Genomic DNA, 55,834 nt, shown 5'->3' with positions numbered 1-55,834 from the left:
CGGAGGGTGCGGCCGCCTCCGGCTCGCTCCACTCGGCGTGCTCGGTCACGATGGGGCTCCTCGCTGTGCTGTCTGTCGGCTCATGCCGCTTCCGTCCGGTCCGCCGCCATGCCCGCGGCGTCCAGCAGGGCGGTACCGACGATGAGGTCCGCACCGCCGAACTCCGGGTCGTCCAGTTCGGTCCCGTCGTCCACGGCGAAGAGCAGTTTCTCCTCGCCCTGCCGGTAGGCGGTGCCGACGGCGGGGCTCGCCGCGTGCACGGCCAGCAGGGCCACCAGATAGGGCAGGTCGCCGTCGGTGCGCCGGGCCTCGGCGAGCAGTCCCGACAACCGTCGCGGTGCGTCGGCGGGCAGGTCGAGGAGGTCCTTCGCGGCGGCTAGCTGTTCCTCGCTGAACCGGCTGTCGTCGGGGGTGGCGATGAGGTCCGGTTCGGGCATCTCGGCGCCGAGATGCTCCCGCTCCACGGGCGGCGTCAGCAGGATGTCCACCAGGTCGGCGACCCGTACGGAGACAGGGGTGCGCAGTCCGGTGCCGCGGGCGAAGAAGGCGTCGGTGACCCGGACCGCCTGTTCGACGGGGAGCGGCAGCAGAGGCGCGACGAGATGGCCGTACAGGTCGGTGCCCGAGGTCGTCATCGGGGTGGCGAAGGCCTGCCGGTCCTGTTCGGCGCGGAACAGCGGTCCGGCCTCCAGCAGGCGGGACTGGAGCTGGGTGTGGCGCCGGATGCAGTCCTTGACGATGTCGACGAGTTCGGCGGCCCGGCGCTTGTGCTCGGGGTCCTCGGACTCGTCCCGCGCCTTGCGGATGTTGGTGAGGATGGCGTTCTCGTGCCGGTAGCGTTCGGCGACGTGGTCCAGGGCCTCGGCGATCATGTCGGGCACCGTGCGGAGCCAGTCCACCGCGCGGACGTTGCGCCGGGTCGCGTCCAGGGCGCGGCGCAGGACCTCGGAGTACTGCACGGTGCGGTACCGGGCCTGCTCGGCGGCGAGTTGCGCGTCGGCGAGCCGGCCGCGGCTGATCAGCACCTCCAGCTTGACCTCGGCGGCGATCTGCGCGCTGGTGACGTCGGTGTCCAGGGCGCCGACGAGGACGTTGACGGCCTCGTCGGTGGTGCGCAGGTACACCGTGCCGCCGGCGCCGGGCACCTCTTCGATCAGCTTGAAGTCGTAGTCGCGCCGGACGTAGCTGCCGTCGGGCGCGAAGGTGCCGTAGACGGCGCGGAACCCGCGGTCGACGCTGCCGACGTTGATCAGGTTCTCCAGCACCCAGCGGGCCACGCGTTCGTGCTCGGCGACGGGGCGGCGGGGGGCCTGGGCGGCGATGCGCGGGATGAGCCGGGCCACTATCTGGTCGTGGTCGGCGCCGGTGTCGAAGTCCATGTTCAGGGTGACCAGGTCGATGGCGGCGAGCGCCACCTCCGCCATGCCGTACACCGAGTACTCGCCGGCCAGGTTGGCCTTGCGGGTGTCCAGGTCGTGCAGGGGTGCCGTGCAGGCGAGCGCGCGCAGGCGCCGCGCCAGGCCCTCGTCGGCGGCCGGGCCCGGCGCGGGGCGCGGCCCCGCGCTGAGCTGGGGCGGAACGCTGTCCGTCGGTGCAGGCGAAGTCACGGTGCACAGACTAGGTCCTAGGTCTGACATCGACCCAAACGGCTCAGAAGCGACGGCCGTCGCCGACACGCGACAGGGCCTGGGGCGTCTGCGGCGCACCGCCCTCGGCCGACGGCGGGGAGCCGCCCTCGACCGCCGAGGAGCGACCGCCCGCCCCCGACGGAGGCGCACCGCCCTCCCCCACCCGCCCCCGGTAGGCGGCCACCAGCGCGCGCAGCGAGTCGTCCAGATACACCCCTAGGAGCCGCTCCGCGCCGCCCGCGTCCCCGTCCCGCAGCGCCTGGAGGATCTCCAGGTTGCGGGCCAGGTAGGGCTCGTGCAGCCGCCGAGGGTCGTCCACGACGTGGAAGGCGAGCCGGAGTTCGGCGAGGACCCCGCGCATCAGTTCGTCCGTACGGTCGCTGCCCGCCAGCGCCACCAGCTCGCGGTGGAAGTGGATGTTGGCCGTACCCACCGATTTCCAGTCGTCCTCGCGCGCCGCCCGCTGCCCCGCATCGACGGCCTTCTCCAGGCCGCCGAGGTCGTACGGCGGCTCGCCCAGCCCGCGGACGACCGCGCACTCGACCAGGCGCCGGGTGCGGTGGATGTCCTCGACGTCGTCGACGGTCAGGACCCGGACGAAGACACCCCGGTTGAGCTCGTGGACGAGCAGCCGTTCATGGGTGAGCAGCCGGAACGCCTCGCGCAGGGTGTTGCGGGAGACCCCGAGGGCGCCGCCGATGCCGTCCTCGGAGAGCCGGGTGCCGGGCGGGAAGTAGCCCTCGGCGATCCGGGTCCTGAGGATGTCCGACACCCGCTCCGCGGTGCTGGTGCGCCCGAGGAGGGCGCGGTCGTCGGCCAGACCGGTCAGCTGCTCTGCCATGCCCGGAATTCAACCGCAGTCACGGGAACGAGACAACGCGGGTATTGAAGGATCGTTCAACGATCCTCTACCTTTCTGGGCACGGCACCGCCTCCTCACCGCGGTGCCGTTCGCTTCCGCACGGCACGGCTCTGTCCACGGCACCCTCCGTCCTCCCTCTGCGAGGTGCACATGAGCACGCCCTCACCCGCCACCGGCGACCGCCCGCTGACCGCCGTCGAGGAGCACGCGCACGCGTGGCCGCCGGCCGAGGCCCGCGGCCGCTTCCGGGCGGGGCTCTCGGGCCCCACGGCCGGGGTGGCCGCGGGCCACACCCAGGTCAACCTCGTCTCGGTCCCGGCGGACTGGGCGTACGACATGCTGCTGTTCTGTCAGCGCAACCCCAAGCCGTGCCCGGTGCTCGACGTCACGGACGCCGGCGCGCACACCACCGTGCTGGCCCCCGGGGCGGACCTGCGCACGGATCTGCCGCGCTACCGGGTGTGGCGGGACGGCGAGCTGGTGGCCGAGCCGACGGAGGTGCGCGCGCAATGGCGGGACGACCTGGTGTCGTTCCTGATCGGCTGCAGTTTCACCTTCGAGTGGGCGCTGGCCGCGGCCGGTGTACCGCTGCGCCACATCGAGCAGGGCCGCAACGTCCCGATGTACGTGACCGACCGGCAGTGCCGGCCGGCGGGGCGGCTGCGCGGCCCGACGGTGGTGTCGATGCGTCCGGTGCCGCCGGGGCACCTGGCGGCGGCGATCCGCGAGAGCAGCCTCCTGCCGGCGGTGCACGGCGGCCCCCTGCACTGCGGCGACCCCTCGGTCCTGGGCATCGCCGACCTCGGTCGCCCCGACTTCGGGGAGCCGGTGGAGATGGCGCCGGACGACATCCCGGTCTTCTGGGCCTGCGGAGTGACCCCGCAGGCGGCGCTGGCCGCCTCCCGGCCGCCGTTCGCGATCACCCACGCGCCGGGCCAGATGTTCCTCACCGACGCCCGCGACGAGCAGTACCGCGTCCTGGACGCGGCCGCCTGACAGGAGAGCCATGACCCCGATCGATCTCAACGCCGACCTAGGCGAGGGCTTCGGCCGCTGGCGGCTCACCGACGACGAGCGGCTGCTGTCGGTGGTCACCAGCGCCAACGTGGCGTGCGGCTTCCACGCCGGGGACGCCGTCACCATGCGGCGGGTGTGCGAGCAGGCGGCCGCGCGCGGGGTGCGGATCGGCGCCCAGGTCTCCTACCGGGACCTGGCCGGGTTCGGCCGGCGCCCGATGGAGGTGCCGTCCGCGGAACTCACCGCGGAGGTGGCGTACCAGATCGGCGCCCTGGAGATCTTCGCCCGCGCGGCCGGCGCGCGCGTGTCGTACGTCAAGCCGCACGGCGCGCTCTACAACCGCGTGGTGCACGACGAGGTCCAGGCGGCCGCGGTCGTCGACGGGGTGCTGCTCGCCGACGCCGACCTGCCCGTCCTGGGACTGCCCGGCTCACGTCTGCTGGAGCTGGCGGCGAAGGCGGGGCTGCCGGCCGTCACGGAGGCGTTCGCCGACCGCGCCTACACCGACCGGGGCACCCTGGTTCCGCGCGACCTGGAAGGGGCCGTCGTCACCGACCCGGACACCGTGGTCGCCCGCTCGGTGAGCATGGCCCGCCACGGCGAGGTGGACGCGCACTCCGGCGCCCGCATCCGGGTGCGGGCCCGATCCCTGTGCCTGCACGGCGACACGCCCGGCGCGGTCGACCTGGCCCGCCGGGTCCGCGAGCAGCTCCGGCGCTCGGGCGTACGGGTGGAGGCCTTCGCATGAGGGCGCTGCGCGTGGGCGGCGACGCCCTGCTCGTCGAGGTGTCCTCCGGCGAGCGGGCCCAAGCCCTGCACGCGGAGCTGCTGCGCCGCCGCGCGGAGGGCTCGCTGCACGCCCGGGAGATCGTCCCGGCGGCCCGCACGGTCCTGCTCGACGGCGTCCCCGACCCGGCGCGGCTGGCGGCCGAGCTCACCGCCTCCGAAGTCCCCGACGCGCCGCCGCACGCGCGTGAGCTGGTCGAACTCCCGGTGCGCTACGACGGCCCGGACCTGGCGGACGTCGCCGCGCACTGGGGGGTGACCGCCGAGGAGGTGGCCCGCGTCCACGCGGGCACCGAGTTCACCGTCGCGTTCTGCGGCTTCGCCCCCGGCTTCGGGTACCTCACCGGACTGCCGCCGCGCTACGACGTGCCGCGCCGGGGCACGCCGCGCACGGCCGTGCCCGCCGGGGCGGTCGCGCTCGCCGGGCCGTACACGGGCGTCTACCCGCGCTCGTCCCCGGGCGGCTGGCAGCTCATCGGCAGCACGGACGCCGTGCTGTGGGACCACGCGCGCGTGCCGGCCGCGCTGCTGGCGCCGGGCACACGCGTGCGCTTCGTCCCCACGGCGCCGGTGAGGCCCGTATGACCGACCGCGCGCTGGTCGTCGTACGCGCGGGGGCGCTCACGACCGTTCAGGACACCGGCCGGCCCGGCCACGCCCACCTCGGTGTGCCGCGGTCCGGCGCGCTCGACGGGCCGGCGGCGGCCCTGGCCAACCGGCTGGTCGGCAACCCGGCCGGGGCGGCGGTGCTGGAGACCACGCTCACGGGCGTGTCGGTACGGCCGCGTTCCCCGCTCACCGCGGCCGTCACCGGTGCGCACTGCGCGGTGGCCGTGGACGGCCGCCCGGCCGCCTGGGGCGCGCCGGTACGGGTCCCCGCCGGGGCCCTGCTGGAGGTCGGCCCCGCCGTCGCGGGCGTGCGCGGCTACCTGGCCGTCTCCGGCGGTATCGCGGTGGACCCGGTCCTCGGCAGCCGCTCGACGGACCTGCTGTCCGGCCTGGGTCCGGCCCCACTGGCGGACGGCGCCGTGCTGCCCCTGGGCCGTCCCGGGGCCCTCCCCGCGCGCGTGGACGTCGCCCCGCAGCCGGCCCCGCCCGGCGAGCTGCTCCTCGGGGTGAGCCCCGGCCCCCGGGACGACTGGTTCACCCCGGCGGCCCTGCGCACCCTCCTCATCGGCACGTACCGGGTCTCCCCGGCGAGCAACCGCATCGGGCTGCGGACGGAGGGCCCGGCCCTGGAGCGGGCGCTGGCCGGTGAGCTGCCCAGCGAGGGCATGGTCCTGGGCGCGGTGCAGGTCCCCCCGGACGGCAGGCCGGTGGTGTTCCTCGCGGACCATCCGACGACCGGGGGCTACCCGGTGATCGCGGTGGTCCGCCCCCAGGACCTCCCGGCGGCCGCCCAGGCCCCACCGGGAACACCGATCCGTTTCACGGCGGTACGCCGAGGCTGAGCCCTGTCCGGGCGACACCGGGGCCCTGGAGCGGAGCCGGAGCGACAGTGTTTCCTCGGCCGCACAGGACACCTGACGGCACCGGGCCAGAGACCCCTGTGGGCCACGCACCGCCAGAAGCCCGTACGAGACCCCACCAGAATCCGTACGGGCAACACCCCACCAGGGCCCCCGTAAAACAGGAGCCCCGCACCTCCGAAGACCCCGCAGTACCCCGCACCCCCGGCCAAACCCAGTCAGCCGCCCTCCCGCCAGGCGCCCCACCCCCAACCCTCAGCCCCCACCCCGCTCAAACAGCATCCGGACGCCGTTCCCCTACCGCCAGCGCGGCCAGCGCCGCCGACACCGCCGCGGCCGTCCGCAGGTCGAGCCGGGCGCTCGTCCCCCGCACACGGTGCCGCGTCTCGTCGAGGGCGAGGGTGAGCAGCTGCGGCAGCAGGTCGGTGCACCGCCGGGCCATCCACCCCGTCCCCGCGGTGGCCAGCCACCACAGGCTCGCCGACCTGGTGGGCGCGGGGAACTCCGGCTCGGCGGCGGGCGCGACCCCCGTGGCCAGTCCGCCCTCGGCCAGCAGCGCGTGGAACCGGAGCGCCAACTGCCGGTGCCCGCGCTCCCCCGGGTGGAGCCGGTCCGCGCTCCACATCGCCCGGTCGCCGATCCAGTCCTCCTCCGCCGTGTGCAGATGCACCGCGTCGTACCGCTCGGACAGCGCGTGCACCACCGTGTTGACCGCCCGCTGCCGCCGGGCCAGCGGGCGGGCCAGCGCTCCGGGGAGCCCCAGCATGGCCCCCGGATCCGGCAGACAGGCCGTCAGCACGACCGCTCCCCGCCCGGCGAGCGCCCCGTACACCCCGTCCAGCCGGGCCGCCACGGCCTGGATGTCGAAGGTGCAGCGCAGGGTGTCGTTCACGCCGACGAGGACGGACACCACGTCCGGCCGCAGCGCCAGCGCGGCGGGCAGCTGGCGCTCCAGGACGTCCCGGGTCTGCGCCCCGCTGACGGCGAGGTTGGTGAAGGCCACGGGCCCGTCGGCGAGCCCGCCGGCGAGCAGCGCGGCCCAGCCCCGCCATGCATCCCCGACGGGATCGCCCACGCCCTCGCTCAGCGAGTCGCCGAGGGCGACGAAGCGCAGGGGTCTCATCGGACGCCCTCCGGCAGCCGGTCCCGCCCGGGGGCGGGCGCGTCGTGCGCGGCGAGGAAGGCCGCGACGGCGGTGTCCCAGCCGAAGCACTCCGCACGCGCGCGTGCGGCCTCGCGGCGCCCGGCCTCGGAACGCGCGAGGAGGTCCTCCACGGCGTCCGCGAAGCCCTCCCCGTGGTCCGCGGCGGCCGCCCCGGCGGAGCCGACGACCTCGGGCAGCGCGGACGAGGTGCTCACCGCCACGGGCGTGCCGCACGCCATCGCCTCCAGGGCGGCGAGCCCGAAGGTCTCCGCGGGCCCCGGCGCCAGGCACACGTCGGCGGACGCCTGGAGCGCGCCGAGCAGGGCGCGGTCGGAGACGTGCCCGAGGAAGGTCACCGGGAGTCCGCGCTCGCGCGCCCGCTGTTCCATGCGGGCGCGCAGCGGACCGTCCCCGGCCACCACGAGCACCGCCCCGCGTCCGCGGGCGAGCAGTGCCTCCAGCGCGTCGAGGGCGGTACCGGGCCGCTTCTCCACGGAGAGGCGGGTGCAGGTGACGAGCAGCGCCTCGTCCGCGCGCGCGTGCCGCGCCCGCAGGCCGGCGTCGTACAGCGCGGGGTGCCGCTGCACCAGGTCGACGCCGAGGGGCGCCCGTACGACGTTGCGGGCGCCGATCCGCACGAACTCCCGTTCGGCGAACTCCGTGGTGCACACCACGCGCGCGTACGTGTGGGCGGTGCGGACGTTGAGCGCGTCGGCCGCGCGCCGGGCCGCCCCCTCGGGCACGCCCCAGGTACGCAGCACGCCGTCGGCGGTCTCGTGGGAGACCATCACGGCGGGCACCCGTGCGCGTCGCGCCCATGTGCCGGTCCATCTCAGCGTCGTACGGTCGGACACCTCCAGGCGGTCCGGGCCGAGCTCCTCCAGGAGGGCCGCCACACGCCGCCGGCCGGCCAGGACGCGGTAGCCGCCGGTGCCGGGGAGCACCGGGCCGGGCAGGGTGATGACGCGGCCCTGCTCGGTCTCGCTGTCGGTGTGGCGCTCACCGGGGACGACGAGCACGGGTTCGTGCCCGGCCTGCTTGAAGCCCTTGCCCAGTTCGCGCAGGGCGGTGCGCAGTCCGCCGGAGGCGGGGGCGACGAAGTTCGCGAGCCGGACGATGCGCAGGGAGTCGCTCACGCCGCCACCGCCGTTCTGCGGTCCGCGAGCACCGTGGCGTAGTGCGCGATCAACTGGTCGCCGACGGCGGCCCAGGTGCGTCCCTCGACCATCGCGCGCGCGGCTGTGCCGTAGGCGGTGCGCAGCGCGGGGTCGGCGTGCAGGGCGCTCACCGCCGCGCGTACCGCGGTGGCGTCGTCGGCCGGGAAGAGCAGGCCGGTGTGGCCGTGTGCGACGAGGTCGAGGGGGCCGCCGACGGCGGGCGCGACCACGGGCACCCCGCTGGCCATGGCCTCCTGGACGGTCTGGCAGAAGGTCTCGAACGGGCCGGTGTGCGCGAAGACGTCCAGGGAGGCGAAGATCCGGGCGAGGTCGTCGCCGGTGCGGCGGCCTAGGAAGACGGCGCCGGGCAGGGCCTGTTCCAGGTTCGGGCGGCTCGGTCCGTCGCCCACGATCACCACCCGGACCCCGTCGAGGCCACAGACGCCGGCCAGCAGTTCGATGTGCTTCTCGGGGGCGAGCCGGCCGACGTAGCCGACGATCAGCTCACCGTTCGGAGCGAGTTCCCGGCGCAGGGCCTCGTCGCGCAGGTCGGGGCGGAAGCGGGCGGTGTCCACTCCGCGCGGCCAGAGCTTGACCCGGGGCACCGCGTGGGCCCGGAGGTCGTTCAGGGAGGCGCTGGAGGGGGCGAGGGTGAGGTCGGCGGCGGAGTGGACGGAGCGGATCCGCCGCCAGGCCGCCGCCTCGCCGGCGCCCATGTAGGTGCGGGCGTATCCGGCCAGGTCGGTCTGGTAGACGGCGACGGCGGGGATGCCGAGCCGGGCCGCGGCGGCCATGCCGCGGACACCGAGGACGAAGGGGCTGGCCAGGTGGACCATGTCGGCGTTGTGTTCGATGAGCGTCGCGGCCAGGCGCCGGCTGGGGAGCGCGACGCGCACCTGGGGGTAGCCGGGGAGCGGGAGGGAGGGGACATGGACGACGGGGCACGGCGCGAGGGCGCCGAGCCTGCTCCCGGGGGCGGGGGCCGGGGCGACGACGACGGGGGCGTGACCGCGGTCGACGAGGTGTCGGGCGGTCTGGAGCGCGCAGTGGGCCACGCCGTTCACATCGGGGGGAAAGGATTCGGTCACGATGACGACACGCATACCGGTGTTGTCGCCGTGCTGGACGTGGCCGCGTCAACGTGGATCTTTCCGGACAGGGAACGTCCCATGAGCGTTCCGCTGCACACCCGCGCAGGTCAGGCCGTGTCCATGCCCGCCTGACCCGCGGGTCACCCCTCGTTCACCCGGTGGGCGCGTCGGGCCCGAAACGGCTGCGTACGGCTGTCTGGACCTCGTCCTCCTCGGCCGGGTCGGCGGCGAGCCGGCGCAGGCGTTCCACGACGCGGTTGTCCCCGGTCTCGGCGTGCCGGGCGGCGATCTCGCGGGTGGTCTCCTCGCAGTCCCACAGGCATTCGACGGCGAATCCGGAGGGGAAGGAGGGGTCGGTGGCGGCCAGCGCGCGGGCGGTCCGCCCGCGCAGGTGGGACGAGGCGGTCTCGCGGTAGACATGGCGCAGGACGGGGGCCGCGCAGGCGATGCCGAGCCGTCCGGCGCCGTCCACCAGGGTCCACAGGGTGGGCGCGTCGGGGCCCTCGCCCCGGACGGCCTCCCGGAGTGCCGCGAGGACGGGTTCGCTGTCCTGGGCCCCGCCGCGGCAGGCGAGGACCCGTCCGGCGGCCGCGCCGAGCGCGTCGGGGCGCCGGGCCCAGCCGCGGGCCCGGTCCACGACGGTGTCACCGCGCATGCGTTCGAAGGCGTCGGCGGCCGCCTCCACGACCGGGGCCGGTCCTGACGACACGGCCGCCTCGATGAGGTCGAGGGCGTCCGGGTCGTCGCTGTCGGCGAGGTAGCGCAGGGCGGTGCAGCGGGCGCCCTCGGTGCCGTCCTTGGCGGCCTGGACGATCTCGGGCCGGTCCTCGGGTCCGGCGACCGCCGACAGGCAGCGGGCGGCCGGCACATGGAGGGCGGCGCCGCGGTCGACGCCCTGCTGGGCCCAGTCGAAGACGGCCCGCACGCTCCAGCCCGGCCGGGGCCCGGTGGGGCGCATCTGGCGCTGCCAGCGGTCGAAGCAGCCGGCTTCCTGGGCGGCCCGCACGCGGGTGGCGACCGAGGGGCGAGGGTCCTCCGCCCACAGCCGCCAGGGCCGTGGCTCGAAGGCGTCGCGGACGGCGGCGGCCAGCTCGGCCTCGCCGGCGGTGTCGGTGGCGAAGCGCGCGAGCACCGGCGCGGCCAGGGCGCGCAGTCCGGCGTCGTCGTCGCGCAGGGCCAGTTCGTCGAGGGCCCAGGCCCAGTTGGTGCCGGTGGCGGCGTACCTGCGCAGCAGCGCGAGCGCGTCGCGCCTGCCGTAGGAGGCGAGGTGGCCGAGGACGGCCAGGGCCAGTCCGGTGCGGGACTCCTCGGTGTCGAAGACGTCCTCGACGGCGAAGAGGTGGGTCTCGATCTCGTCCAGCTCGCCGCTGAGGTCGAGGTAGAGCCGGGCGTAGTAGAGGGAGCGGTTCTCCACCTGCCAGTCGTGGCGGGGGTCGCTCAGCACACAGTGGTTCAGGGCGGCGAGCGCTTCGGCCCGCGGTGCGGTGAGCGCGTGCAGCGTGCCGTCGCCGCGGCCCCTCTGGAGCAGGCCGAGCAGCGTACCGCTGGGCGCTATGACCGGATCGAACATGGGAAACAGCCTCACATCAAGCGTCGACGCAACCGGGGACGTGCTCTACCTGGATGCGTGACAACACGTCGGGGCGCCCGCCGTTTCCTGCTTGCTGCCAGCCATCTTCCTCTGCCTCTCGTCGGTGGCCCATGCGGACCGCATCACGGCCCGCGCGGTGCGGCAACACCTGCCCAGCCATCGCGTCCGTGAATCACGTCGCCATGATGACCCGGCGGTTCCACCTGCCGCGACCGAAATTTCGGCGGCCCTTCACCGCCTCCCCCGTTTTCTGTGTCTCAGCTGTTCACAGCGCTGTGATCAGTGCGCGCCGAACAGTTCCAACAGGTCCGTCTTGCCGAACATGCGTGCGGTGTCGAGCGCCGACGGAGTGCCCGCCAGCGGGTCGGCGCCGCCGTCGACGAGCGCCTTGATGACGTCCGCCTCCCCCTTGAACACGGCCCCGGCGAGCGGGGTCTGGCCCCGGTCGTTGATCCGGTCGGCCTCGGCGCCGCGGGCGAGCAGCGCCCGTACCGCCTCGGCGTGGCCGTGATAAGCGGCGAGCATCACCAGGGAGTCGCCCCGGTCATTGGTCAGGTTGGCCGGGACGCCCGCGTCGAGATACGCCACGAGCGCCTCGGTCCGCCCCTGCCGGGCCAGATCGAAGATCTTGGTCGCCAGCTCCACGACCTCGGGGTCGGGGGCTTCACTCATCGCCGGACCGCCTCTCCTTACAACCGTTCAGGTGAATCGCCAGGGTACTGGCTCGCGCGGCACATGACCCGATGTGCCCGAGGTAAAGATCACGGCGTACCCGCTCGGCCGCAGGAGCGCAGCTCAACCGGTGTCCGACGACTCTGCCAAGTGGGGGAAATCAGCCGTAATTCACCCAGTTGCACCTTTTATCGTATGGATACATCCTGTGATCCTGGAAGTACTCATGGTGACTGTCCCCACGAACCAGGAGATCCAAATGATCCTCTCCATCTCAGGTGTGGTCCTGCTCGGCATCATCGTCTTCCTGTTCTTCAAGAAGGACGGGCTGAAGGCCTCGCACGCGCTGGTCGCGGCCCTGTTCGGCTTCTACATGGCCAGTACGGCCATCGCCCCGAGCATCAAGGCCGGCGGCGAGAGCCTGGCGAGCCTCCTCGGCGGCATCAAGTTCTGATCCCGCCCGTCCCGTCCGTACGCACCTTCTGGAGACCGCAGTGGCCCGGCGCCCCCTTCCCCGCATCCTGAGCACCGGCAGCGCGCAGATCGCCCGGAGCCGGGAGCTGGCCCGAACGGCGGCCGACAGCGCCACCGACGTCCTCCATCCGCTGATCAGGATCACCCGCGGGCTGCGCCGACTGGCATCGGCCGGGCGCCGCAAGTGGGCCGAGACCCCCAAGGACAAGCGCGGGCCGCTGCTGTTCCTGGTGGCCTCGGTGATCCTGGTCGTGGCTCTCGTCCCGTACGGCCCGCTGCTCGCCGTCATCAGCCTGATGGCGGCGGCAGCCTGGCACGGCCGGGACCGGACCGAGCCGGTCCCCGAGGGGCCGGACGAGTCGCAGACGGAGCGCCTCAAGTCGCTGTACGAGGCGCTGGTGCCGTACTTCTCCACCGCCGACGACCCCGCTCCGCTGTACGCGCACGGCGGCGAGTGGGAGAACGCCCTTCCCGGCTACGAGTTCGACGCCGCGGGGCGCATCACGAGCCTGTCGGTCCGCTACCCGGCCTACTTCACCGACGGCGAGCCCGAGGCCCGGGCGCGGATCGAGCATCTACTCACCGCCAAGTCGGGGCGCGGCCGCGAGTACCGCTTCGCCTGGGACGAGGAGGGCAACCAGCTCTCCCTGACGGCCCTGCCGCCGCTGCCCACCGACATCGCCGCCCAGCGCTTCGTCACGGCGCCGGGCGAGACCGTGCTCGGGTTCACCGACCCGGGCGAGGTCCAGCGCACGCTCCCGCTCACCCACGGCGAGGAGCAGCGCGACATGCCCCCGGTGGTGTGGCGCACCGGGATCCGCTCCACCGAGCCCCATCTGCTCGTGATGGGCCAGCCCGGCAGCGGCACCTCCACCCTCCTGCGCTCGATCGCCCTCCAGGCGCTCCAGTACGGCGATGTGGTCGTCGTCGAGGGTGGCGGCACCGGCGAGTACGCCTGCCTCACCGGCCGGGACGGCGTCCTGGCCGTGGAGTGCGCACCCGCCGGGGCGCTGGCCAGCCTGGAGTGGGCCGCGCACGAGACCGAGCGCCGGCTGATCGCGGCCAACCGGGCACGGCAGGCGGGCCACCCCCCGCCGGAGGACACCCGACGACCGCTGTGGCTCCTCCTGGACCGCCCGACCGCCTTCGCCCACCTCGCCGCGGCGGAAGGGCACAAGGACCTCCAGTCCCTGCTCCAGGTCCCGCTGCGGCACGGCAGGGCGGCGAACGTCACGGTGGTCGTGGCCGACCAGTTCGACAACGCGGAGCTGCTGAGCGAGTCCGTGCGCCAGCACACCCGCGCGCGTGCCGTGCTCGGCCCGGCGACGGCCGCGCAGCTCACCGCGTTCCTGGGCGCGCCGCCGCCCACCACCCCCATCGCCCAGGTCCCGCCGGGCCGCGGCTACGCCCGGCTGGGCGCCGGGCCGGTCCTGCGGCTCCAGGTACCGGCCACCCCGGACCCCTACGACGACGCGACCGGCGGAGCCCACCGCCAGGCCGTCCTCGACCTGCTCCCGCCCCGCACCACCCCGGCGGACGCGGAAGAACAGCCGGCCCCCGCACCTGAGCCGGTAGCGGCCGAGGCGGTGCCGGCGGAGACACCCTGACGGCCCGCCGCACGCGAAACGGGACCCCGCGCCTCCCGAGGCACGGGGTCCCGTCATGTTCCGGGCGGACCGCCGTCACCCGCGCCGGGTTCCGCCAACAGTCCGGCCCAAGTGGTCCAGGAAGGGCTGTGCACGCCCTCCGCCTCCGCGACGAAGGCCCGTGCGGCGGCTCGCGAGGCGTCCGCGGGAAGCCCCGCCCCGGCGCGGCGATCACGCCACGAACGTGCGCGGCGCCTCCCCGCCCCCGGTCGCCCCGCTCTCCACCAGGCGGGCCGCGGCGGCGAGCCGGGCCGCGGCCTCCTCCGCCACCGCGCCGCCCACGGTGAACGGCAGCCGCACGTACCCCTCGAAGGCGCCGTCGACGCCGAACCGGGGCCCGGACGGCACTCGGACCCCGACCCGCTCCCCCGCCTCGGCGAGCCGCGAGCCGGACAGGCCGCCGGTGCGCACCCACAGGGTCAGCCCGCCCCGGGGCACCTCGAACTCCCACTCGGGCAGCTCCCGGCGCACCGCGGCGACCAGGGCCTCGCGGTTCTCCCGGGCCTGGGCCCGGCGCAGTTCCACGGCCTGCTCCCAGCCACCGGTGCTGAACAGCCAGTTCACCGCGAGCTGCTCCAGCACGGGCGTGCCGAGGTCGGCGTAGGCGCGGGCCGCGACGAGGCTGCGGATCACGTCGGGGGCCGCCCGCACCCAGCCGATCCGCATGCCGGCCCAGAACGCCTTGCTCGCCGATCCGACGGTGATCACCGTGGACCCGGCCGGGTCGAAGGCGCACACCGGACGCGGCATCGAGACCTCCGGATCCAGCCAGAGTTCGCTCATCGTCTCGTCGGCGATCAGCACCGTCCCGGCCGAGCGGGCCGCGTCGACCATCAGGCGCCGCTGGCCGTCGTCGGCGAGGGCGCCGGTCGGGTTGTGGAAGTCGGCGACGACGTAGGCGATCCGGGGTGCCGCGTCCCGCAGCACCTGGCGCCAGCGGTCCATGTCCCAGCCGGTGAGTCCCTCGGCCATCGCGACGGGCACCAGCCGGGCGCCCGCCTCCCGCATCAGCTGGAGGATGTTGGCGTAGGACGGCGACTCCACGGCGATCCGCTCGCCCCGCCCCGCGAAGAGGTGACAGATGGCGTCGATCGCGCCCATCGCCCCGGTCGTCACCATGATCTGCTCGGGCATGGTCGGGATCCCGCGCGCGGTGTACCGCTCCGCGATCATCGCGCGCAGCGCGGGCAGCCCGGCCGGATAGTCGCCGTGCGTGTGCGCGTACGGCGGCAGTTCCTCCAGGGCGCCCTGGACGGCCCGGGTGAGCCAGGGCTCGGGCGCGGGGAGCGCCGCGCAGCCGAGGTCGATGACCGAGCCCAGGGCCTCGGGCGGCAGGGGTTCGAGCCCGCGCGCGGGCAGCGGGTTCCCGGCCGGTACGGCCGTCCAACTGCCGGCGCCGCGCCGGGACTCCAGGAAGCCCTCGGCCCGCAGCGCCTCGTAGGCGGCGGCCACGGTGGTGCGGCTGACCGACAGGGCGAGGGCCAGCTCGCGCTCGGCGGGCAGCCGGGCGGCCACCGGTACCCGGCCCTCAAGCACCAGCAGCCGGATGCCGTCGGCGAGCGCGCGGTAGGCGGGCGGGCGGCGCGTGCCGGGGCCGGCGGGTCGGTCCTGCTGGGAGTCGAGCAGCCGGGCGAGCTGCGCCGGCCCCACCGCCGAGGTCCACTGCGCCATGGAATCAGTCCACCTTCCCCGAATTGGCCATGGATGGCCGTTCCCCTCAGGCCACAGGGTGGCATGAGGCAGGCCACTACCAGCATAGGGGGCACCCTCTTGTCCACCAGAAACCGTCTCGGGCGACGGTTGATCCAGCTGTACGCCGGTCTCGCGCTCTACGGGGCGAGTTCGGCACTGCTCGTCGAGTCGGGTCTCGGCCTCGAACCCTGGAACGTGCTGCACCAGGGCCTGGCCGAGCTGACCGGTCTGACCATCGGCGTCGTGTCGATCATCGTGGGCGCCGGGGTGCTGCTCCTGTGGATCCCGCTGCGCCAGCGGCCGGGCCTCGGCACGGTCTCCAATGTCTTCGTCGTCGGCGTCGCCATGGACGGCACCCTGGCCGCGCTCCCCGCCGCGCACAGCCTCGTGGTCCGGATCCCCCTCCTCGTGGCCGGCATCGTCCTCAACGGTGTGGCCACCGGCCTGTACATCTCCGCCCGCTTCGGCCCGGGTCCGCGCGACGGGCTGATGACGGGGCTGCACCGGCGCACCGGGCGCTCGATCCGGCTGATGCGCACGGCCGTCGAGGTGGCGGTGGTGGTCTCGGGCTTCCTGCTCGGCGGCACCATCGGCATCGGCACGGTGCTGTACGCGGTGTCGATCGGCCCGCTCGCCCAGCTGTTCCTGCGTGTCTTCGCCGTACCCCCGGCACCCGGCGGCAGCGCGGTCGTTGCCGCCGGTCAACCCGAGCGGGCCATACTGCGACCGTGAGCACGCCGATACGCCACCCCTACCTCGACCGCCCCGGCCCGATCGCCTTCGCCCACCGGGGCGGATCCGCGGACGGCCTGGAGAACACGCTGCCGCAGTTCCGGCGCGCGGTGGACCTGGGCTACCGGTACCTGGAGACCGACGTCCACGCCACCCGCGACGGCAGGCTGGTCGCCTTCCACGACGCGACCCTGGACCGGGTCACCGATGGGGCCGGCCGGATCACCGACCTGCCGTGGACGGACGTACGGCAGGCGCGGGTGGCCGGCCGGGAGCCCGTGCCGCTGTTCGAGGAGTTGCTGGAGGCGTTCCCCGAGGCCCGGTGGAACGTCGACGTGAAGGCGGAACCGGCGCTGCGCCCCTTCCTCGACCTGGTCGAGCGCACCGGCACCTGGGACCGGGTCTGCCTGGGCTCCTTCTCCGAGGCCCGCATCGTCCGGGCACAGCGGCTGGCCGGACCGAGGCTCGCCACGTCGTTCGGCACCCGCGGGGTGGCCGGCCTGCGGCTGCGCTCCTGGGGAGTGCCGGTGCCGGTGCGCCGCTCGGCGGTCGCCGCGCAGGTTCCCGAGGAGCAGTCGGGCATCAGGGTGGTCGACCGGCGCTTCGTGCGCACCGCCCACGCGCTCGGTCTCCAGGTGCACGTGTGGACGGTCAACGAGGAGGACCGTATGCACCGGCTCCTGGACCTGGGAGTCGATGGCATCATGACCGATCACATCGAGACATTGCGCAAGGTCATGGAGGACCGGGGCGTCTGGGTCTGAGACCCCGCGGCCCGCGTGCCCGGACGGAAAAGCGAGGGCGCGGGTGGACACCGGCACCATGGGCACGACGGCGGCCGAGGAGGCCGCCGGACGAAAGCGCGAGCAGCGCGGCTGGTACTTCTACGACTGGGCGTGCTCGGTCTATTCGACCAGCGTGCTCACCGTGTTCCTCGGCCCGTATCTGACCTCGGTCGCCGAGGCGGCGGCCGACGCGGACGGCTTCGTGCATCCGCTCGGCATCCCGGTGCGGGCCGGGTCCTTCTTCGCCTACTCGGTCTCCCTCTCGGTGATCGCGGCCGTGCTGGTGATGCCCCTGGTGGGTGCCGCAGCCGACCGGCGTGGCCGAAAGAAGCCGCTGCTGGCGGCGGCCGCGTACACCGGGGCCGCGGCGACCACGGCGATGTTCCTCCTCGACGGCGACCGCTATCTGCTCGGCGGCGCCCTGCTGATCGTCGCCAACGCGGCCCAGTCCGTGGCGATGATGCTGTACAACTCCTACCTCCCGCAGATCGCCCTGCCCGAGGAACGCGACGCGGTGTCCTCGCGGGGCTGGGCCTTCGGGTACGCGGCCGGCGCCCTGGTCCTGGTGCTGAACCTGGTGCTCTATCTGGCCCACGACTCCTTCGGCGTCTCGCAGACCACGGCCGTCCGGATCTGCCTGGCGTCGGCCGGACTGTGGTGGGGTGCCTTCACCCTGGTGCCGCTGAGCCGGCTGCGCGACCGCCGCACCACCACCGACGGGGCGACGGCCCCGACGGCGACCGGCTTCCGGCAACTGGCGGCGACCATCCGCGACATGCGCCGCCACCCGCTCACCCTCGGCTTCCTGCTGGCCTACCTGGTCTACAACGACGGCATCCAGACGGTGATCTCCCAGGCGTCGGTCTACGGCGCGAAGGAACTCGGGCTCGGACAGTCCACCCTGATCGTCGCGGTGCTGCTGGTCCAGGTGCTCGCGGTGGCGGGAGCGCTGCTGCTGGGCCGGCTGGCCCGGACGTACGGGACCAAGCGCACGATCCTCGGTTCGCTGGTGGCGTGGACGGTGACACTGGCGGCCGGGTACTTCCTGCCGGCCGGCGCGCCGGTGTGGTTCTTCGTCCTGGCGGCCGGGATCGGCCTGGTGCTGGGCGGCAGCCAGGCCCTGTCCCGCTCCCTGTTCTCCCACCTGGTCCCGCCGGGCAAGGAGGCCGAGTACTTCTCCGCGTACGAGGTGAGCGACCGCGGGACGAGCTGGCTCGGTCCGCTGCTGTTCGGGCTCACCTACCAGCTCACCGGCAGCTACCGGGACGCGATCATCTCCCTGGTCGCCTTCTTCGTGATCGGGTTCGCGCTGCTGGCACGGGTTCCGGTAAGGCGTGCGATCAGCGACGCGGGGAACCCGGTTCCGGCGAGGATTTAGCGTTCAGCGCGAAAGGGCTGTAGTGTACGCGTTTGGCCTGCCAGGCGTACCGTTACTGCGCGTCAAAGATGCCGAAACGCTGGGTGACATCTGTTTGCAGATGTGACAAACCGGGCGCTGGTGGGTACAACAAGGGGCGGCTACGACGGCGACGCATGACCCGGAACGGGAATCTTTACCGCCGACCGGACGTTGACCGGATGACGACGACAGCGACACCTGTCCTGTGGGCGACAAGCCCGGGAGGCACGATTCATGAGTGAGCGAGCTCTTCGCGGCACGCGCCTCGTGGTGACCAGCTACGAGACGGACCGCGGCATCGACCTGGCCCCGCGCCAGGCCGTGGAGTACGCATGCGAGAAGGGGCACCGGTTCGAGATGCCCTTCTCGGTCGAGGCGGAGATCCCGCCGGAGTGGGAGTGCAAGGTCTGCGGGGCCCAGGCACTCCTCGTTGACGGCGACGGCCCTGAAGAGAAGAAGGCCAAGCCCGCGCGTACGCATTGGGACATGCTGATGGAGCGGCGCACCCGTGAGGAACTCGAAGAGGTCCTCGAGGAGCGTCTGGCCGTTCTGCGTTCCGGCGCGATGAACATCGCGGTCCATCCCAGGGACAGCCGCAAGTCGGCTTAAGTCCCGCCGGGTCCGGAACCCGATACAGCACAAGGCCGCGGGCGCCGTACGTTCGAAAGGACGTACGGCGCCCGCGGCTTTCGTGTTGCCCGGAAGGGGCCCCGGCACCGCCTCCGGAGAGGGGTGGGCAGGGGCCGCGCTCAGTGGGTCAGCGGCGGGCGCGGACCCTCGGGGGTGTCCCTCGGCTCGTCCCGGATGACCTCGCCCTGTACGACCTTCCCGTCGGGCCGGTGGATGCGGGCCTGCTGGAAGGCGTCGCCCAGGGTGCCGGGACCGGCCTGGCGCAGGCGGCGCTCCAGGGTGCGCTCGGTGTAGCGCCCGAGGGCCTTCTGGACCGGGGGGATCAGCAGCAGCAGACCGATCGCGTCCGAGATCAGACCCGGGAGCATCAGCAGCAGTCCGCCGAGCATCGTCAGACCGTTGCCGCCGGAGGAGGGGGCCGGGGTGCCGCCGCGCTGGAGGGCCTCGTTGAGGTTCTGGAAGGCGCGCCGCCCCGCCCGCTTGATGACCACCGCGCCGAGCACCAGTCCGGTCAGGAGCAGCAGGAAGACGGTGTAGCCGCCGGTCGCGTCCGCAACCAGGAGCAGGAGCCAGATCTCCAGCACCAGCCAGGCGGCGATCCCCAGCGGCAGGAAGGTGCGCAGCCGTGAGCGTCGCGGCCGGGCGGGAGGCGTGGGAGTCGGTGCGCCAGTCGTCATGCGTCCAGTGTGCCTGGGCCCGGCTCAGTGCGGCGTAAGGGGATGATCAACCGATCCCGTGCGGCCGCACCGGCTACTCGCGGGGCGGCTGCTGCGGGGGCTTCGCGCGGCCGAGGATCTTGCCGGCCCGCTCCTGGGCGCCCCAGGTCGTGACCCGCCACAGGGCCTCCACCAGGATGTCGCGGCTCATCTTGGAGTCGCCGAGCTCGCGTTCGACGAAGGTGATGGGCACCTCGACGACGTGGTAGCCGGCCCTGACGGCGCGGCGGGCGAGGTCGACCTGGAAGCAGTAGCCCTGGGAGGCCACGTCGTCCAGGCCCAGGCCCTGCAGGGTCTCGGCGCGGAACGCGCGGTAGCCGCCGGTGATGTCGCGCAGCGGCAGGTCCAGCGCCACCCGGGAGTACAGGCTGCCGCCGCGGGAGATGAGCTCACGGCTCTTGGGCCAGTTGACCACGCGGCCGCCGGGCACCCAGCGGGAGCCCAGCACCAGGTCGGCGCCCTTGAGGGCGGTGAGCAGCCGGGGCAGTTCCTCCGGGCGGTGCGAGCCGTCGGCGTCCATCTCCACCAGGACGCCGTAGCCGTGCTCCAGACCCCACTGGAAGCCCGCGAGGTAGGCGGCGCCGAGGCCCTCCTTGCCCTTGCGGTGCAGCACCCGGACCTGGTCGTCCTCGGCGGCCAGCTCGTCGGCGAGCTTGCCGGTGCCGTCGGGGCTGTTGTCGTCGGCCACGAGGACATGGGCCTCGGGTACGGCCGAGCGCACCCGGCCGACGATCGCCTTGATGTTCTCCGCCTCGTTGTAGGTCGGGATGATCACCAACGCCGTGCCGAGCGGGCCGAACCGCCTCCCCGAGGACTTCTCCTCACGGGTCCCGTCGCCGTCGTTCACTGCTGCCCCTTCGTGTGCGTCCGCAGAAGGTCCACCTTAGTGGGCGCGGCCTGCGATTAAGTGACATCACGTTCGTATGGTGGTGTCGATTCCACAAGAGCGGGGTAGCCATCAGCTTTTAGGATCATGGGCGGGCTCTGCGGATGGGGGCCCGGCGCCCTTCGGGCCGACCTGGGGCCCGCTGGCTGCGGGTCGACCGAAAGCCGTTGTCTACTGAGCGCCCGGGCCCCACCCGGGTCACACCTCCCCGACCGGCCGGAACGTTCCCTCGCCGTGACGCGGACGCTGAGCCTGGCTCCCAGTGGCGGTGCGCCGGTGCGGCACACCGTCCCTGACCCAGCGGCGTTCGCGACGAGTCCCGGAAGTTCGCGCATTCCTGGTCGGGCGTCCGGTGGTGGACTCCGCCGAACCTACCGGCCCCCCGCCGTCGGCTGTCAACAGCCGTTCGACCTGCGCTTTTTTCGCCAACTCCCAGGTCAGCGCCGAGGACGCGCAGGTCCTGCGACGGCGTGGCGGCGCCTGATCGGCGGTACGCCGGCCCGGGAGATCACTCGCCCGGGCGTACGAACACGGTCCGTCCGCCCACCACCGTGCGCAGACAGACGGGCAGGTCACGGCCGGGGGTGAGGTCGGGCAGGCCGGGGGTCCCGGAGCGGGGGTCGGTCGACCAGCGGGCCACCCGGTCGTCCGGCGCCTGGACCACCAGTTCGTCCGTGCGCCACACGGCGTAGTCCGCGGGCGCGCCCGGGACCAGGACGCCCGCGTCGTCGCGCCCCACCGCGCGCCAGCCGCCGCGTGTGTGGGCGGTGAACGCGGCCCGCACGGAGATCGCGTGCCCGGGCGTCCGGTGGAAGGCGGCGGCCCGGACCGTGCCCCAGGGGTCCAGCGGGGTGACCGGGCTGTCGGAGCCGAAGGCGAGCGGGACCCCGGCCCTCAGCAGGGCCGCGAAGGGGTTCAGGGTCCTGGCCCGCTCGGCGCCCAGGCGGGCGGCGTACATGCCGTCCTCGCCGCCCCACAGCGCGTCGAAGGCGGGCTGCACGGAGGCGGTCAGGCCCAGTTCGGCGAAGGCGGCGATCGTCTCGGGGGTGAGCATCTCGGCGTGCTCGACCCGGTGGCGGGCGGCGCGGACGCGGGCGAGGCCGACCTTCTCCGCCGCGGCCCGCACGCCCTCCACGACGGCCGTCACGGCGGCGTCGCCGATGGCGTGGAAGCCCGCCTGGAGCCCCGCCTCGGTGCAGGCGGCGACATGGGCGGCCACGGCGGCGGAGTCGAGGTAGGCGAGGCCCGCGTGCCCGGCGTCGGCGTACGGCCGGTGCAGACATGCGGTGTGCGAGCCGAGGGCGCCGTCGACGAAGAGGTCGCCCGCCGCGCCCGCCGCGCCGAGCCGGCGCGCCTTGTCGACGTCCTGTTCGGCCCAGTAGCCGACGACCCGGGGCCCGGGCTCCTCGGCGGCGAGCCGGAGCAGCCCGGTGAAGTCGTCCTCGGAGGAGATCTCCGGGCCCGCGCACTCGTGGACGGTGCCGATGCCGAGCGAGGCCGCGTGGACGAGCGCGGCACGCTGCGCCTCGGCGCGCTGGGCGGGTGTCACCGCGGCGAGCGCTGCGGCCCGTACGGCGTGGTGCGCGTCCGCGGTGAGCGGGCCGTCGGCGCGTGCCGCGCCCGGCACCAGGTCGAGCAGGGCCGTGGTCACGACCGCCGAGTGGACGTCGATGCGGGAGAGGTACAGGGGCCTGCCGCCGGTGGCCGCGTCCAGCTCGGCCCGGGTCGGGGGCCGGCCGCCGGGCCAGCGGGCCGCGTCCCAGCCGTGTCCGAGCAGGACCCGGTCGTGGGGGCGGGCGGCCGCGAAGTCCCGTACGAGGGCCAGGGCCGCCTCCAGGGAGGGGGCGTCGGACAGGTCGAGGCCGGTCAGGGCGAAGCCGGTGGCGGTGGTGTGCACATGGGCGTCGGTGAAGGCCGGGGTGACGAGCCCGCCGTCCAGGTCCACGACCTCGTCCACGCCGTCGGCGAAGGCGTCCGCCGCGCCCTCCGAACCGACCCAGGCGACCTGGCCGCGCTCGACGACCATCGCGGTGGCGAAGGGATCGGCCGGACTGTGGACCTCTCCGCGGCGGAGCAGGACGGTCCGGGGCCGGGCATCTGGTGCGGTGGTGCGCTCACTCATGCAGGACAGTCTCCCGCCTCGCGCGCGCCGCCCGGCGGGCAGGTCGGTCAGACGCGCGGCGGGCGGGCCTCGTAGGGCGTGGAGAGCACCACAGTGGTGCGGGTGGAGACGCCCGCCAGGGAGCGCAGCCGGGCCAGCAGCTCCTCCAGTTCGTGCGGGGTGGCGACCCGCACCTTGAGGATGTAGTTCTCGTCGCCGGCCACGCTGTGGCACGCCTCGATCTCGGGCACGCCGGCGAGGCGGTCCGCGATGTCGTCCGGGGCGCTGGGGTCGAAGGGTTTCACCGAGATGAAGGCGGTCATGGGCAGCCCGACGGCCTCGGGGTCCACGACCGCGGCGTACCCGCGGATGACACCACGCTGTTCGAGCCGTCGCACCCGCTGGTGCACGGCTGACGTGGACAGGCCCGTGGCCTTGCCCAGGTCGGTGTAGCTCATCCGCCCGTCCTTGACGAGCAGCTGCACGATCTGTCGGTCCAGCTCCTCCATGGCGCAGAACCTACAGTGCCCCTGACCTCATGGGACAGCGGAGCGGTCCGGGTCATACCCGTTCCGTGATGCGGCGGGCCGGGCGGGTGCGTCGGGCGGGGGACAAATTCGGCCGCCTCGGGCACCTGCGGGCGGCATGTGACGAACGCCACAGCGCCCAGGACGGCTCCGTGATGGAGTCGTGATTACCGCAGAGACGGGACGGGAAGTGCTTGCTGTGGTCGAGGCCGCAGTGCCGTTCACGGCCCAGCCCGAGGGGGAGAATCCCATGCAGAGTCTTAAGCGCCCTGGTCGTACCGCGCCCAAGCGCCCGCAGCTCGTCGTCGAGCCCGAGCCGGAGGGTGTCGAACCCGACTTCGGGGACGACGAGTTGGACACGTACGACACCTTCGAGATGTACCGGGTGATCTGCCCGGACTGCGCGCAGCCCATCGCGCTGCTGGCGGACGAGGAGATCCTTCCGGAGCACGCCCTGTGCGCCTCTCCGTGGAACCCGTTCGGTCTGACGGTGTGTGCCGGTACCGGGCGCAGCGCCTCCGAGGCCCGCTCGGCGGACGAGTCGGACGAGCCCCAGGAGCAGGACACCGCCCTGCTGTTGACGCTCCCTCAGGGACTGGACTGGCGGACCCAGCCCTTCTCGCACGTCGGCGGCCCGGGCTCGCGCCCGATGCGGGTGCCGATGATGCGCGGCCAGGCCGCGGCCTGAGCCTTCCCGCACGCCCTTCCCGGCTCTGACGGCCGACCTCCCGCACCACGTTCCGAGAGCCGTGGTGCGGGTTCGGCGTGCCCGGGTGAGGGTGACGAACGCACGCCCGATTCGACGGATCGGTGACCTGGACGGCCGCGCGGCGTTGCCCTGGTATGGCCACCACACATTCGACGGCGGAGCGTCCGCGGATCGTCTTCGTGCCGAAGCCCGCAGAATCGGTTCCGCTTGCACCGCCGCAACTCCCGGACCCGCCCATCTACCGCGATCTGATGCGCACCTGGGCGGACCGGGGCCGCACGCTGCCGGGCCGCCACGACCCCGAGTGGGTCAGGCTGGCGGCGCCGACGGTGCGGCCCGGGGAGTTCAGCGCCCCTCGGGACCCGCGAGATGACGAGCGATGACCATCCGCTGGATCTGGTTGGTGCCCTCGACGATCTGGAGCACCTTGGCCTCGCGCATGTAGCGCTCGGCGGGAAAGTCGGCGGTGTAGCCGTACCCGCCGAGGATCTGCACGGCGTCGGTGGTCACCCTCATCGCGGTGTCCGTGCAGTGCAGCTTGGCCATGGCCGCCTGCTTGGCGAACGGGCGCCCCGCGTCCCGCAGCCGCGCCGCCGCCAGGTAGAGCGCACGGCCGGCCTCGATCTGGGTGGCCATGTCGGCGAGCATGAAGCGCAGCCCCTGGAAGTCCGCGATCGGCCGTCCGAACTGCTTGCGCGAGGCCGCGTACGACACGGCCTCGTCCAGCGCCGCCTGGGCCACGCCGATCGCGCAGGCCGCGATGCCGAGCCGCCCGGAGTCCAGCGCGGACAGGGCGATGGCGAAGCCCTGCCCCTCCTCGCCGAGGCGTCGGGCGTCACCGACCCGTACGCCGTCGAAGTTGACCTGCGCGGTCGGTGAGCCCTTCATGCCCATCTTCTTCTCGGGCACGGCCGCGCTCAGCCCCTCGGCGTCGCCGGGCACCAGGAAGGCGGTGATCCCGCGCGGGCCCTCCTGGCCGGTGCGGGCCATGACCGTGTAGAAGTCGGCGATGCCGCCGTGGGTGATCCATGCCTTCGTCCCGGTGATCACCCAGTCGTCGCCGTCCCGGACCGCCTTGGTGCGCAGGGAGGCCGCGTCGGAGCCGGAGGAGGGCTCGGAGAGGCAGTAGGCGCCCAGCAGGCCCCCGCCCAGCATCGCCGGCAGATGCTCGACCTGCTGCTCCTTGGTGCCGTAGGCGGCGAGCGCGTAGGAGGCCAGGGTGTGCACGCTGACGCCGAGGCCGACGGTGAGCCGGGCCGACGCGAGCTCTTCGAGGACCTGGAGGTAGACCTCGTAGGGCTGCTCGCCGCCGCCGTGGTCGGCGTCGTAGGGCAGTCCGAGGAGGCCCGACTCCGACAGCAGGGAGAAGACCTCGCGGGGGAAGCGTCCGGCGTCCTCCTCCTCGGCCGCCTTCGGGGCGATCTCACGCTGGGCGATGTCCCGGACGAGCGAGATCAGGTCCCTGGCCTCGTCCGTGGGCAGTTGACGGTCCACCGGTTGCGGGGCGCGGTCGGGCATGTCGACGCTCTCCTCCCTTTTCGGGCGCATCGGCGGCCGTGCGCCTTGGGTGGGGCGACTCCGCCGGGTCTTTCCTGGGTGCGGGCCGCTGCTCGTGCTCCCGGGTCACGGAAGCTGCTGACCAGCGGCTGCGCGCTGTGAGTATGCCCGATCGGAGGCACCGAGTCACCAGTTAACGACCGCTTACTCCAGGAAACCTCAAACCCGGCGGATTGGTCCGAACCATTGACCCAACTGGTCTAGTCCTCCTAGGGTGCGGATGCGACGCATTACCGCGTTCATGCCAATCGGCGCACGTTTCCCTCACCCCCACGAGGAGACACCCGATGCACACACCCCACCGCACCCGATTCCGGGCGCTCGTCTCCGCCGCCTGCGCGGCCGTCCTCGGCGCCGGACTGCTCGCCGGGGCGGGCACGGCCACCGCGGGAGCGAGCACTCCCGCGGCCGAGCGGGCCGCCGGCTCCAAGGTGATCGGCTACTTCACCGAATGGGGCACCTACGACCGCAAGTACTACGTCAGGAACATCGACACCTCCGGTTCCGCGGCCCGGCTCACCCACATCAACTACGCCTTCGGCAACGTCACCGACGGCAAGTGCGCCATCGGCGACAACTACGCGGCCACCGAACGGACCTACACCGCCGCCGAGTCGGTCGACGGCGTCGCCGACACCTGGGACCAGCCGCTGCGCGGCACCTTCAACCAGCTGCGCGAGCTGAAGCGGAAGCACCCGCACATCAAGGTCCTGTGGTCCTTCGGCGGCTGGACCTGGTCCGGCGGTTTCGGCCAGGCGGCGCGGAACCCCGCCGCGTTCGCCAAGTCCTGCTACGACCTGGTCGAGAACTCCAAGTGGGCGGACGTCTTCGACGGCATCGACCTCGACTGGGAGTACCCCAACGCCTGCGGCCTGACCTGCGACACCAGCGGCCGGGCGGCCTTCGGGAAGCTGATGCAGGCGGTGCGCGCGAAGTTCGGCAACGGCAACCTCGTCACCGCCGCGATCACCGCCGACGCCACCGCCGGAGGCAGGATCGACGCCGCCGACTACGCGGGCGCCGCGCGGTACGTCAACTGGTACAACCCCATGACCTACGACTACTTCGGCGCCTGGGACGCGACCGGTCCGACGGCTCCGCACTCACCGCTGAAGACCTACGCGGGCATCCCCAAGGCCGACCTGCACAGCGCGGCGACCATCGCCAAGCTCAAGGGCCTCGGCATCCCGGCCTCCAAGCTCCTGCTCGGCATCGGCTTCTACGGCCGCGGCTGGACCGGAGTGACCCAGTCGGCGCCCGGCGGCACCGCGACCGGCCCGGCGGCGGGCACGTACGAACCGGGCATCGAGGACTACAAGGTGCTCAGGTCCACGTGCCCGGCGACCGGCACCGTCGGCGGCACGGCCTACGCCAAGTGCGGCTCGAACTGGTGGAGTTACGACACCCCGGCGACCATCGCCGGGAAGATGACGTACAAGAACCAGCAGGGGCTGGCCGGGACCTTCTTCTGGGAGCTCAGCGGGGACACCGCGGGCGGTGAGCTGATCAAGGCCATCAAGTGACCCCCTGACGCGGGGGACCTGGGGGCGGAGACCACGAGACTCCGCCCCTTCGTCACGCCCCGGCGCGGCGGGCGGAGCCGGGGGCCGGGCAGGCGGGGTCCAGTTCCTCGACGGCGCGCAGGGTGCCGCCCAGCGTCCTGACCAGCAGCTCGCACATGGTCTCGCGGGTGAGCTGGGGGCGGGCCGTCCACTCCAGGGTCGCGCCCTCGACGCTGCACACCCAGGACAGCAGTGCCGTCCGGGCCGTCGGGCCGATGTCGGTGCGGCCGTACGCGCCCTCGGCGATGGTCGCGACGATCGCCGTGCGCACGCCGTCCCGGATGGCCTGCACCTCGGTGTCGAAGCCGACGCCGCCGCTGACGATCGTGCGGTAGGCGGCCTGGTGGTGCTCGGCGTAGCGCAGATAGCTGTCGATCGTGCGGTGGACCCGCTCCGCGGGCGGCAGTTCGAGGCCGCCCGCCGCGTAGGTGACCAGGTCGGCGACGGAGTCCTCGATGATGGCCAGGTAGTAGCCGCGCTTGGAGCGGAAGTAGTAGTAGATCAGCCCCTTGGCCACATGGGCCTGGCGCGCGATGTCGTCCATCGACAGCGCGTCGTAGGAGGTGTCGGCGAACAACCTCCGCCCGATGGCGATGAGTTCGGCGCGGCGGGCGGCCGACCGCTCGGTGCCGCGCGTCCGGGGACGGGGGACCGCGACACGCTGCTGCTGGTTCAAGTTTCGACCCTGGTCTACGAGCGGGCGGCGAGATCTCCGCAGTATCGCAGGTTCGGAAAGGCTCAGGTCACATCAGGCCGAGCTGGGTCACGAGCATCGCGACGACCACGACGAGGGTCCAGCCCATGACGTGTTCGAGGACCTTCGGACCGTCCTGGCGGGGGCCGCCGGTGCGGACGCGGGCGGCGGTGGCTGCATTCGTACTCATCCGTCCACCTTGCCACCGAACGGGCCTTTCGCGGCCGAGAGCTTGCTCACAGGTGACGGCCCCGGCCTCGACGGGCGCCGAGGGCCGTCACCGACGGGCTCAGCGCACGCCCACCGCGGCGAGCGCCAGCCGCTGGCGCGCGGTCGGGCGGGCGGGGAAGTAGAGGTAGCAGACGCCGCCGGTGCCCGAGACGACACGGCCACTGGCGTTGTACCGCTTGGTCCGCAGCCAGATGTTCTCGAACTCCCGCCGCGGATAGACCCGTCGCACCGCCTCGTTGGTCGGCGAGGCCGGGTCGTTGGCGATCACGTCGCCCTCGGCGGTGAAGCCGATCACGGTCATCAGATGGCCGGACGTGCCGTAACCCGCCCCCGTCAGCTCCTCCTTCAGGAAGGACTGGGACGTTATGGCCGGGATGCCGGCCGCGATCAGCGTCTCCAGCTCGGTCAGCGAACCGATCCGGGTGACCACGCCCTGGAGGCCGCCGAAGGTGGCCGCGTACGCCGCGTTGAACGGCCAGTTGCCGCAGCCGGCGTACTGGTGGTCGTAGGTGTACCGGGCCGCGTGGCAGACCTGGGGGTCGGCGTAGGCCGGGTCGACCCAGGCCAGTTGGTCCTCGGTGAGGCGGCCGCCCCAGTACTCGATGATCATCTGCGAGGAGGTGGGGCTGCACCAGGCCTCGCCGCCGTTGTCGTACTCGGGGTACTGGCCGGCGTGGATCTCCTGCGAGTAGCGCGGGACCACGAGTTCCTTCGCGAGGCCGGGCGTGGAGGCCGGGACGGTGAAGCGGTCCGGGACGTCGGAGCCCATGGCGCCGATCCGCCACACCTTGGGGGTCCGCTTCGTGCCCGGCTCGCGGTAGAGGGTCAGCCGCAGCCGGTACGAGCGCAGTCTGAGGCCCGTCGACGGGTCGTCGATGGCGAAGGTGTCGGTCCAGACCGTGCTCCTGTCGTCGGTCTGGTCGTCGACCGAGGTCCGCAGGATGTCCTCGTCGCCCGCGGCCCAGCGGCCCATCACGTACCAGGGGGTGTCGGTGCCGTCGGAGTAGGTGCCGCGCAGCTCGATCCCGATCCAGGTGCCGGCCGGGGTGTGCGCGTTCCAGGAGGCGATGACCTCGGTGGCGGGCACGCCGAGCCGGTGGACCGGCGAGGTCCAGGTGGCGTACTCCCAGGCGGCGGTGGTGCCGGTGTGCGGGTCGGTGTAGTCGGCCACGCCGGCCGGGGAGGCGATCACCAGGCCGGGGCGGGCGCCCGCGACGGCGCGGGTGCCCCGGGCGGTGCCCGAGCGCCAGTCGGTGTACGTCGTCCAGTGACGGTTGTCGACCTGGCGGGCCGGGGCCTGCCCGGGCCGGCCGGCCGCGCCCGCGGGAGCGGCGGCGCCCTGGACGGCGCCGGTGGCCACGGCCGCGGCGACCGCGGCGGTCAGGACGGTTCTGCGGGACGGCTGTTCGGCTGTGCTCATGGGCGGAAGACCCCCAGGTGTCCGAGTCGGGGCAGGTCCGGTGCGCGGTGCGTGGGCCAACTATGGACGCCCGGAACGCCTCCTGCCAGCACTTCGGGGGTATGCCACGCCAGGAATATTGGACTGGACCACTGGCGCCACCTGGGGCGTCGCGTCACTAGACTGCCGGTGCGCCCACCACTCACCCCGGGAACCGTCATCCACGACCTCGCCTCGCACCTCACCCGCCTCCCCGCGTCCTGCGGCCCGGTCCGGCTGATCGGGGTCGACGGACACGCGGGGTCGGGGAAGTCAACGTTCGCGGCCCGGCTGGCGACGGCGCTGGGCGGGGCGCCCGTGCTGCGGCTGGACGACATCGCCAGCCACGACGAGCTGTTCGACTGGACCGGCCGGCTGCTGACGCAGGTGATCGGCCCGCTCTCCCGCGGCACCACCGCGCACTACTCCCCCTACGACTGGCGGGCCCGCGGCTTCGGCCCGCCGGTGGCCCTGGAGCCCGCCCCCGTCGTGCTGCTCGAAGGTGTCGGCGCAGGGCGGCGGGCGCTGCGCCCGTCGCTGGCCCTGCTGCTCTGGATGGACCTGCCGCGAACCGAGTCCTGGGCGCGCGGACGGTCCAGGGACGGGGAGGAGCAGCGGGAGTTCTGGGACGGCTGGGTCGGGGCGGAGGAGCGGCACTTCGCCGCGGACCCCTCGCGCCCCTTCTCGGAGGTCCTGGTACGGCAGTGCGCCGAGGGGTACGAGTTGCGTCCCGGGCCTGCGGGGACGCGGGAGACGAACCGCCTCATCACGTTGAGTGACTGACCGTCCGCGGTGTGGTGAACTCGTGAAGATCCCCTCCCGGGAACTTCCCGGACTGCCCCAACTCCGCTTGACCCAGGGGCCGTACAGGTCTTACGTTCTCAATGTGCGGCCCGTTCGGGACCGCCCCCAGAACGCGAAGCCCCCGGTTGTTCCCCCGTGATCGGGGGCTTCGTTCTGCCCTCCCCCGGTTTTCGGCGGCGCCGGGACGCGATTCGCTCACCCTCGGTCACCGTCGCGCGCGCCCCCTGTCTGCTCCCACCTCGCCAAACGGCCCGTGCGGCACCCTGGGGCGGGCGACACCACCGCAGGTACGATGCCTTCGGTGCGACCTGGGATCCGGGCTCCGCGCACCGTCGCAACTCCGGTCCGCGGTACGGCGGTTCGACTCCGGCGGCCCGCGGACGACGGCCCGGTGACCGACCGACGGGGGCAACGGTTCGTGGGGGACGTGATGGACTTCGGCACGCGGGGCCCCGAGGCCCCGGCCGACCTCGCCTGGCTGCGAGGTGTGGACGCCTACACGATGGGCGCTTATCCGCAGGCCGAGGAGGAGTTCCGCACCGCGGTGCGGATGGATCCCGGCATGGCCGACGGCTGGCTCGGCCTGCACGCGCTGCGGGTCGACACGACGACCGCGCTGCTGCGGATGTTCCGGCACCGGGACCGCTTCGGGGAACAGCGCACCCGGCACCGGCGGACCCTCAACTCCTGGTACTGGCTGGGCTGGTGGGTGCAGCCGGTGCTGGAGAGCCCGCGCGACCTGCTGCTCGCGCACGCCTCGCACTGGCTGGACGGCCGGCACGTGCCCGAACTGGACCGGGCCCTCGCCGGTCTGCCGCCGGTGGACACCGACGCCCAGGTCCGCTTCCTGCACGCCTGCCGGGCCTACCTGGTCAAGGACTGGGAGCAGCTCGTCCGGCACACCGACCCGCTGGTCGACGACCCCATGCTGGGGATCGAGGCGGGTCTGTTCGGCGGCATGGCCCGGGTCCGCCTGGAGATGTACGGCCAGGCCGAGCCGCTGCTCTCGGCGGCCCTGATGCGCTGCCGCAGCGAGCAGCCGCAGCGCAAGGAGCTGCGGTACTGGCTGGCGCGGGCCCACGAGGGAACCGGCCGTTCGGCGGCCGCGCTGCCCCTGTACCGGGCCGTGCACCGGGTGGACGCCGCCTTCATGGACACCTCGGCGCGGCTCGCCGCGATCGCCGAGGGCGACGGCTTCGACGAGGTCGGCGATCTGGCGCCGATCACCCTCGCCGGGTTCGGGCAGGACTCCGTCGACGGCCCCGACACCCTCGACCCGCTCTTCGAGAGCCGCGAGCTGAAGCTCTCCGGGCCCGATCCGGCGCCCGCGGGGCCCCTGCCGCCGGTGCGCGAGCCGGGTGTGCGGGAGCGGGCCGGGCTGCCCGGGCAGCCGCCGCCGGCCGGACCCACCGATCCCGCGTTACTGGAGGAGGCGCTCGCCGAGCTGGAGCGCATGGTCGGTCTGGAGCCGGTCAAACGGCAGGTCAAGGCGTTGTCCGCGCAGCTGAACATGGCCCGGCTGCGAGCCGGGCAGGGCCTTCCCGTCCAGCCGCCCAAACGGCACTTCGTCTTCTCCGGCCCCTCGGGCACCGGCAAGACCACGGTGGCGCGCATCCTCGGCCGGGTGTTCTACGCGCTCGGACTGCTGGGCGGTGACCATCTGGTCGAGGCTCAGCGGGCGGACCTGGTCGGCGAGTACCTCGGGCAGACGGCCGTGAAGGCCAACGAACTGATCGACTCGGCGCTCGGCGGGGTGCTCTTCGTCGACGAGGCGTACGCGCTGTCCAACTCCGGTTACGGCAAGGGCGACGCGTACGGGGACGAGGCGCTGCAGGTCCTGCTGAAGCGGGCGGAGGACAACCGGGACCACCTGGTGGTGATCCTGGCCGGCTACCCGGAGGGCATGGACCGGCTGCTGGCCGCCAACCCCGGGCTGTCCTCCCGCTTCACGACCCGGGTGGACTTCCCCTCCTACCGGCCCCTGGAACTCACCTCCATCGGGGAGGTGCTCGCCGGGGAGAACGGGGACGTGTGGGACGAGGAGGCGCTGGACGAGCTGCGCTCCATCGCGGGGCATGTCGTGGATCAGGGGTGGATCGACGAGTTGGGCAACGGGCGGTTTCTTCGCACGCTGTACGAGAAGAGCTGCGCGTATCGGGATCTGCGGTTGTCCACGTACCCGGGTGTGCTGAGCCGGGACGACTTGTCGACTCTGCGGTTGCCGGATCTGATGCAGGCGTATGGAGAGGTGTTGTCGGGGCGGGGGCCCCGGGATTCTCCTGGGGTGTGAGGGGCGTCCATCGGGGCGGTCACCGGTGTTGTTCGGCGGCAGCGGGTGGGTTGTGGCTGGTCGCGCAGCTCCCCGCGCCCCTGGGGGGTGGTCGCTGCCCGTGTTGCGTGGCTGCGGGTGGGTGGTGGGTTTTCGCGCAGTTCCCCGCGCCCCTGGGGGGTGTGGTCGCTTGCGTTGTGGGGCGGCTGCGAGTGCGTCGTGGGATTTCGCGCAGTTCCCCGCGCCCCTGGGGAGGGGCGCGGGGTCGATTTCGGTTAGCTGGCCAGGGCTTGTTGGGGGAGGGTTCTGTGGGCGGGGTCCGTTACCTCGCCCACCAGGAGTTCCAGTACGTCCTCCAGGGCCACCAGGCCCAGGACCTTGCCGGTGGCGTCGGTGACCTGGGCGAGGTGGGTCGCCGCCCTGCGCATGACCGTCAGGGCGTCGTCCAGGGGGAGTTCCGGTCTCAGCGTGGTCATCGGGCGCCACACCTGCTGGGGCACCGCGCGCTCCGAGTCCTCCAGGTCCAGTACGTCCTTGACGTGCAGGTAGCCCATGAAGGCGCCCGTCTCGGCGACCACCGGGAAGCGGGAGTAGCCGGTGCGGGCGGTCAGTTCGACGATCCGGCCCGGGGTCACCGACGGCGGGACCGTCACCAGTGACTCCCGGCTCAGCAGGACGTCCGTCACCGTGCGGGAGCCCAGCTCCAGGGCGTCCTCCAGGCGCTCCTGCTCCTCCGGGTCGAGCAGCCCCGCCTGTCCCGCGTCCTCCACCAGGCGGTTGAGCTGCTCGCTGGTGAAGACGGCCTCCACCTCGTCCTTGGGCTCGACCCGGAACAGCCGCAGCACTCCCTGGGCGCAGGCGCCGAGGGCCACGGTGACCGGCCGGCACAGCCGGGCGAAGGCGACGAGACCGGGGCTGAGCCACAGGGCCGCCTTCTCGGGCGCGGCCATCGCGAGGTTCTTCGGGACCATCTCGCCGATGACCAGATGGAAGAAGACGACGGTCGCGAGGGCGATGACGTATCCCAGGGGATGGATCATCGCGTGCGGCAGGTGGAACCACCCGAAGACGGGTTCCAGCAGGTGCGCCACGGTCGGTTCGGCCACCGCGCCCAGGGTCAGCGAGCAGACGGTGATGCCGAACTGGGCCGCGGCCATCATCTGCGGCAGGTGTTCGAGGCCGTACAGGACCTGCCGGGCGCGGGCCGTGCCGAGCGGTTCGATCTGGCTGCGGCGCACCGAGACCAGCGCGAACTCGGCGCCGACGAAGAAGCCGTTGGCGAGCACCAGCAGGGCGGCGAAGAGCAGTTGGAGCAGGCTCATCGGACGGCCTCCGGCACGGGTGCGGTCCGCACCAGGCGGACCCGTTCGGCGCGGTAGTGGCCGACCTGGCGCACCGAGAGCCGCCAGCCGGGCAGTTCGGCCCGGTCACCGGGGACCGGGATCCGGCCGAGCAGGTCGGCGACCAGCCCGGCGACGGTCTCGTACGGGCCCTCGGGCACGTCGAGGCCTATGCGCCTGAGAACGTCGACACGGCAGCTGCCGTCGGCGTCCCAGGCGGGCCTGCCCTCCTCGTTCGGGGCGGTGGCGAGTTCGGGGAGGTCCTGGTCGTCGTGCTCGTCGCGGACCTCGCCGACGATCTCCTCGACGATGTCCTCCAGGGTGACCACACCGGCGGTGCCGCCGTACTCGTCGACGACGACCGCGATGGGCTGTTCGCTGCGCAGCCGGGCCAGCAGCGGCCGGACCGGCAGGGTCTCGGGGACCAGCAGGGCCGGCCGGGCGATCCGGCCGGCCGGGGTGCGCAGCCGGTCGGCGGCGGGGACGGCGAGCGCGTCCTTGAGGTGGACCATGCCGACGACCTCGTCGATCCGGTCCCGGTAGACGGGGAAGCGGGACAGACCGGTGGCGCGGGTCAGGTTGACCACGTCCTCGGCGGTCGCCGAGGACTGCAGCGCGCTGACCCGCACCCGCGGGGTCATGACGTGCTGCGCGGTCAGCTCGCCGAGCGACAGGGTCCGCACGAAGAGGTCGGCGGTGTCCTGCTCCAGGGTGCCGGCCCGCGCGGAGTGGCGGGCCAGGGAGACCAGTTCACCGGGGGTGCGGGCGGAGGCCAGCTCCTCGGTGGGTTCGATGCCCAGGGCGCGCACCAGCCGGTTCGCGACGGCGTTGAGGGCCGCGATGACGGGCCGGAAGACCCGGGCGAAGAGGTGCTGGGGGCCGGCGACGAACCGTGCCACCTGGAGCGGCCGGGAGACCGCCCAGTTCTTGGGCACGAGTTCGCCGATCACCATCTGCACGGCCGAGGCCAGCAGCATGCCGACGACGACGGCGACCCCGGGGACGGCTCCCGCGGGGATGCCGAGCGCGGTGATCGGGCCGTTCAGCAGGGCCGCGAGGGCGGGCTGGGCGAGCATGCCGACGACGAGGGAGGTGAGGGTGATGCCGAGCTGGGTGCCGGAGAGCTGGAAGGAGAGTTCCTTCAGCGACTCCACGACCGTACGGGCGCGGCGGTCGCCCTCGGCGGCGGCCTTCTCGGCCTCGGGGCGTTCGACCGTCACCAGGCCGAACTCGGCGGCGACGAAGAAGCCGTTGGCGAGGATCAGCAGGAACGCGGCTGCGAGCAGCAGCAGGGGGGTGGTCATGCCGCCGCCTCGGTATGTCGGGAGGGGGCGGCGCAGGTACTACAGGACGATCCGTCCATCGCTGGAGGGAGTCACTCCTCGGGTAGCAGGGGGCCTCTGAGGACCGGGCGGAACATCAGCGGCGGAGGCGTCATGAGAACGCCTCCGCCAACAGATTAGTCAAGACCCCGGCCCGTGCGGCAGGGTGAGCGCCGTCGGTCAGCCCTGATGTTCGCCGGAGTTGCGGATGGAGTGGGCCTCGGCGAGGGCGCGCAGGGTGCGCGCGTCGTCGATGGCCCGCTGCTTGGCGATGCCCGGCTGGATGCCGAGCGCGGGCAGGCTGGTGCCGTCGCTGAGGTCGAGGAAGACCCAGGGGTCGCCGGGGCGCAGGTTGACCCGGAGGATTTCGGCCCACTCCAGTCGGCGCCGGCCGGCGATGTTGACGACGGTGACCCCGGATTCGTCGGCGTCGACCCTGACCCGGGCCAGCATCGCCAGGACGCCGAACATCAGGGCGCCGGTGAGGACGAAGCTCAGGCGCTCCCCCGGGCCGAGCTTCTCCAGCAGGAGGGCGACGGCGGTGATGACCACGAAGATCGTGGCACCGGCGGTGAGCAGGACGGCGCGGGTGCGGCCGGGCCGGAAGGTGACGGGAAGTGCGGGCAGTTCGGACATGACGGGGCTCTCAGAGGCGGCAGGCGTGGATGGCCGTCGTCAGGATGGCCCGGGCGCCGATGTCGTACAGGTCGTCCATGATCCGCTGGGCCTCCTTGGACGGGACCATCGCGCGGACGGCGACCCAGCCCTCGTTGTGCAGCGGGGACACGGTCGGGGACTCCAGGCCGGGCGTGAGGGCGACGGCCTTCTCCAACTGCTCGACCCGGCAGTCGTAGTCCATCATCACGTACGTCCGGGCGACGAGGACGCCCTGGAGGCGGCGCAGGAACTGCTGCACCTTGGGGTCCTCGGCGTCGGCGCCGGTGCGGCGGATGACGACGGCCTCGGACTTCATGATCGGCTCGCCGAAGACCTCCAGGCCGGCGTTGCGCAGCGAGGTGCCGGTCTCGACGACGTCGGCGATGACCTCGGCGACCCCGAGCTCGATGGCCGTCTCCACGGCGCCGTCGAGGTGGACGACGGAGGCGTCGATGCCGTTCTCGGCGAGGTGGCCCTCGACGATGCCCTCGTAGGAGGTGGCGACCGTCTTGCCCTTGAGGTCCTCGATGCCGCTCGCGGTGCCGGGCTTGGCGGCGAAGCGGAAGGTGGAGCGGGCGAAGCCGAGCGGGAGGATGACCTCGGAGCTGGCGCCGGAGTCGATCAGCAGGTCGCGGCCGGTGATGCCGATGTCGAGGCGACCGGAGGAGACGTAGATCGCGATGTCGCGGGGGCGGAGGTAGAAGAACTCGACCTCGTTCTCCGGGTCGACGATCCGCAGCTCCTTGGACTCCCGGCGCTGCTGGTAGCCGGCCTCATGCAGCATGTCCGCCGCAGGGCCTGAGAGGGAACCCTTGTTGGGGACGGCGATGCGCAGCATGAGGTCGGCTTCCTTTGCGTGAGTGGTGTGCGGGTGTGCGGCGGTGGCTCAGAGGTGGGCGTAGACGTCGTCCAGGGAGATTCCCCGGGCGACCATCATCACCTGGACGTGGTAGAGCAGCTGGGAGATCTCCTCGGCTGCCGCGTCCTTGCCCTCGTACTCGGCGGCCATCCAGACCTCGGCGGCCTCTTCCACGACCTTCTTGCCGATGGCGTGGACACCCTTCTCGACCAGCTCGGCGGTGCGGGAGGTGGCGGGGTCGCCGGTGGCGGCCTTCTGCTGGAGCTCGGCGAAGAGCCCCTCGAACGTCTTCTTGGACATGGTGACGCTCAGCCTATGCCACATACCCGGTTCGTCAGCGCCAGGGTTCGGATACTGAACGCAGGGTGGCCGCGGTCGCCACCGCCGCCGTCACCGCCTCGTGTCCCTTGTCCTCGTGGGAGCCGGGCAGCCCGGCCCGGTCCAGGGCCTGCTCCTCGGTGTCGCAGGTGAGGACGCCGAAGCCGATGGGGACGCCGGTGTCCACCGAGACCTGGGTGAGGCCCTGGGTGACGCCCTGGCACACGTACTCGAAGTGCGGGGTGCCGCCGCGGACGACGACGCCGAGGGCGACCACCGCGTCGTAGCCGCGCTCCGCGAGGACCTTGGCGACGACCGGGAGCTCCCAGCTGCCCGGGACCCTGAGCAGGGTCGGCTCGTCGATCCCGAGGTCGTGCAGGGCGCGCAGGGCGCCGTCCACCAGGCCGTCCATCACCTTCTCGTGCCACTGCGCCGCGATGACGGCGACCCGCAGATCGCCCACGCCCTGTACGGACAGTTCCGGTGCACCCTTGCCGCTCACGTCTCTCCTTGTGTGCTGTTCGCTACTGGTTGCCGCAGGTGGAGACGGGGGCCGCCTCCAGCCAGGGCAGGTCGTGTCCCATGCGGTCCCGCTTGGTGCGCAGGTACCGCAGGTTGTGCTCGCCCGCGGTGACGGGCATCGGCTCGCGTTCGGTGACCTCGACGCCGTGCCGGACGAGCGCCTCGGACTTGTCGGGGTTGTTGGTCAGCAGGCGGACGCTGGTGACGCCGAGGTCCTTGAGGATCTGCGCGCCGGCCGCGTAGTCCCGGGCGTCGGCGGGCAGGCCCAGTTCCAGGTTGGCGTCCAGGGTGTCGCGGCCGCGCTCCTGGAGCTCGTAGGCGCGCAGCTTGGAGACGAGTCCGATGCCGCGGCCCTCGTGTCCGCGCAGGTAGACCACGATGCCGCGGCCCTCGTCCTGGATGCGGTCCAGGGCGGTGTCCAGCTGGGGGCCGCAGTCGCAGCGCTGGGAGCCGAAGACGTCGCCGGTCAGGCACTCGGAGTGGACGCGGACCACGACGTCCCGGCCGTCGCCGATGTCGCCGTGGACCAGGGCGACGTGCTCGACGCCGTCGACGGTGGAGCGGTAGCCGTACGCGGTGAAGGTGCCGTGGGAGGTCGGCAGGTGGACCTCGGCCTCGCGGCGGACGGTGGGCTCGGCGGAGCGGCGGTAGGCGATCAGGTCCTCGATGGAGATGATCGTCAGGCCGTGCTTGCGGGCGAAGGGGATCAGTTCGGGCAGCCGGAGCATCCTGCCGTCCTCGCCGGCGATCTCGACGATGGCGCCGGCCGGGCGCAGGCCCGCGAGGCGGGCGAGGTCGACGGCGGCCTCGGTGTGGCCGTCGCGGGCGAGCACCCCGCCGGGCCGGGCGCGCAGCGGGAAGATGTGGCCGGGGCGGACGAAGTCGTCGGGCCGGGCGTCGCCGCTCGCGAGCAGCTGGAGCGTGGTCGCGCGGTCCGAGGCGGAGATGCCGGTGGTCACGCCGTGGGCGGCGGAGGCGTCGACGGTGACGGTGAACGCGGTCCGCATGGACTCGGTGTTGTTCTCGACCATCAGCGGGAGGTTCAGCCGGTCCAGCTCCTCGCCCTCCATGGGGGCGCAGATCATGCCGCGGCACTCGCTCATCATGAAGGCGACGATCTCGGGGGTCGCCTTCTCGGCGGCGATGACGAGGTCGCCCTCGTTCTCCCGGTTCTCGTCGTCCACGACGACGACCGGGCGGCCGGCCGCGATGTCGGCGACGGCCCGCTCGACCGGGTCGAGCGACCAGTCCTCGATGTTGTCGGTGCTGTACAGGACGGGAACCCTGCTCATGCGGGTGCTCCTTCCGGAACGGGCCGCGTGCCCGTGCGGGACCGCAGCCACCAGTCGCGCATGCCCCACAGGACGAGCGCGCCGTAGATGACGTAGACGAAGCCGGAGAAGGCGTAGCCGTTCGCGAAGTTCAGCGGGACGCCGACGAGGTCGACGAGGAGCCAGGCGAACCAGAACTCGACCATGCCGCGGGCCTGGGCGTACATGGCGACGATCGTGCCGACGAAGATGTAGGCGTCCGGCCAAGGGTCCCAGGACAGGCTCGGGTACGCCTTGAACAGCAGGGCCACGCCGACGGTGCCGGCGGCGGCCAGGGCGGCCATCGCGGCGCGCTCGGTCCAGGTGGCGAAGCGGACCGAGATCCGGCCGTCGCGGTCGCGGTCGGTGCCGCGGTTCCACTGCCACCAGCCGTACAGTGCGACGGCCATGACCACGACCTGCTTGCCGGCGCTGCCGGCCAGATGGCCGTAGAAGGCGCCGAAGAGGACGAGGCCGGAGAGGAACTGCACCGGCCAGGTCCACAGCGAGCGCCGGAAGCCCAGCGCGAGGGTGATCAGGCCGAGGGTGTTGCCGACCATGTCCGACCAGATGATGTGCTGGCCGAACAGGACGAAGGCCTCGGAGTTGAGCCCGTTCACGCCTGCCGCCCCCGGTCCGCGAGGAGCCTCTCGACGTACTTGGCGACGATGTCCACTTCCAGGTTGACCGGGTCGCCGGGCTGCTTGAGGCCGAGCGTGGTCAGGGCGAGGGTGGTGGGGATGAGGCTGACGGTGAAGTAGTCGGGGCCGGCGTCGACGACGGTGAGGCTGATGCCGTCGACGGTGATGGAGCCCTTCTCCACGACGTAGCGGGCGAGGTCGGCGGGGAGGGAGACCTTGACGATCTCCCAGTGCTCGGAGGGCTTGCGCTCCAGCACCGCGCCGGTACCGTCGACGTGGCCCTGCACGATGTGGCCGCCGAGGCGCGCGCCGACCGCGGTGGGCCGCTCCAGGTTGACCCGGGAGCCGACGCCGAGCGCGCCGAGGCTGGAGCGGTCGAGGGTCTCGGCCATGACGTCGGCGGTGAACTCGTCGCCCTCGTGTTCGACGACCGTGAGGCAGACGCCGTTGACCGCGATGGAGTCACCGTGCTTGGCGCCTTCGGTGACGACGGGGCCGCGCAGTCGGAAGCGACAGGCGTCGCCGAGGTTCTCGACCGCGGTGATCTCGCCCAGCTCTTCGACGATTCCGGTGAACACGTCCCGGGTCCTCCTGCCTCATGGGGGCACGGACTCCGGGGCACTGTCGCGAACGACAGAACGTACGGACGACGACACCGGGGGCGACGCCGTGGAAACCCGTCCGGTGACGGACGAGCTCAGATCGGCGGCGCGCACGAATGCCCGCCCGCCGCGCACTGCCTCCCATCCGGACTTTAACCGTCGGTCCAGGAATTTCACCTGGTCAACCGGCCGCTGGAGGCGACCGGGTCGCGGACTGTAACCGCCGGTTCGGACTTTCACCGACCCCGGAGTGCGCTGCTTCTGGTACAGGGCCAGTGTGCCACGCCCGGCGCTCGTCCATGCGGGTGACGGCTGTGGGGTGGCTCACAGGGGCCGGCGCTGGACTTCTTCGACCCCGAATTGGTCCATACCTATTGACGCATTGGTCTAGTCCTCCCTACTGTCTGGCCAACTTCCGTGGAGAGGAACCGACTTGCTGTCACGCAACCGAGCGAGACCCGCCCTGCTCGCGAGCGCCGCGGCCCTCGCCGGCCTCGTGCTGGCCGGCCTCCCGGCCACCGTCTCGCACGCCGCAGACCAGGAGTCCTGTCGCCCCGACGGGCTGTACAGCACGCCCGGCGTGGACGTCCCGTACTGCTCGGTGTACGACACCGAGGGCCGGGAGAAGATGGGCGCCGACCACCAGCGCCGGGTGATCGGCTACTTCACCGGCTGGCGCACCGGCAAGGACGGCACGCCCGCCTACCTCGCCTCCGACATCCCGTGGGAGAAGGTCACCCACCTCAACTACGCCTTCGCCCATGTCGACGGAGCCAACAAGATCTCCGTCGGCTCGGACGTCGCCACCAACCCGGCGACCGGAATGACCTGGCCCGGCGTGGCGGGCGCCGAGATGGACCCGGGCTTCGTCTACAAGGGCCACTTCAACCTGCTGAACAAGTTCAAGAAGCAGCACCCGGACGTCAAGACGCTGATCTCCGTGGGCGGTTGGGCCGAGACCGGCGGCTACTTCGCGGACGACGGCAGCCGGGTGGACTCCGGCGGCTTCTACTCGATGGCCACCAACGCCGACGGCTCGGTGAACCAGGCCGGCATCGACACCTTCGCCGACTCCTCGGTCGCGTTCATCCGCAAGTACGGCTTCAACGGCGTCGACATCGACTACGAGTACCCGACGACCATGAAGGACGCGGGCAACCCGCTGGACTGGTCGGTCTCCAACGGCCGCCGGGCGGGGCTGGTCAAGGGCTACGCGGCCCTGATGAAGACGCTGCGCGAGAAGCTCGACCGGGCGGGCGCGGCGGACGGCAGGCACTACCTCCTGACCGTGGCGGCGCCCTCCTCCGGGTACCTGCTGCGCGGCATGGAGACCTTCCAGGTCCAGAAGTACCTGGACTACGTCAACATCATGTCCTACGACCTGCACGGCGCCTGGAACGAGTACGTCGGCCCGAACGCCTCGCTCTTCGACGACGGCAAGGACGCCGAACTCGCGGCCGCGGGCGTGTACTCGGCCTCCCAGTACGGCGGCATCGGCTATCTGAACACCGACTGGGCCTACCACTACTTCCGCGGGTCGATGCCGGCCGGCCGGATCAACATCGGACTCCCCTACTACACAAGGGGGTTCAAGAACGTCACCGGCGGGACCGACGGGCTGTGGGGCAAGGCCGCCTCGACGGACTGCCCCGCCGGGTCCGGGCTGACCAAGTGCGGTGACGGCGCCGTCGGCATCGACAACCTCTGGCACGACAAGGACACGGCGGGCAAGGAGTCGCCCGCGGGCTCCAACCCGATGTGGCACGCCAAGAACCTGGAGAAGGGTGTCGTCGGCGACTACGTCACCAAGTACGGCTTCCCGGCCGGCACCACGCTGACCGGCACCTACGCCCGCAAGTACGACTCCACCCTGGTCGCGCCGTGGCTGTGGAACGCCGAGAAGAAGGTGTTCCTGTCCACCGAGGACGAGCAGTCGGTGAAGGCCAAGGCCGACTACGTGGTGGCGAACGGCATCGGCGGCACCATGGTCTGGGAGCTGGCCGGCGACTACGGCTGGAACGCCGCGAAGGGCCAGTACGAGCCGGGCTCGACGCTGACCACCGCGATGTACGACAAGTTCAAGTCGGCCGCCCCCTACGGAGCGAAGGTCTCCAACAGGGCGATGCCGACGCAGGCCGTCGACATCGGCGTGGAGTTCGGCGAGTTCAAGCTCGGCGACTCCAACTACCCGATCACGCCCAAGGTGAAGATCACCAACAACACGAGGACCTCCCTGCCGGGCGGTACGGAGTTCCAGTTCGACTACTCCACCGCGGCCCCGGCCAACGCCTCCGACCAGTCGGGCTTCGGCACGAAGGTGATCAGCAGCGACCACACCGGCTCCAACGTGGGCGGGCTGAAGGGCGACTTCCACCGCGTCTCGCTGAAGCTGCCGGCCTGGCAGTCGCTGGCGCCGGGCGCGTCGGTGGAGCTCTCCTTCAACTACTACCTGCCGGTGTCCACCCCGTGGAACTGGACGGTGACGGTCAACGGCACCACGTACGCCCTCGCCGGGAACCTGGCGCGCGGCACCACGCCGGTGGAACCGGGCACGGGCGGCACGCCCACCCCGGACCCGACCGACCCGACGCCTACGCCGACCCCGACGCCCGGTGCCTGCACGGCGCCGGCCTGGAACTCCGGCACGGAGTACGGCGGCGGCACCCAGGTCTCCCACAAGGGGCACACCTGGAAGTCGAAGTGGTGGACGAAGGGCGAGGAGCCCGGGACCACCGGTGAATGGGGGGTGTGGCAGGACCTCGGCGCCTGCTGAGCCCTCGTGCCAGGACCGGCCCGGCGGCGGTGACGACGGCCCTTGCCCGCCGCCGGGCCACCAACTCCCCGCGTCCGCGCCGGTGCCGGCCCTGACCACGGCACCGCGGGCGAGGGGACCGCGCGGCGAAGCGGCCCGCTCTTCCGGAGCGGGCCGCTTCGTCGTGTGCGGGGTCGGGCGGGTGGGGCAGGCCCAGGGCTCGTCCGGGGCCAGGCGGGTGGGGCAGGCCCAGGGCTAGTCCGGAGCTCGTCCGGGGCCGGGCATGCCTGGCAGGCCGAGGGGCCCGGGGCTCAGCGCGCCGGTGGTGCGAAGAGTTCGTCCTGGGCCCGGTCCCGGGCGGTCAGCAGGGCTCCACGCAGGACCGCCTCCCCGCCCAGCGCCCCCGCCCGTACCTCCGTGGGCAGCGGCGACATCCGCACCAGGCGTTCCTGGACGCGGGCGGCCAGCTCCGGTCCGCCCGCGCGGCCGATCTCGCCGCCGAGCACCACGCAGCCCGGGTCCAGCACCGCGATGACGGCGGCGGAGCCGAGGGCCACCCGGTCGGCGAGGGTGTCGAGGAATCGGGCGTGGTGCGGGGCGGCCGGGGTCTCGGCCGCCGCGCGGACCAGGGTCGCCCCCCGCGGTTCGCCGGCCACCGCCGGTGCCGTCACACCGTGCTGCGCGGCCAGTGCGGCGACAGCCGCCTCGCCGGCCAGGGTGTGGAAGCCGCCGGAGCAGTCCGTCGCCGAGGGCAGCCCCGTCGTCCCCGGCACCGGCAGGAAGCCGATCTCGCCGGTGCCGCCCGAGGCGCCCCGGCGCAGGGTGCCGTCCAGGACGACGGCCGCGCCCACGCCTATGCCGAGCCAGAGCAGCACGAAGGTGTCCCGGTCCCGGGCGGCGCCCACGCGCTGTTCCGCCAGCGCCGCCAGGTTGGTCTCGTTCTCCACGTTGACCCGGGCCGGCGCGAACCGCTCCTGGAGCGCGGCGACCAGACGCCGGTGCCACTCCGGCAGGCCCGAGGTGCGGCGCAGTTCGCCGGTCGCCGGGTCGATCAGGCCGGGCGCGCCGATGCCGACGGTGTGCGGGCGGTCCACGCCCGCCTCCTTGACGGCCCGCTCCACCAGCGCCACCGCCTGTTCCACCGCGGGGCCCGTCCCCACGCCGCCGTCGATCGGCGCCGACGCCTCCGTCAGCACCCGGCCGAGCAGGTCGGACACGGCCACGGAGACGCCCTCGGTGCGCACGTCGAGGGCGGCCAGATGGGCGCGGTCGGCGACGATGCCGTACACCTTGGCGTTGGGGCCGCGGCGCTGTTCGCCGGACTCCCCCACCACCTCGACCAGGCCGGCGACGGTGAGCCGTTCGACGAGGTCGGCGACGCTCGGCCGGGACAGGCCGGTCAGTTCCTTCAGGCGGCCGGCCGTCAGCGGACCCTCCTGCTGGAGCAGGCGCAGGGCGAGCCGGTCGTTGATGGCCCGGGCGGTGCTGGGGGATGCGGGCATACCGGGATCCTTCCAGATCGCCGGCGCCGTGCGGTGCGCGGCCATCACTGGTCACTATCTATCAGGCAGGCTTCCTGATAGTTTACCGCGGCGGGCATCGAGGGAGGGGCTTGAGCATGAGTGACCTGGTGTACGACATGCGCGAGGTGAAACGGGCGCGCTACGCCGTCGCCGCCGTCTTCACCGTGCACGGCGCGGTGACCGGCTCGTTCGCGACCCGGGTGCCGTGGATCCAGGACCACGCCTCGGTCAGCGCGGGCCAGTTGGGGCTGGCCCTGGCCTTCCCCGCACTCGGCGCCTCGCTGGCGATGCCGCTGGCCGGGAGCATCACGCACCGCTTCGGCGCCCGCAGTGCCCAGCGCGGGCTCCTCGCGCTGTGGACGCTCGCCCTGCTCCTGCCGTCCCTGGCGCCGAACCTGCTCACCCTGTGCCTGGCGCTGTTCGTCTTCGGCGCCACCGCGGGCATGGCGGACGTCGCGATGAACGCGCTCGGGGTGGACGTGGAGAACCGGCTGGACCGGTCGATCATGTCCGGGCTGCACGGCATGTGGAGCGCGGGGGCCGTGCTCGGCTCGCTGGGCGGCACGCTCGCCGCACATCTGGGCACGGACGCCCGGCTGCACCACGCGCTGGCCTCGGCCGTCCTGACCGTGGTCGGTCTGGTCGCCTGTGCCTGGGTGCTCGACCTCCAGCCGGCCGACGACGAGGAGGCGCCGCCCCGGTTCGCGCTGCCGCCCCGCTCGGCGCTGCTCATCGGCGCGGTCGGTTTCTGCGCGGTGTTCGCGGAGGGCGCGAGCCTGGACTGGTCCGCGGTCTATCTCCAGGACGAACTGGGCAGTTCGGCCGGTCTGGCCGCCGCCTGCACCACGGGCTTCACGCTCACCATGGCCGTCGCCCGGATCGCGGGCGACAAGGTGGTGGACCGGTACGGCGCCGTGCGCACGGTCCGTTGGGGCGGGGTCCTCGCGGCTCTCGGCGGTCTGCTGATCGTGACGGCCGGGCATCCCGCGGTGGCGATGACCGGGTTCGGGCTGATGGGGCTCGGCATCGCGGTCGTGGTGCCGCTGTGCTTCGCCGCGGCGGGCCGCAGCGGCCCCAACCCCAGTCTGGCCATCGCGGGCGTCGCGACCATCACGTACACCTCGGGCCTGGTCGCGCCCGGTGCGATCGGCGGGCTGGCGCAACTGACCAGTCTGGTGGTGTCGTTCGCGCTGGTGACCGTGCTGGCCACCGGGCTCGCGGCCTTCGCGGGCGTGCTGCGCACCGCCGAGCGCAAGCCCGCCGCGGTCAGCCGGCCGGACGCAGCAGTTCCCGGCCCACGGTCCTGAACTCCTCGCTCCACGGCGCCGGCCTGAGCGTCGTGGAGTCCAGCCGGACCAGGACCCGGGCGCCCCGGGCGTAGGTCACCGCGCCGTCCACCGAGCAGAAGCGGAAGCCGTAGGTGAGGCCGGTGGTGCCGAGCCGCTCCAGCCACAGGTGGACGGCGTACGCGCCGGGCTTGGTCACCGGCGCCTCGTAGCCGATCCGCAGTTCCCTGACCGCGTTGCAGGCGTCGCCGGCGGCGGCCCAGTCGCCCTCGAAGCGGAAGCCGTGGCCGTGCCACAGCTCGGTCCAGGCCCGCTCGACCAGCACCGGGTAGCGGGCGTTGTGCAGCAGGCCGAGCGCGTCCAGGTCGTCGAAGTGGACGGTGACGGGTATCAGCCTGCCGTGGGTCAGGGCGGGGGCTGCGGGCGCTTCGGCGGTCACGGGTGGTGCTCCTGGGGCAGGTGGAACGAGGACACTCCATCCTAAGCGGACGCTCAGCATCCCATTTCACCCCCGACAATGGTCCGGACCCACCCGCACGACCGAAAGCGAACCGCACCATGGATCTTGGCGTCCGCTGGAAACTGCACGGCGACGGACGCACTCCGGCGCCCGGAGCGGTGGTCCGGCCCGACGAACGGCTCTCCTGGCCGCGCACGGCCGGGCTCGGCGCCCAGCATGTGGTGGCGATGTTCGGGGCGAGTTTCGTGGCCCCGGTCCTCATGGGTCTGGACCCCAACCTGGCGATCATGATGTCCGGTGTCGCCACCATGGTGTTCCTGCTGGCCACGCGCGGCCGGGTGCCCAGCTACCTGGGCTGCTCCCTGTCGTTCGTGGGCGTGGCGGCGGTCATCCGCGCCGAGGGCGGCACCAGCGCGACCGTCACCGGCGCGGTCCTGGTCGTCGCCGCGGTCCTCTTCCTGGTGGGGCTCGCCGTCCAGCGGTTCGGGGCGCGGATCATCCACGCGGCGATGCCGCCGATCGTCACCGGCGCGGTCGTGATGCTGATCGGCTTCAACCTCGCCCCGGTCACCGCGACGACCTACTGGCCGCAGGACCAGTGGACGGCCCTGCTGGTGATGTTCTTCACCGGTCTGGCCGTCGTCTGCCTGCGCGGTTTCTGGTCCCGGATCGCGATCTTCCTCGGCCTGGTCTTCGGCTACGGCATCTCCTGGGCCTTCGACCGGATCTTCGGGCGGATCCACTCGGCCGACGCGAGCGGCAAGGTCACCGACCACTGGCGTCTGGACCTCTCCGGCGTCGGCCAGGCCGACTGGATCGGCCTGCCCGCCTTCCACGGCCCGTCCTTCGAGTGGTCGGCGATCCTGGTGGCCCTGCCCGTGGTGATCGCGCTGGTCGCCGAGAACGCCGGACACGTCAAGGCGGTCGGCGAGATGACCGGCGACGACCTCGACGACAAGCTGGGCACCGCGATCTCCGCCGACGGCGTCGGCTCCATGCTCTCCACCGCGGTCGGCGGCCCGCCCACCACCACCTACTCCGAGAACATCGGCGTGATGGCGGCGACCCGCGTCTACTCCACGGCCGCCTACTGGGCCGCCGCCTGCTTCGCGCTGCTGTTCGGCCTGTGCCCGAAGTTCGGCGCGGTCGTCGCCGCGATCCCCGGCGGCGTCCTCGGCGGCATCACCGTCATCCTGTACGGCATGATCGGCCTGCTCGGCGCGCAGATCTGGATCAACGCCGGGGTGGACCTGCGCAATCCGCTGAACCTGGTGCCGGCCGCCGCGGGCATCATCATCGGCGTCGGCAACGTGACCATGGAGTTCACCGACACCTTCCAGCTGAGCGGCATCGCGCTGGGCACGCTGGTCGTGATCACCGGCTACCACGCCCTGCGCCTCATGGCCCCCGCCCACCTCAAGACGCAGGAACCCCTGCTGGACGAGGGCACCTCGCGCTACGACGACGCCAGTTCGTAGGCGTAGGAGGCGGAGAACGTCCCCGGGGTGCCCTTGCACCCGTCGGACTCGCCCGGCAGCTTCACCCACAGGTAGGCATGGATGCGGGCCTCGCCGGTGCTCAGGCTCGGGGCCCGGCCCAGCGCCCGGCCGGCGGGATCGCACCACTCGCCGTCGGCCGGGGCGCCGTTGCCGTTGCGGCTGGTGTCGATGACGGCGCCGAGCGAGGCGGGGCCGCCGAGGGCGTCGAGGACCTGTCGGTCGTAGGCGATCTCGTCGGCGGTGGTGTGGAAGTTGGAGACGTTGCTGAAGATGCCGTCGGAGGAGGCGGGCGAGGCGGCGCCGGCCTGCCGCAGCCAGCCCGCCTGCGTCGCGGCGGGGTGCCAGCCGGAGTGGCCGGCGTCGTAGTAGACGCGGGCGTTGGGGTTGGCGTCCTTCAGGACGCGGCCGGCCCGGGCCAACGAGGCGAAGCGGGCGGCCCGTTCGTCTCCGGACAGGCACTCGGCCTGGGCGACGGAGTCGGGTTCGAGGACGACGATGACCTGGCCGGAGCCGAGCCCGGCCGCGAACCGGTCGATCCAGTCGTCGTAGGCGCCGAGGTCGGGCGCGCCGCCCTGGCTGGCCCCGCCGCAGTCGCGGTCCGGGATCGCGTACGCCACGACCAGCGGCACCCGGCCCTGGGCGGCACCACCGGAGGTCACGGCGCGGACCCGGGAGGTGATGGTGTCCGGGGTGAAGTCGGCGAACCACACCGCGGCGGGCTGCGCGGCGATCCGGGACCGGATCACGTCGTGCCGGGGGTCACCGGCGTTGTCCCGGACCCAGTCCTGCACCTGGGAGGCGGGGTGGCTGTAGAGCCGGGTGGAGGCGGCGGCCGTCCGCCGCTCGGTCCTGCTCGGCGCGGGCGTGGGGCTCGCCGCCTTCCTCTTCTTGGCCTTGGGCGTCGGTGAGGGCGACTCGCTCGCCGACGCGGACGGCGACGGGGACGGCGGCGGCACCACGGGCAGCGTCTCCAGGCGGGGCGAGTGGGTGGTGTCGGGCCGGGCCTCGTCGGAGCCCGTGCCGTCGTCCAGCGCCGAGATCATCCCGGTCGCGGTGCCCAGGGCGACCACGACGGAGGCGGCCACGACCATGGCGCCCCGCCCGGTCGACCGCCGCCGCGCGGACCTGCGTGCGGCGAGCCGCTGGGCGCGTGAGACAGCCACGAGCCGGTTCCCCCTCCCCCAACGGCGGGCGCGTTCCCCCGTTCTGGGGAAGTGTCGGGCCCGCCGTCACTGCCGTCAGCCTAAAGCTGCGACTCTGCCCCCATGGTGCACTGTGAGCAACTCACCACCCCCGTCGACGTGGTCGTCTCGCGCATGCGGGCGCTGGACGCGGCCCTTCCGCCGCGGGACGGCGTCGCCGTGTTCAACCGCGTCTACCTGATGGTGACGGAGGCGGTGGACCGGTGCGTCGACGCGGGCCGGTTCGCGGACCCGCACGCAGCGATCACGCTGGACGTGCGGTTCGCGGAACGCTATCTCGCGGCCGTCGAGGCGGCCGAGGAGGGGCGCCCGCCCGCCTGTTGGCGTCCCCTGTTCCAGTTCCGCCGCCATCCCGGTGTACGCCCGCTTCAGTTCGCGCTGGCGGGCATCAACGCCCATATCGGCCACGATCTCGCGCTCGCCGTCGTGGACGCCTGTCGTACGCTCGGCTGCGAACCCGTCGAGCTGGAGGACGAGTTCGACCGCGTGGGCGAACTCCTCGTCTCGCTGGAGGAAACGATCCGCGAGGAGCTGATGCCGGGCCCCGATCTGTTGCAGATCGCCGACCCGCTGACCCATCTGCTCGGCTCGTGGAGCCTGGAGCGGGCCCGGGACGCGACCTGGTCGGCGGCCCGGGCCCTGTGGGCGCTGCGGCGACTGCCCGATCTGGCCGAGGAGTTCACCGAGCGGCTGGACACGGCGGTCGGGTTCGCGGGGCGCATGCTGCTCACCCCGCTGCCCCGCTGACCGGGCCGGGTCAGTCCTCCGGCAGCTCCACCGGCGCGATCTCGTCGTAGCGGTCGCCCGGGCCGGGGTTGGTCGCGTCGGTCGATCCGCCGAGGTGGTGCATGACGCCCCACACGGCGTTCAGCGCGGTCTGGATCGCGCCCTCGGCCCAGCCGGCCGTCCAGGAGATGTCGTCGCCGGCGAGGAAGATGCCCCGCTTGTCCTCGGGCAGCCGGTCCTGCATGAAGTGGGTGAACAGGCGCCGCTGGTAGCGGTAGTGGCCGGGCAGGTTGGCCTTGAACGCGCCCATGAAGTAGGGCTCGTTCTCCCAGGAGACGGTCACCGGGTTGCCGATGATGTGCTTGCGGATGTCGACCTTGGGATAGATCTCGCCGAGCGACTTCAGCATGACCTCCATCCGCTCGTTCGCGGACAGCGGCAGCCACTTCAGGCTGTCGTCGCACCAGGTGTACGACAGGCAGATCACGGCGGGCTTGTCCGGGCCGTCGTCCAGGAGGTAGGTCCCGCGCGTCATACGGTCGGTGAGCGTCATCGACATGACGTCACGCCCCGTCTCCTCGTCCTTGTCCAGCCAGAACGGCCGGTCCACGGGGACGAAGAGCTTCGAGGACTCCATGTAGTGGGTGCGCTCGATCGCCGTCCAGTGGTCGATCGGGAAGAGCGAGTCGTCGCAGGCGATCTTCGACAGCAGCATCCAGGACTGCGCGGTGAAGACGGCGGCCCGGTAGGTGCGGATGTCGCCGTCGGCGTCCGTCACGGTGATCCGGTTGCCGGCGGTGCGGGTCAGCCGGGTCACGGCCGGGCGGGGGGCGCCGTTCTCGTGCAGCGTGGCCAGCGAGGTGCCGTACGCCCAGTGGACGATCTTCTCCGGCTCGCGCTCCCACATGCGCAGGGGCAGCTGCTGGGAGCCGCCGACGATGCCGCGGTGGTGGTCGTCGGCCTCGGTGTAGACGACGCGGAGGATCTCCAGGATGGAGTTGGGGAAGTCGGTGTCCCAGCCGCCGGTGCCGAAGCCGACCTGGCCGAAGATCTCGCGGTGCCGGAAGGACTTGAACGCCTCGGAGTCGCAGAGGAATCCGTAGAAGGTCTGGTTGTCGAGCTTCTCGACGAGCTTCGCCCAGATCTCACGGATGCGCGGCACGTCCCGCTCGCGCATCGCGCGGTTCATGTCGGAGAAGTCGGCGCCCTCCTCCAGGCACTTGTTCCACGCCGTGGCGACGTCCCGGTACACCTGCGGGAGGTCGTCGACGGTCTCGGCGTAGTGGGACTCGCCCTTGAGGTCGACGACCGTCGAAGGGGTGGCCTCGGCCAGGGGGTTGGGGAAGGGTCGCGTCTCCAGGCCCACCAGGTCGAGGTAGTGCTGGAGGGCGGTGGAGGAGGGCGGGAAGCGCATGGCGCCCATCTCGGCGCTCAGACCGTCGGTGCCGGGGCCGTCGAAGCCGACGGTGCGCAGCCGGCCGCCGATCCGGTCGGCCTCGTAGACGACGGGCTTGAGGCCCATCTTCATCAGTTCGTAGGCGGCGACGATGCCGGAGAGACCGCCGCCGATCACCGCGACCTCGGTGCCGTGCTCGGTGGCGGGTATCTGGCCGAGTCCCGCCGGGTGGGCGAGGAAGTCGTCGTACGCGTAGGGGAAGTCCGGCCCGAACATGGTGATCGGGGGCTGCTGCTCGTCGGCGTGCTCGACGGCGTTGGGCACGGTGGACGTCATGGGGTACGGACTCCTTGCGAAAGCTGCGTGCGGGGGGTGCGGGGAGAGGGGGAGGTTCAGACGAGGGACCCGTAGAGGCCGGGGCGGCGGTCCTTCAGATACGGGTTGGCCGCACGGGAGGCGGCGAGGAACTCGGGGTCGGTGTCGGCGAACACCAGGTCCTCACCGCGTCCGGCGCGGGTGCGGGCGACGCCGTCGGGGCCGGCGAGGGTGGAGAGGCCGACGAACTCGAACTCCCCTTCCTGGCCGGTGCGGTTGACGTAGGCGACGTACATCTGGTTCTCGAAGGCGCGCACCGGGATCATCGACTCGGCGACGAACTGGAACGGGTGCATCTGCGCGGTCGGCACCAGCAGCAGGTCGGTGCCGGCCAGGGCGTGGGCGCGGACGTTCTCCGGGAACTCGACGTCGTAGCAGATCAGGATGCCGACGCGGAGGCCGTTCAGCTCCGCCTGGACGACCTGCCGCTCGCCCGGGGTGAAGTGGTCGCGCTCGAAGCAGCCGAAGAGGTGGGTCTTGCGGTAGTTCGCGAGGCGGGTGCCGTCGGCGGAGACCAGCTGGGCGGAGTTGTACACGGCCGCGCCGTCCCGCTCCGGGTAGGCGTACACGATCGCGAGGCCGTGCCGGGAGGCGATCTCCGCGACCGCGTCCGCGCCGTCGCCGTCGGCGGGCTCGGCGAGCCGGCCGATGTCGTCGCCGATCGCGTACCCGGTCAGGAACATCTCCGGTGTGACCAGCAGCCCGGCGCCCGCGTCGGCGGCACGGCCGGCGGCCTCGTCGAGCACCTTGAGGTTCTCGACGACGGAACCGGGCCGGCCGGAGCTCTGGAGCAGGGCGGTGCGCATGCGTGTTCCTCACCGGGCTGAAGGGGTTTTGGGGGCTTTGTAGACGGTACGGTCGCCGCCCGCACCCGGACAAGGAGAAGCCGTTGCGCGCCGGTGCACTGTTCATTGCGTGAACCGCCGCCAACCCGGCGATTCATTGCGCCCCCGCCACCTCACGTCCCGGCACAGGGTCCGCCCACCACGGAACCGACCGCGACGCCGCCCCCTTCCAGCCCCGCGGCGGCCCCTCCTGCTCGGTCGCCCCAGCCCTTCCCGGGCTGGGACCAGGGACCCAAGCGCACGCCCGGCGGCGACGCCGGACCACACCCGGTCCGGGCCCCCAAGGCCACCTCGACCCCCTTCGCCCCGCGTCCGGGCACCCCGCGGCAGCCCTTCCCGGGCCGGGACCAGCAGCCCCGGCCCGTGCTGTCGAACCTCGCGGGACCACCCTCGGTTCGGGCCCCGAAGGCCGCCCCGAAGCGCCTTCGGCCCGCAGTCAGCCCCGTGTGCGCCTTCGCCGCCGGGGACGACGGCTTCAGGCGCGCTTTGCGGACCTCGTCGCCGCGCGGACCAGTACCGCGACCAGGTAGGGCACCGCGAAGGCGGCGAACACGGTCGCGTGGGAGGCGTGGTCGCCGGCCGCCGCGTAGGCGCCGTAGACCAGGACCGTCAGCAGTTCCGTGCCCAGGCCCGCGACCGAGGTCAGGGTGGCCCGGCCGCCCTCCTCGATACGGTGCTGCAGACGCACCTCGGCGAGCAGCGTCGCCAGCTGGAAACCGGCGAAGGCCACGGCGATCAGGACGAGCCCGGCCGGGGTACGGGCGAGCGCGCCCAGCGCCAGGGCGAGCGCGGAGACGGCGACCAGCCAGGCGTATCCGGTCCGGCCCAGCCGTTCGGCGGGACCGGCCAGCAGGCTGACGGCGGTGACGGCGGCCCAGATCAGCAGGAGCGCGTACGGCACCAGCCCGTCCGCCACACCGGTCTCGCGGACCAGCAGCGGCGAGTACTCGTCGAGCGCGCTCCACACGCAGGCGACGGCCGGCACCAGCAGCAGGGCCCCGCGCAGCGAACGGTCCCGGCGTACGGTGGCGAGCCCGCCGCGCAGCGTGGCCGCCCAGCCCTCGGCGTCGGCCGCCCGGTCCCGGTCGTCGGGGAACCGGCTCGCCGTCGCCGAGGCGAGCAGACAGGCGGCGACGCTGGCCGCGCCCACGGCCGGGTAGCCGCCGATCGCGTACACCGGGCCGGCCGCGGCCATCGCCGCCATGACACCCAGCAGTCCCGCCGCCCGGGCCCGGCCCAGGACCCGGGCGTAGCGGTCGGCGGCGCCGAGCCGGTCCAGCTCTTCGTAGACCAGCGCCTCCAGGGCTCCGGAGGTCAGGGCTCCGCTCGTTCCCCACAGGACGAAACCGGCCGCGAAGGCCCCGTACGAGGGAACGGTGACCCACAGGGCGAAGCCGGCCGCGCCGAGCAGCGGGCCGAGCCACAGCAGGGTCCGGCGGGAGACGGCGTCGGCCCAGGCACCGGAGGGCACCTCGAGGAGCACACCGGTGACGGACCAGAGCGCGAAGAGCGAGGAGATCTGCCACAGCGACAGCCCGCTGTCGGCGAAGAGCAGCGCGTACAGCGGATAGAGCAGGACGAGGTCGTCGAGGAACGCGTAGCCGTACAGCGTGGCCGTGAGGCGTCGGACGCCTGCGGTGGCGGGCACGCGTGCGGGTGAGAGTGTCATGAGGCCTTCCCGAGGGGAGCGATGCGGACGCGTGAGGTACGGCGTCCGCGGCGGCCCTCGAGAGGCACGACGGCTTATGGATCAATGTCGCCAGGTCATAACACCGATACTAGGCCGCCCCAGCACCCCGCCGCAGAGAATAAGCAGCACCCCCCAGGGGCGCGGGGAACTGCGCGACAAGCCCCCACCCACCCGCAGCCGAAAACGGGCTACGTGGGCGACCCGGAAGAAAACCTCCGCAACAACGGCGAGAGCACCAGCACGGACTTCGTCCGTTCGACGAACGGCTCCCCCGCGATCCGCTCCAGCACCCTCTCGAAGTGCCGCATGTCGGAGGCGAACACCTGCACCACCGCATCCGCCTCACCGGTGACCGTGGACGCGGCCACGACCTCCTGATACCGCTCCAGCCCCCGCTGAATCGTCTCCGGTGAGGTGTTGCGCCGACAGTAGATCTCGACGAACCCCTCGGTCTCCCACCCGAGGGCCGCGGGATCGACCCGCACCGTGAATCCGGTGATCGCCCCGGTCGCCCGCAACCGGTCCACGCGGCGCTTGACCGCGGGCGCGGACAGGCCGACGAGCTGGCCGATGTCCGCGTAGGAGCGGCGGGCGTCCTCGGCGAGGGCATGCACGATACGTTCGTCGAGATCGTTCAGCACTGCGGGTGGTTCACTTCGCTTCTGGCACGGCGAGACGGGAACGGCGATGGCCGTAGAGGAAGTAGAACACGAGACCCGCCGCCATCCAGCACCCGAAGACCACCCAGGTCACGGTGTCGAGGCTGAACATGTTGTACGCGCAGAAGGCGAAGCCCAGCACCGGCAGCACCGGCCCGAACGGCACCCGGAAGGTCCGCTCCAGCTCCGGCCGCCGGTAACGCAGCACGATCACCGCGATGTTGACCAGGGCGAACGCGAACAGCGTGCCGATGCTGGTGGCGTCGACCAGCTTGCCCAGCGGGATCATCGCGGCGAGGACACCGCAGAACAGGGAGACGATCACGGTGTTGAGGCGGGGCGCCCCGGTCCGCGCGTCGACCTTGCCGAGCGCCCTGGGCACCAGGCCGTCGCGGGACATCGCGAAGAGGATGCGGGTCTGGCCGTAGAGCACGGTCAGGACGACGGAGGCGATGGAGATGACCGCGCCGAGGGCGAGCAGGGTGCCCCAGAAGGTCTGGCCGCTGACGTCGTTCATGATCGCGGCGAGGGAGGCCTCGGAGCCCTCGAACTCGGTCCAGTTCCAGGCGCCGACGGCGACCGCGGCGACCAGGACGTAGAGCGCCGTGACGATGATCAGCGAGAGCATGATCGCGCGCGGGAGGTCCTTCTTGGGGTTCTTGGCCTCCTCACCGGCGGTGGAGGCGGCGTCGAAGCCGATGTAGGAGAAGAACAGGGTGGCGCCGGCCGCGCTGACGCCGGCCATGCCCAGCGGCATGAAGTCCTCGTAGTTGCCGGACCTGAAGCCGGTGAAGCCGACCGCGCAGAACAGCACCAGCGCGGCTATCTTCACCGCGACCATGATCGTGTTGGCGCGGGCGGACTCCCGGACCCCGCCGAGCAGGAACACCATGGCCAGCAGGACGACGATCAGCGCCGGCAGGTTGACGATGCCGCCCTCGCCGGGCGCCGAGGAGAGCGCGGTGGGGATGGTGACGCCGATGGTGCCGTCGAGGAGTTCGTTGAGGTACTCGCCCCAGCCGACGGCGACCGCGGCGACGGAGACCCCGTACTCCAGGACCAGGCACCAGCCGCAGACCCAGGCGACGAGTTCGCCCATCGTTGCGTACGCGTACGAGTAGGAGGAGCCGGCGACGGGGATGGAGCCGGCCAGCTCGGCGTAGGAGAGGGCCGAGAACAGGGCGGTCAGACCGGCGATGACGAACGCCAGGGTGACGGCCGGACCGGCCTCGGGGACGGCGTCGCCGAGGACGACGAAGATGCCGGTGCCGAGGGTGGCACCGATGCTGATCATGGTCAGCTGCCACAGTCCGAGGGAGCGCCGCAGCGAGCCTCCCTCGCCCTGGCCGCCCTCGGCGACCAGGAGTTCCACGGGCTTGCGTCGCAGCAGGCGTGCGCCGAGCCCCGGGGACGAGGGGACGGTCCGGCCTGGGTCGTGCGGGGGTGCGCCTTGGTCGAGCACGCGCTGGCTCCTTCATCGCTGCCGGTCAGGGGGACGGGGACCGGCAGCACCCCTTGCAGCAGGGACCCACCGAGCGGGGTCCCCGCCACGCCACGTACGAGGCGACAGCCTATGAGCTG

52 protein-coding genes, 1 pseudogene and 1 riboswitch (1 of these 54 running past the window's edge) are annotated in these 55,834 nt (G+C 72.7%); of the genes and pseudogenes, 19 read left to right on the top strand and 34 right to left on the bottom strand.

The features are described from left to right. From ABT296_RS23945 to ABT296_RS23935, 3 genes and pseudogenes are all read right to left on the bottom strand, one after another. Positions 1-49: the 5' portion of a hypothetical protein gene (locus ABT296_RS23945; protein ID WP_351930569.1), read on the bottom strand. 833 nt of this gene lie to the left of the window's left edge; only the first 49 of its 882 coding nucleotides appear in the window; the start codon lies at positions 47-49; the stop codon falls past the left edge of the window. A 31-nt stretch (positions 50-80) separates the two neighbouring features. Next, complete coding sequence (locus ABT296_RS23940; protein WP_351930567.1) at positions 81-1,607, bottom strand: hypothetical protein; 1,527 nt, start codon at positions 1,605-1,607, stop codon at positions 81-83. A 169-nt stretch (positions 1,608-1,776) separates the two neighbouring features. Beyond that, positions 1,777-2,469, bottom strand: a pseudogene (locus ABT296_RS23935) (GntR family transcriptional regulator); the annotation flags it as partial. Between the two features lie 171 nt (positions 2,470-2,640). Here ABT296_RS23935 and ABT296_RS23930 point away from each other — a divergent pair. Genes ABT296_RS23930 through ABT296_RS23915 form a run of 4 tightly spaced genes read left to right on the top strand, consistent with a single transcriptional unit; the run spans position 2,641 to position 5,744 of the window. Next, complete coding sequence (locus tag ABT296_RS23930; protein WP_351930565.1) at positions 2,641-3,486, top strand: putative hydro-lyase; 846 nt, start codon at positions 2,641-2,643, stop codon at positions 3,484-3,486. Between the two features lie 10 nt (positions 3,487-3,496). Then, positions 3,497-4,255: a LamB/YcsF family protein gene (locus ABT296_RS23925; RefSeq protein WP_351930563.1), complete on the top strand. Its 759-nt coding sequence runs from the start codon at positions 3,497-3,499 to the stop codon at positions 4,253-4,255. Continuing rightward, the gene (locus ABT296_RS23920) at positions 4,252-4,878 is read left to right on the top strand and encodes a 5-oxoprolinase subunit B family protein (protein WP_351930561.1); all 627 of its coding nucleotides are present in this window, start codon (positions 4,252-4,254) and stop codon (positions 4,876-4,878) included. The genes ABT296_RS23925 and ABT296_RS23920 overlap by 4 nt, the downstream gene beginning before the upstream one ends. Next, entirely contained in the window at positions 4,875-5,744 is an 870-nt protein-coding gene (locus tag ABT296_RS23915; RefSeq protein WP_351930559.1) for a 5-oxoprolinase subunit C family protein, read from the top strand. The genes ABT296_RS23920 and ABT296_RS23915 overlap by 4 nt, the downstream gene beginning before the upstream one ends. Before the next feature lie 289 nt (positions 5,745-6,033). Here the strand turns inward: ABT296_RS23915 and ABT296_RS23910 are convergent, their stop codons facing one another. The 5 genes from ABT296_RS23910 to ABT296_RS23890 form a co-directional block, all read right to left on the bottom strand. After that, positions 6,034-6,885 (bottom strand): SGNH/GDSL hydrolase family protein, encoded by an 852-nt coding sequence (locus ABT296_RS23910; RefSeq protein ID WP_351930557.1) that lies wholly within the window; start codon positions 6,883-6,885, stop codon positions 6,034-6,036. Then, positions 6,882-8,042 carry a glycosyltransferase gene (locus tag ABT296_RS23905; RefSeq protein WP_351930555.1) on the bottom strand — a complete coding sequence of 387 codons (1,161 nt, stop codon included), beginning with the start codon at positions 8,040-8,042 and terminating at the stop codon, positions 6,882-6,884. Before ABT296_RS23905 ends, ABT296_RS23910 begins: the two co-directional genes overlap by 4 nt. Further along, a complete protein-coding gene (locus ABT296_RS23900; protein WP_351930553.1) occupies positions 8,039-9,166 on the bottom strand; it encodes a glycosyltransferase family 4 protein in 1,128 nt (375 codons plus the stop codon). The genes ABT296_RS23905 and ABT296_RS23900 overlap by 4 nt, the downstream gene beginning before the upstream one ends. Positions 9,167-9,305: 139 nt before the next feature. Further along, positions 9,306-10,724: a HEAT repeat domain-containing protein gene (locus ABT296_RS23895; RefSeq protein WP_351930546.1), complete on the bottom strand. Its 1,419-nt coding sequence runs from the start codon at positions 10,722-10,724 to the stop codon at positions 9,306-9,308. Between the two features lie 300 nt (positions 10,725-11,024). Further along, positions 11,025-11,417, bottom strand: a complete 393-nt coding sequence (locus ABT296_RS23890; RefSeq protein WP_351930542.1) for an ankyrin repeat domain-containing protein — start codon at positions 11,415-11,417, stop codon at positions 11,025-11,027. Positions 11,418-11,676: 259 nt separating this feature from the next. Between ABT296_RS23890 and ABT296_RS23885 the strand changes: the two genes are divergently transcribed. Together ABT296_RS23885 and ABT296_RS23880 are read left to right on the top strand one after the other, a co-directional pair. Then, on the top strand, positions 11,677-11,871 hold the full coding sequence (locus tag ABT296_RS23885) for a hypothetical protein (protein ID WP_010357990.1): 195 nt from the start codon (positions 11,677-11,679) through the stop codon (positions 11,869-11,871). 40 nt (positions 11,872-11,911) lie between these two features. Next, entirely contained in the window at positions 11,912-13,498 is a 1,587-nt protein-coding gene (locus tag ABT296_RS23880) for a hypothetical protein (protein WP_351930540.1), read from the top strand. 210 nt (positions 13,499-13,708) lie between these two features. On the opposite strand, the gene ABT296_RS23875 is transcribed toward ABT296_RS23880, so the two are convergent. After that, positions 13,709-15,208 (bottom strand): SCO1417 family PLP biosynthesis transcription factor, encoded by a 1,500-nt coding sequence (locus ABT296_RS23875; protein ID WP_351930538.1) that lies wholly within the window; start codon positions 15,206-15,208, stop codon positions 13,709-13,711. Between the two features lie 63 nt (positions 15,209-15,271). On the opposite strand from ABT296_RS23875, the gene yczE reads away from it, so the two are divergent. The 4 genes from yczE (at position 15,272) to ABT296_RS23855 (ending at position 18,754) form a co-directional block, all read left to right on the top strand. Beyond that, the gene (gene yczE / locus ABT296_RS23870; protein ID WP_351930536.1) at positions 15,272-15,961 is read left to right on the top strand and encodes a membrane protein YczE; all 690 of its coding nucleotides are present in this window, start codon (positions 15,272-15,274) and stop codon (positions 15,959-15,961) included. Next, on the top strand, positions 15,958-16,725 hold the full coding sequence (locus tag ABT296_RS23865) for a glycerophosphodiester phosphodiesterase family protein (protein ID WP_351930535.1): 768 nt from the start codon (positions 15,958-15,960) through the stop codon (positions 16,723-16,725). The genes yczE and ABT296_RS23865 overlap by 4 nt, the downstream gene beginning before the upstream one ends. A gap of 58 nt (positions 16,726-16,783) precedes the next feature. Then, positions 16,784-18,124: an MFS transporter gene (locus ABT296_RS23860; protein WP_351930624.1), complete on the top strand. Its 1,341-nt coding sequence runs from the start codon at positions 16,784-16,786 to the stop codon at positions 18,122-18,124. Between the two features lie 255 nt (positions 18,125-18,379). Beyond that, positions 18,380-18,754 (top strand): RNA polymerase-binding protein RbpA, encoded by a 375-nt coding sequence (locus tag ABT296_RS23855; RefSeq protein WP_003977404.1) that lies wholly within the window; start codon positions 18,380-18,382, stop codon positions 18,752-18,754. A 140-nt stretch (positions 18,755-18,894) separates the two neighbouring features. On the opposite strand, the gene fxsA is transcribed toward ABT296_RS23855, so the two are convergent. From fxsA to ABT296_RS23835, 4 genes are all read right to left on the bottom strand, one after another. After that, positions 18,895-19,452, bottom strand: coding sequence for an FxsA family membrane protein (gene fxsA / locus ABT296_RS23850; protein WP_351930533.1), 558 nt, complete (start codon positions 19,450-19,452; stop codon positions 18,895-18,897). Positions 19,453-19,525: 73 nt separating this feature from the next. After that, on the bottom strand, positions 19,526-20,338 hold the full coding sequence (locus ABT296_RS23845) for a polyprenol monophosphomannose synthase (RefSeq protein ID WP_351930531.1): 813 nt from the start codon (positions 20,336-20,338) through the stop codon (positions 19,526-19,528). A gap of 547 nt (positions 20,339-20,885) precedes the next feature. Then, on the bottom strand, positions 20,886-22,499 hold the full coding sequence (locus ABT296_RS23840) for an amidohydrolase (RefSeq protein ID WP_351930529.1): 1,614 nt from the start codon (positions 22,497-22,499) through the stop codon (positions 20,886-20,888). A 47-nt stretch (positions 22,500-22,546) separates the two neighbouring features. Then, positions 22,547-22,987 (bottom strand): Lrp/AsnC family transcriptional regulator, encoded by a 441-nt coding sequence (locus tag ABT296_RS23835; protein WP_016434164.1) that lies wholly within the window; start codon positions 22,985-22,987, stop codon positions 22,547-22,549. A gap of 268 nt (positions 22,988-23,255) precedes the next feature. Between ABT296_RS23835 and ABT296_RS23830 the strand changes: the two genes are divergently transcribed. Continuing rightward, a complete protein-coding gene (locus ABT296_RS23830) occupies positions 23,256-23,693 on the top strand; it encodes a hypothetical protein (protein ID WP_351930527.1) in 438 nt (145 codons plus the stop codon). Positions 23,694-23,848: 155 nt separating this feature from the next. Next, positions 23,849-24,097 carry a hypothetical protein gene (locus tag ABT296_RS38750; protein WP_502977308.1) on the top strand — a complete coding sequence of 83 codons (249 nt, stop codon included), beginning with the start codon at positions 23,849-23,851 and terminating at the stop codon, positions 24,095-24,097. On the opposite strand, the gene ABT296_RS23825 is transcribed toward ABT296_RS38750, so the two are convergent. After that, a complete protein-coding gene (locus ABT296_RS23825) occupies positions 24,060-25,232 on the bottom strand; it encodes an acyl-CoA dehydrogenase family protein (protein ID WP_351930525.1) in 1,173 nt (390 codons plus the stop codon). The genes ABT296_RS38750 and ABT296_RS23825 overlap by 38 nt on opposite strands. A gap of 326 nt (positions 25,233-25,558) precedes the next feature. Between ABT296_RS23825 and ABT296_RS23820 the strand changes: the two genes are divergently transcribed. Beyond that, positions 25,559-26,794 (top strand): glycoside hydrolase family 18 protein, encoded by a 1,236-nt coding sequence (locus ABT296_RS23820; protein WP_351930523.1) that lies wholly within the window; start codon positions 25,559-25,561, stop codon positions 26,792-26,794. A gap of 52 nt (positions 26,795-26,846) precedes the next feature. On the opposite strand, the gene ABT296_RS23815 is transcribed toward ABT296_RS23820, so the two are convergent. The 3 genes from ABT296_RS23815 to ABT296_RS23805 all read right to left on the bottom strand — a co-directional run bounded on the left by ABT296_RS23815 (position 26,847) and on the right by ABT296_RS23805 (position 29,178). Further along, positions 26,847-27,509 carry a TetR/AcrR family transcriptional regulator gene (locus tag ABT296_RS23815; RefSeq protein WP_351930522.1) on the bottom strand — a complete coding sequence of 221 codons (663 nt, stop codon included), beginning with the start codon at positions 27,507-27,509 and terminating at the stop codon, positions 26,847-26,849. Between the two features lie 67 nt (positions 27,510-27,576). Beyond that, a complete protein-coding gene (locus tag ABT296_RS23810) occupies positions 27,577-27,717 on the bottom strand; it encodes an SCO1431 family membrane protein (RefSeq protein ID WP_351930520.1) in 141 nt (46 codons plus the stop codon). 99 nt (positions 27,718-27,816) lie between these two features. Further along, positions 27,817-29,178 carry a C39 family peptidase gene (locus tag ABT296_RS23805; RefSeq protein WP_351930518.1) on the bottom strand — a complete coding sequence of 454 codons (1,362 nt, stop codon included), beginning with the start codon at positions 29,176-29,178 and terminating at the stop codon, positions 27,817-27,819. A gap of 168 nt (positions 29,179-29,346) precedes the next feature. On the opposite strand from ABT296_RS23805, the gene ABT296_RS23800 reads away from it, so the two are divergent. Further along, positions 29,347-29,979 (top strand): uridine kinase family protein, encoded by a 633-nt coding sequence (locus ABT296_RS23800; protein ID WP_351930516.1) that lies wholly within the window; start codon positions 29,347-29,349, stop codon positions 29,977-29,979. 451 nt (positions 29,980-30,430) lie between these two features. Further along, complete coding sequence (locus ABT296_RS23795) at positions 30,431-32,290, top strand: AAA family ATPase (protein ID WP_351930622.1); 1,860 nt, start codon at positions 30,431-30,433, stop codon at positions 32,288-32,290. A 254-nt stretch (positions 32,291-32,544) separates the two neighbouring features. On the opposite strand, the gene ABT296_RS23790 is transcribed toward ABT296_RS23795, so the two are convergent. The 9 genes from ABT296_RS23790 to ABT296_RS23750 form a co-directional block, all read right to left on the bottom strand. Next, a complete protein-coding gene (locus ABT296_RS23790; protein WP_351930514.1) occupies positions 32,545-33,591 on the bottom strand; it encodes a hemolysin family protein in 1,047 nt (348 codons plus the stop codon). Beyond that, entirely contained in the window at positions 33,588-34,913 is a 1,326-nt protein-coding gene (locus tag ABT296_RS23785; RefSeq protein ID WP_351930513.1) for a hemolysin family protein, read from the bottom strand. The genes ABT296_RS23790 and ABT296_RS23785 overlap by 4 nt, the downstream gene beginning before the upstream one ends. A gap of 198 nt (positions 34,914-35,111) precedes the next feature. Further along, positions 35,112-35,567 carry a PH domain-containing protein gene (locus ABT296_RS23780; RefSeq protein ID WP_351930511.1) on the bottom strand — a complete coding sequence of 152 codons (456 nt, stop codon included), beginning with the start codon at positions 35,565-35,567 and terminating at the stop codon, positions 35,112-35,114. A 10-nt stretch (positions 35,568-35,577) separates the two neighbouring features. Next, the gene (gene hisG / locus ABT296_RS23775; protein ID WP_351930509.1) at positions 35,578-36,426 is read right to left on the bottom strand and encodes an ATP phosphoribosyltransferase; all 849 of its coding nucleotides are present in this window, start codon (positions 36,424-36,426) and stop codon (positions 35,578-35,580) included. 48 nt (positions 36,427-36,474) lie between these two features. After that, on the bottom strand, positions 36,475-36,747 hold the full coding sequence (locus ABT296_RS23770; RefSeq protein WP_351930507.1) for a phosphoribosyl-ATP diphosphatase: 273 nt from the start codon (positions 36,745-36,747) through the stop codon (positions 36,475-36,477). Between the two features lie 34 nt (positions 36,748-36,781). Beyond that, on the bottom strand, positions 36,782-37,267 hold the full coding sequence (gene ribH, locus ABT296_RS23765; RefSeq protein ID WP_351930505.1) for a 6,7-dimethyl-8-ribityllumazine synthase: 486 nt from the start codon (positions 37,265-37,267) through the stop codon (positions 36,782-36,784). A 22-nt stretch (positions 37,268-37,289) separates the two neighbouring features. Further along, on the bottom strand, positions 37,290-38,579 hold the full coding sequence (locus ABT296_RS23760; RefSeq protein WP_351930504.1) for a bifunctional 3,4-dihydroxy-2-butanone-4-phosphate synthase/GTP cyclohydrolase II: 1,290 nt from the start codon (positions 38,577-38,579) through the stop codon (positions 37,290-37,292). Further along, entirely contained in the window at positions 38,576-39,217 is a 642-nt protein-coding gene (locus ABT296_RS23755; protein WP_351930502.1) for a nicotinamide mononucleotide transporter family protein, read from the bottom strand. The genes ABT296_RS23760 and ABT296_RS23755 overlap by 4 nt, the downstream gene beginning before the upstream one ends. Next, positions 39,214-39,816 carry a riboflavin synthase gene (locus ABT296_RS23750; protein ID WP_351930500.1) on the bottom strand — a complete coding sequence of 201 codons (603 nt, stop codon included), beginning with the start codon at positions 39,814-39,816 and terminating at the stop codon, positions 39,214-39,216. The genes ABT296_RS23755 and ABT296_RS23750 overlap by 4 nt, the downstream gene beginning before the upstream one ends. Before the next feature lie 151 nt (positions 39,817-39,967). Further along, positions 39,968-40,098, bottom strand: a riboswitch (FMN riboswitch). A gap of 175 nt (positions 40,099-40,273) precedes the next feature. Between ABT296_RS23750 and ABT296_RS23745 the strand changes: the two genes are divergently transcribed. Beyond that, a complete protein-coding gene (locus ABT296_RS23745; protein WP_351930498.1) occupies positions 40,274-42,613 on the top strand; it encodes a chitinase C-terminal domain-containing protein in 2,340 nt (779 codons plus the stop codon). Positions 42,614-42,903: 290 nt separating this feature from the next. Here ABT296_RS23745 and ABT296_RS23740 read toward each other — a convergent pair whose 3' ends face one another. Next, positions 42,904-44,094, bottom strand: coding sequence for an ROK family transcriptional regulator (locus ABT296_RS23740; protein ID WP_351930496.1), 1,191 nt, complete (start codon positions 44,092-44,094; stop codon positions 42,904-42,906). A gap of 116 nt (positions 44,095-44,210) precedes the next feature. On the opposite strand from ABT296_RS23740, the gene ABT296_RS23735 reads away from it, so the two are divergent. Continuing rightward, on the top strand, positions 44,211-45,422 hold the full coding sequence (locus tag ABT296_RS23735; protein WP_351930494.1) for an MFS transporter: 1,212 nt from the start codon (positions 44,211-44,213) through the stop codon (positions 45,420-45,422). On the opposite strand, the gene ABT296_RS23730 is transcribed toward ABT296_RS23735, so the two are convergent. Next, the gene (locus ABT296_RS23730) at positions 45,382-45,840 is read right to left on the bottom strand and encodes an acyl-CoA thioesterase (RefSeq protein WP_351930492.1); all 459 of its coding nucleotides are present in this window, start codon (positions 45,838-45,840) and stop codon (positions 45,382-45,384) included. The genes ABT296_RS23735 and ABT296_RS23730 overlap by 41 nt on opposite strands. 119 nt (positions 45,841-45,959) lie before the next feature. Here ABT296_RS23730 and ABT296_RS23725 point away from each other — a divergent pair, with 119 nt between their 5' ends. Further along, entirely contained in the window at positions 45,960-47,339 is a 1,380-nt protein-coding gene (locus ABT296_RS23725; RefSeq protein ID WP_351930490.1) for a uracil-xanthine permease family protein, read from the top strand. Here ABT296_RS23725 and ABT296_RS23720 read toward each other — a convergent pair. After that, complete coding sequence (locus ABT296_RS23720) at positions 47,318-48,451, bottom strand: glycoside hydrolase family 6 protein (RefSeq protein WP_351930620.1); 1,134 nt, start codon at positions 48,449-48,451, stop codon at positions 47,318-47,320. The two genes, ABT296_RS23725 and ABT296_RS23720, sit on opposite strands and share 22 nt — an antisense overlap. Positions 48,452-48,625: 174 nt before the next feature. Here ABT296_RS23720 and ABT296_RS23715 point away from each other — a divergent pair, with 174 nt between their 5' ends. Beyond that, entirely contained in the window at positions 48,626-49,309 is a 684-nt protein-coding gene (locus tag ABT296_RS23715) for a DUF5995 family protein (RefSeq protein WP_351930488.1), read from the top strand. Positions 49,310-49,319: 10 nt separating this feature from the next. On the opposite strand, the gene ABT296_RS23710 is transcribed toward ABT296_RS23715, so the two are convergent. The 5 genes from ABT296_RS23710 to ABT296_RS23690 form a co-directional block, all read right to left on the bottom strand. Continuing rightward, entirely contained in the window at positions 49,320-51,020 is a 1,701-nt protein-coding gene (locus ABT296_RS23710) for a flavin monoamine oxidase family protein (protein WP_351930486.1), read from the bottom strand. A gap of 56 nt (positions 51,021-51,076) precedes the next feature. Beyond that, positions 51,077-51,865: a carbon-nitrogen hydrolase family protein gene (locus tag ABT296_RS23705; RefSeq protein ID WP_351930484.1), complete on the bottom strand. Its 789-nt coding sequence runs from the start codon at positions 51,863-51,865 to the stop codon at positions 51,077-51,079. Between the two features lie 514 nt (positions 51,866-52,379). Next, positions 52,380-53,573, bottom strand: a complete 1,194-nt coding sequence (locus ABT296_RS23700) for an MFS transporter (RefSeq protein ID WP_351930482.1) — start codon at positions 53,571-53,573, stop codon at positions 52,380-52,382. 209 nt (positions 53,574-53,782) lie between these two features. Further along, positions 53,783-54,235, bottom strand: coding sequence for an Lrp/AsnC family transcriptional regulator (locus ABT296_RS23695; RefSeq protein WP_015661832.1), 453 nt, complete (start codon positions 54,233-54,235; stop codon positions 53,783-53,785). Between the two features lie 10 nt (positions 54,236-54,245). Beyond that, positions 54,246-55,715: an amino acid permease gene (locus tag ABT296_RS23690; RefSeq protein ID WP_351930481.1), complete on the bottom strand. Its 1,470-nt coding sequence runs from the start codon at positions 55,713-55,715 to the stop codon at positions 54,246-54,248. Positions 55,716-55,834: the final 119 nt, after the last annotated feature.

It is taken from the genome of Streptomyces sp. NPDC000983 (assembly GCF_040299205.1).
Taxonomy (GTDB): Bacteria; Actinomycetota; Actinomycetes; order Streptomycetales; family Streptomycetaceae; genus Streptomyces.
Note: the sequence above shows the minus strand (reverse complement) of the source record. Positions and strands in the feature narration are given on the sequence as shown.

Coding starts and splice junctions, on each gene's coding strand:
- ABT296_RS23855 (WP_003977404.1), top strand. CDS start 18,380: ATGAGTGAGCGAGCTCTTCGCGGCACGCGCCTCGTGGTGACCAGCTAC.
- ABT296_RS23875 (WP_351930538.1), bottom strand. CDS start 15,208: ATGGCGCAGTGGACCTCGGCGGTGGGGCCGGCGCAGCTCGCCCGGCTG.
- ABT296_RS23910 (WP_351930557.1), bottom strand. CDS start 6,885: ATGAGACCCCTGCGCTTCGTCGCCCTCGGCGACTCGCTGAGCGAGGGC.
- ABT296_RS23705 (WP_351930484.1), bottom strand. CDS start 51,865: ATGCGCACCGCCCTGCTCCAGAGCTCCGGCCGGCCCGGTTCCGTCGTC.
- ABT296_RS23920 (WP_351930561.1), top strand. CDS start 4,252: ATGAGGGCGCTGCGCGTGGGCGGCGACGCCCTGCTCGTCGAGGTGTCC.
- ABT296_RS23930 (WP_351930565.1), top strand. CDS start 2,641: ATGAGCACGCCCTCACCCGCCACCGGCGACCGCCCGCTGACCGCCGTC.
- ABT296_RS23820 (WP_351930523.1), top strand. CDS start 25,559: ATGCACACACCCCACCGCACCCGATTCCGGGCGCTCGTCTCCGCCGCC.
- hisG (WP_351930509.1), bottom strand. CDS start 36,426: ATGCTGCGCATCGCCGTCCCCAACAAGGGTTCCCTCTCAGGCCCTGCG.
- ABT296_RS38750 (WP_502977308.1), top strand. CDS start 23,849: ATGGCCACCACACATTCGACGGCGGAGCGTCCGCGGATCGTCTTCGTG.
- ABT296_RS23835 (WP_016434164.1), bottom strand. CDS start 22,987: ATGGAGGAGCTGGACCGACAGATCGTGCAGCTGCTCGTCAAGGACGGG.
- ABT296_RS23760 (WP_351930504.1), bottom strand. CDS start 38,579: ATGAGCAGGGTTCCCGTCCTGTACAGCACCGACAACATCGAGGACTGG.
- ABT296_RS23890 (WP_351930542.1), bottom strand. CDS start 11,417: ATGAGTGAAGCCCCCGACCCCGAGGTCGTGGAGCTGGCGACCAAGATC.
- ABT296_RS23900 (WP_351930553.1), bottom strand. CDS start 9,166: ATGCGTGTCGTCATCGTGACCGAATCCTTTCCCCCCGATGTGAACGGC.
- ABT296_RS23735 (WP_351930494.1), top strand. CDS start 44,211: ATGAGTGACCTGGTGTACGACATGCGCGAGGTGAAACGGGCGCGCTAC.
- ABT296_RS23780 (WP_351930511.1), bottom strand. CDS start 35,567: ATGTCCGAACTGCCCGCACTTCCCGTCACCTTCCGGCCCGGCCGCACC.
- ABT296_RS23805 (WP_351930518.1), bottom strand. CDS start 29,178: ATGAGCACAGCCGAACAGCCGTCCCGCAGAACCGTCCTGACCGCCGCG.
- ABT296_RS23840 (WP_351930529.1), bottom strand. CDS start 22,499: ATGAGTGAGCGCACCACCGCACCAGATGCCCGGCCCCGGACCGTCCTG.
- ABT296_RS23810 (WP_351930520.1), bottom strand. CDS start 27,717: ATGAGTACGAATGCAGCCACCGCCGCCCGCGTCCGCACCGGCGGCCCC.
- fxsA (WP_351930533.1), bottom strand. CDS start 19,452: ATGACGACTGGCGCACCGACTCCCACGCCTCCCGCCCGGCCGCGACGC.
- ABT296_RS23770 (WP_351930507.1), bottom strand. CDS start 36,747: ATGTCCAAGAAGACGTTCGAGGGGCTCTTCGCCGAGCTCCAGCAGAAG.
- ABT296_RS23825 (WP_351930525.1), bottom strand. CDS start 25,232: ATGCCCGACCGCGCCCCGCAACCGGTGGACCGTCAACTGCCCACGGAC.
- ABT296_RS23860 (WP_351930624.1), top strand. CDS start 16,784: ATGGGCACGACGGCGGCCGAGGAGGCCGCCGGACGAAAGCGCGAGCAG.
- ABT296_RS23740 (WP_351930496.1), bottom strand. CDS start 44,094: ATGCCCGCATCCCCCAGCACCGCCCGGGCCATCAACGACCGGCTCGCC.
- ABT296_RS23785 (WP_351930513.1), bottom strand. CDS start 34,913: ATGACCACCCCCCTGCTGCTGCTCGCAGCCGCGTTCCTGCTGATCCTC.
- ABT296_RS23830 (WP_351930527.1), top strand. CDS start 23,256: ATGCAGAGTCTTAAGCGCCCTGGTCGTACCGCGCCCAAGCGCCCGCAG.
- ABT296_RS23710 (WP_351930486.1), bottom strand. CDS start 51,020: ATGACGTCCACCGTGCCCAACGCCGTCGAGCACGCCGACGAGCAGCAG.
- ABT296_RS23790 (WP_351930514.1), bottom strand. CDS start 33,591: ATGAGCCTGCTCCAACTGCTCTTCGCCGCCCTGCTGGTGCTCGCCAAC.
- ABT296_RS23700 (WP_351930482.1), bottom strand. CDS start 53,573: ATGACACTCTCACCCGCACGCGTGCCCGCCACCGCAGGCGTCCGACGC.
- ABT296_RS23925 (WP_351930563.1), top strand. CDS start 3,497: ATGACCCCGATCGATCTCAACGCCGACCTAGGCGAGGGCTTCGGCCGC.
- yczE (WP_351930536.1), top strand. CDS start 15,272: ATGAGGCAGGCCACTACCAGCATAGGGGGCACCCTCTTGTCCACCAGA.
- ABT296_RS23795 (WP_351930622.1), top strand. CDS start 30,431: ATGGACTTCGGCACGCGGGGCCCCGAGGCCCCGGCCGACCTCGCCTGG.
- ABT296_RS23720 (WP_351930620.1), bottom strand. CDS start 48,451: ATGGTCGTGGCCGCCTCCGTCGTGGTCGCCCTGGGCACCGCGACCGGG.
- ABT296_RS23725 (WP_351930490.1), top strand. CDS start 45,960: ATGGATCTTGGCGTCCGCTGGAAACTGCACGGCGACGGACGCACTCCG.
- ABT296_RS23715 (WP_351930488.1), top strand. CDS start 48,626: ATGGTGCACTGTGAGCAACTCACCACCCCCGTCGACGTGGTCGTCTCG.
- ABT296_RS23885 (WP_010357990.1), top strand. CDS start 11,677: ATGATCCTCTCCATCTCAGGTGTGGTCCTGCTCGGCATCATCGTCTTC.
- ABT296_RS23915 (WP_351930559.1), top strand. CDS start 4,875: ATGACCGACCGCGCGCTGGTCGTCGTACGCGCGGGGGCGCTCACGACC.
- ABT296_RS23895 (WP_351930546.1), bottom strand. CDS start 10,724: ATGTTCGATCCGGTCATAGCGCCCAGCGGTACGCTGCTCGGCCTGCTC.